Below are 57,671 nucleotides of genomic sequence, written 5' to 3'. Positions count from 1 at the left end.
ATACCGGCGCAGACCCCCACCGGCTGCATCATGGAGTAGCTGTCTACCCCACGGCCGACGTTGAGGGAGTGCTCCCCCTTGAGCAGATGGGGAATGCCGCAGGCAAACTCCACCACCTCCAGCCCACGGGTCAACTCACCCTGCGCATCGGAGAAGACCTTGCCGTGTTCGCGGCTGATCAGCTGGGCAAGCTCGTCCCTGTGCTGCTCCATCAACTCCTTGAAGCGGAAAAAGACCCGGGCCCGCACCAGCGGGGGGGTTTGCGACCAGTCGGCAAAGGCGCGTTCGGCGATGGCGATCGCCTCCTGACACTCGGCGGCGCTGGAAAGCCCCACACTCCCCTGCTGGTTGCCGCAGGCTGGGTTGAAGATGGCCCCCTGGCGCTCGCTGCGACTCTCCTGCGGCTGGCCGTTGATGAAGTTGCTGACCCTGTATGTCATGTATCCTCCGTGATAACTGATGTGGTAAATGCGCTGAGCAAATCAACGCAAGGCCCCGCCAGTGCGGGGCCATCAAATGGGTTAGGGTTGTGCCTGCAGCGCATCCTGCAGCAGGGTGAAGAGATCGTCGATCTGGCTGCGCTCGATGATGAGGGGTGGCGACAGGGCGATGATATCGCCGGTCACCCGGATCAATGCCCCCTTCTCGAAGCAGCGGACAAACACCTCATAGGCGCGCTTGCCCGGCGCATCCGGCATGGACTCCAGCTCGATACCCGCCACCAGCCCGTAGTTGCGCACATCCTTCACATGCTTGCAGCCCTTCAGCGAATGGGCCGCCTCCTCCCAGTAGCCCGCCAGATCGGCAGCGCGGCTGAGCAGGTTCTCGTTGCGATAGATTTCGAGGGTCGCCAGACCCGCAGCCGCAGCCACAGGATGACCGGAGTAGGTGTAGCCGTGGAACAGCTCGATGGCCCCCTTGCCTGCCGCCATCATGTCGTCATAAATGTGCTTCTGCACCAGCACCGCGCCCATGGGGATAGCGCCGTTGGTCAGCCCCTTGGCGCAGGTGATCATGTCGGGGATGACATCGAACTCCTGCGCGGCGAAGGGGGAACCGAGGCGGCCGAAACCGGTGATCACCTCGTCAAAAATCAGCAGGATGCCGTGTTTGGTGCAGATCTCCCGCAGCCGCTTGAGGTAGCCTTTGGGGGGCATCAGCACGCCGGTACTGCCAGCGATGGGCTCGACGATCACCGCCGCGATATTGCTGGCATCGTGCAGAAAGACGATCTTCTCCAGCTCGTCGGCCAGCGCCACATCCTCCTCGGGCAACCCTTTGGTGAAGGCGTTTTTGGCGATGTTGAGGGTATGGGGCAGATGATCCACCCCGGTCAGCAGGGAGCCGAACCACTTGCGGTTGCCGGGAATGCCCCCCACCGAGATACCGCCAAAACCGACCCCGTGATAGCCACGCTCGCGGCCAATCAGCCGGGTACGGGTGCCCTGACCGCGAGCCCGCTGCCAAGCCAGCGCGATTTTGAGCGCGGTATCGACCGACTCGGAGCCGGAGTTGGTGTAGAAGATGTGGCCAAACCCCTTGGGAGCGATCTCCACCAGCTTGTTGGCCAGCTCGAACGGCAGCGGGTGGCCCATCTGGAAAGTAGGGGCAAAATCGAGGTGGGAAATCTGCTGGGAGACCGCCTCGGCAATCTCGCGCCGACCATGGCCCGCGTTGCAACACCAGAGTCCGGCAGTGCCATCCAGTATCTTGCGGCCATCCTCTGAGTGATAATACATCCCCTCCGCCGACTTCAGGATGCGCGGCGCCGCCTTGAACTGCTGGTTGGCGGTGAACGGCATCCAGAAGGCGGACATGTCGGAGGGGGTATTGATGTCGCTGATCGGTTTCATGGTCACCTCATCCTTAAGGTGTTTAGCAACTATCGGCCATTGCCTATTAAATTAAACACCTGAATCCTTAAAAAAGGGCTCATTATGGCCCTATCTGATCTCACCCCAACTAGCTGTGCTAAACGGGGTGGTATAAGATATTTAACACAAATTTAATAATAGTAAACAGTCAAGGAGTGTCTATCGATGGATATCGGCCACCGCCTCAAGGCGGTTCGCACCAAAGCCGGCCTCTCCCAGCGCGAGCTGGCCAAACGCTCCGGCGTAACCAACGGATTCATCTCCCAGATCGAGAAAAATCAGGTGAGCCCGTCGGTTGCCTCCCTGCGCAAGGTGCTGGAAGGGATCCCCATGTCGCTGGCCAGCTTCTTTACCGACGAGACCGAAATGGACTCCGAAGTGGTCTTTCGCGCCGCCGATATGCCGGATCTCGGCACCCATCCCATCAGTTACCGACTGGTAGGCCACAGCCGTGCCAACCGCGCCATCGGCATGATGCAGGAGATCCTGCCTGCCGGAGCCGACACCGGTGACGACATGCTGAGCCACGAGGGTGAAGAGTGCGGCATCGTCATCAAGGGCGAGGTTGAGGTGACCGTCGGCGAGCAGATCTACCTGCTGACGCCGGGCGATGGCTACTACTTCGACAGCCGAACCCCCCACCGTTTTCGCAACGTGGGCGAGCAGGAGTGCGTGCTGATTTCAGCCAATACTCCCGCCAGTTTCTAACTGACTGGCATCGGTTAAAAACAGCCCAATGTTTAATGAATTGTTACAAAATGGATTTACAAGCGGCAGGATGTTTAGCATATTGATACGCGGATAGTGACTTTTGCCGGTTCAAGGAGTGAACATGAGTGACCTGACCCTGGCCCAGTGGCAACACAAGGCCTCCCACCTGACCCTGCCCTCGCAAGCCTTTATCGATGGCAGCTATCGGGATGCCATCAATGGCGCCACCTTCGACTGCATCAACCCGGCCAACGGCAAGCTGCTGACCAAAGTGGCCGCCTGCGACGCCGCCGATGCCGAGTTGGCGGTACAGGCCGCTCGTGCCGCATTCGATGATAAACGCTGGAGCGGCCTGCCACCGAAACAGCGCAAGCAGATCATGCAGCGCTTCGCCGAACTGATGCGCCTCAACAAACTGGAGCTGGCGCTGCTGGAGTCGCTGGACATGGGCAAACCTATCGGCGATGCCATGGGCTATGACGCTCCGGCCGCTGCCAACTGCATCGCCTGGAACGCCGAAGCGATCGACAAGATTTACGATCAGGTCGCACCGGTCGAGGAATCGGCACTGGCGCTGGTAACCCGCGAACCACTCGGGGTGGTCGCCGCCATCGTGCCGTGGAACTTCCCGCTGGTGATGGCCTGCTGGAAGCTGGGCCCGGCGCTCGCCACCGGCAACTCGGTGATCCTCAAGCCTTCCGAAAAGTCCCCCCTGACCGCCCTGCGCATCGCGGGTCTGGCCAAGGAGGCGGGTATTCCCGACGGCGTATTCAACGTGCTGCCCGGCTTTGGCCATACCGTAGGCGAGGCGCTGGCCATGCACATGGATGTGGATTGCATCACCTTCACCGGTTCCACCAAAATCGGCAAGCATCTGGTGGAGTGCTCTGGCAAGTCCAACCTCAAGCGCGCCTTTATGGAGTGCGGCGGCAAGAGCCCCAACATCATTCTGGCTGACGTGCCCGATCTGGACGCTGCCGCCAGAAGCGCCGCAGGTGCCATCTTCTACAACCAGGGCGAGGTATGTACCGCCGCCTCCCGGCTGCTGGTGCAAAACAGCATCAAGCCGCAATTTATGGAGCGACTGCTGGCCCATGCCCGCGAGTGGATCTCGGCCAACCCGCTCGACCCCGCTACCCGCATCGGCGCCATGGTGGATCACATCCAGATGGAGCAGGTGCTGCGCTATATCGAAATTGGCAAACAGGAGGGGGCCAAGCTGCTGCTGGGGGGCAACCGCACCAACACAGTGAGCGGCGGCTTCTATATCGAACCCACTATTTTCGATGAAGTCACTCCGCAGATGCGTATCTTCCGCGAGGAGATCTTCGGCCCGGTGCTGGCTGTGACCGGCTTCGATACGCTGGAGGAGGCTATCGCGCTCGGCAACGATACTGACTACGGACTGGCCGCGGCAATCTGGACGGCGGATCTCAACAAGGCGGTCAAGGGCTCACGCGCCCTGCGCGCCGGCACCGTCTTCGTCAACAACTGGGATGGCGGCGACATGACCATGCCGTTTGGCGGCTTCAAACAGTCCGGCAACGGTCGCGACAAGTCGCTGCACGCGCTGGAGAAATATACCGAGCTGAAAAGTACCTGGATCCAGCTCGAATAAGGGGATAAACAGCCATCATCATCAGCTAGGGGGGAGAAATCCCCCCTTTTGCATTTCGGTCTTCCATCAGGCGGCACAATCGATATAATCATCAAATAAGCAAGCCATTAAATATAAAGACAAAAATGCTATTTTTTCTGGGAAGTGTCCTGTTTCTGGTGATCGGTTTGCCCCTGCTCTTCTTCGTGCTGGGGCACGGCGAGGCCTACGTGACCTGGGGCCCCTGGATCTCCGCTATCGCCCTGATGCTGTGGCTGTTGATGGATGTGGACAAGATCCGCCGCGGTAAAGGCTGATCCCCCTCCTCCCCCAGACTTCGCTTTATTCGCTTCTTTCCCCGCACAAGGATCGCTACACTGATTTCTTGCGATGTTTTTCCAACATCTGCACTCCAGTGAAGGCTATCTGCATGTCGCAACAGACCCAGCGCGAGGGGATCATCTACGCCCTGAGCGCCTATACCCTATGGGGCATAGCCCCGATCTATTTCAAAACCATTGCCGCCGTGCCGGCCATCGAGATCCTCACCCACAGGGTGATCTGGTCCTGCGCCCTGCTGATGGTACTGGTACTGCTGGGCCGCCAGTGGCACAAGGTGCAGGCGGTGCTGCGTCGGCCGAAAGTGCTGCTTACCCTCGCCTTTACCTCCTTCACGGTGGGGGGCAACTGGCTGCTCTTCATCTGGGCCATCAACAATGGCCATATGCTGGATGCCAGCCTCGGCTACTACATCAATCCGCTGTTCAACGTGCTGCTGGGTATGTTGTTCCTGAGCGAGAAGCTGCGCCGCCTGCAGTGGTGGGCGGTCGCCCTCGCCTTTATCGGGGTGGCAATCCAGCTCATCGCCTTCGGCTCCCTGCCCTGGATCGCGCTGGTGCTGGCCTCGAGCTTTGCTCTGTATGGTCTGGTGCGCAAAAAGCTGGCCCTCGATGCACTCACCGGCCTGCTGCTGGAGACACTCATCATGCTGCCAGCGGCCGCCTTCTACCTGTGGGGCATCGCCGACAGCCCGACCAGCCACATGACGGAGAACGGCTGGCAGCTCAACCTGCTGCTGATCGCCGCCGGCGCCGTCACCACGGCTCCACTGCTCTGCTTCACCGCGGCGGCCACCCGGCTCAAGCTCTCCACCCTGGGTTTCTTCCAGTACATAGGCCCCAGCATGATGTTCATCCTGGCCGTCACCCTTTACGGTGAGGCGCTGGCAATGGACAAGCTCATCACCTTCGCCTGCATCTGGAGCGCGCTGGTGATTTTTACGCTGGATGGGCTGCGCAGCGGCAACACCAAGTCTGCACCGACCAAAGAGTAAACCCTGTCATCCTGCCCCGGCCGTCGTGCCGGGGCAAACCTCGGCAGCAGAACTTTTCTCATCATCTCACGCCAGTCACGATTGAATCACCTTCCTGATAATGACGCTATGCTATCCATGGACAACACCGCATGGAGGCATCATGTTCAGGCAAATTCACGACCGTTCACTGCTCTTTAGCCAGCTGCTTGGGGTGCTGGTCATTATCGTACTGATATCAATCAGTTTTTTTGGTCTCTATTCGCTCAGGAGTGCAGCCGACCAGATGGGACAAGGCAAGGACGTGGTCGCCGACATCCTGCCACCTCCGCTCTACCTCATCGAATCCCAACTGCAGGTCTATACCCTGCTCCATGCCAAACCGGAGGAGCGGGAGGGGTTGCTACAGACTCTCGCTCGCCTGCAAAAGGAGTTCGAAGAGCGCAACCGCTTCTGGCAGGAGAGCAACCTGAACGAGCCACTCAAGCTGCTGCTATTGGGGGAACAGAAACAGCAGGGGGAGCTGTTCTGGCAACTGCTCAATACGCAATTTGTACCCGCAATCAAGACAGGCGATTTGGTACAGGCGGGTGCCATCGCCGCACGCCTGCGAACCCTCTATAACGCCCACCGGATCGGAGTGGATGCCACCGTCATCAGCGGCAACCAGTATGCCGCCGAGCAGATGGCCCATCTCGCCAGTACAACCCGGCTCTGCTATGGCTTGTTGCTGTGCGCTGCTCTGCTGGGCGGCGGACTCATCTTCTGGCTGGGGCGCCCCACCCAGCAGCGACTGATGGCCGCCGGCAAGGCCACCGCCGCCATTGCCGAAGGGGAATTGAACCGTCCCATGCCGGAACCTGGCCTCGATGCCATCGGCGAGCTAATCCGCCAGATCGGAACCATGCGCGATCAGCTTGCCACCCTGGTCGAGTCGCTGCAGCGCAGCGCCAGCACTCTCGATGATCGTGCCACCAACCTGACGTCGATGGCACAACGGTACACCGATGACAGCCAGGCGCAGGTCGGGGCAGCTCAACATATCGAACAGGCTATCGAACAGCTCACTCACTCCATTGAGCAGGCGGGTAACCAACTCCATCAAGTGGGGGAGCGAACCCTCCAGTCAGCCGAGCGGGCACAAGAAGCATCGCGCGCCATGCGCACCGTGGAGCAGGTGATCGATGAGCAAGCCACTGGAGTAAAGCGGGTATCCAGCACCATTTCAGATCTGGCTGGCCTTTCGCAGCAGATTGCCGGGCTGGCTGGCGCCATTCACGATATTGCGGAGCAGACCAATCTGCTGGCGCTCAACGCCGCGATTGAAGCAGCCCGGGCAGGCGAACAGGGGCGCGGTTTTGCCGTCGTGGCCGATGAAGTCCGCTCGCTGGCGACCCGCACCGGCAGCGCCACTACCGAGATCAATACCATCATCGGCAAGATCCAGGATGTCAGCCAGCGCGCCGCCAACGAGATGGATACCGAACTGGCCCGGGTCGAACAGGCAGTCACCCACGCGGTGACAGCACGCCAGAGCGTCGCCCAGATAGAACAGAGCTGCGAGGAGGTCAATCAGCGCATCGCTCAGGTCGATCAACTGATAGGCGATGAAACCCGGCTTGTGCAGGGGATCCATCATCAGGTTAGCGAACTGTCCCGACTGGCAACCGAGGTAAATCAAAACGCCAGCCACGCCGCCGAAGAGGCGACCATGGTGGCCCAGCATGCCCGCATCCTGACCAAACAGACCCGTCATTTCCATCTCGACACCCTGCAGCACTGAATCACCCGGCCGGCCATAGTCGAGCGACTCCACCACCCATCTTTTCAATCACTGGCAAAATGGGTGGTGTTGGGCTCCATGAGGGAATAGGATCCGCCCCTTCAATAACCAACTACAAGGATCAACTGGCATGAATCGAAAATGGTCGCTCCCCATCGTGGCAATCGCGGGGGGAGCGTTACTCTGGCTCGGCAACACCTTTGGTATGAAATGGGCTCTGATGGCCCTGATCGGATTTGGCTTCGGCTTCACCCTCTCCTTCAGCCGCTTCGGCATCGTGTTCGGTTGGCGCGAGATGCTGACCAAGCGCAACAGCTACTATGTGCGGGTTCACCTGCTCACCATCGCCATCGAAATTCTGCTGTTCACCACCTTCCTCTCCTTTAGCCACGCCCTGTTTGGCGATGCCATGGTGGGTAACGTGATGGCTATCGGCATTCCTTTCATCGTCGGTGCCTTCCTGTTCGGCATCGGCATGCAGCTGGCTGGCGTCTGTGCCACCGGTACTCTTTATTGCTGCGGCGAGGGGCAACCCCGCTTCTGGCTGGTGCTGATCTGCTACGGCATCGGCACCCTCATCAGCAACCAGTTCCGCCCCGAACTGGAGGCCACCTTCTCCAGCCATGTAGTGCTGGCCAAGGACCTGACCGGCAATATCTGGAGCGGCATGCTGCTCAACCTGGCGCTGGTCGCCGCGCTGTTCCTGCTGTTTCGCAACAGCGAACTCAAGCGCACCGGCGAGCTCAAGCCCCTCTTCAGCGGCGGCAACCTGTTCTGGCGCGATGGCCGCTTCACCGTGCTGACCGGCGGCATCATCATCGCCATACTCAACTCCACTGTCGTCGCCCTGCACGGCTCGGCCTGGACCATCACAGGCGCCGTCTATGACATGGCGCTGCGCGGCGCCTCCCTGTTCGGCCTGTTCGAGGGCAACCCCAAGCTGGCCCAGCCACTCTTCATCAACCCCATGGTCGGCATGTTCTGGCTCGGCATTCTGGGGGCCATGCTGGCACGTTGCATCAGCGGTGGCGGCAACTTCGCCCCGATGCGGATCGGCAACAGTCTGGCATCCATCCTCGGCGGCCTGCTGATGGGGATGGGCGCCATGTACAGCGCCTGCAACCTCGGCGGCTTCTTCGACGGCACCGCCTCAGGCAGCCTGCACGGCTGGGTCTGGATGCTGATGGCCCTCGCTGGCAGCCTGATCGGCATCCGCCTGCGCCCGCTGTTCAAGCTCTGAGTCACAGACCTTTACTCGCCAACAAGGGAGTCGGGTCACACCAAATAGAGAGAGCCAGTCCGCTTGCGCGGGCTGGCTCTCTTTTTTCTGTCGCGCCGGGATCACACCGGCCCGTCAGCTAGCACGTCATCAGAACCACTGGCCGTGGCGCTTGATGTAGATGGTCTTGACGGTCTGGGTCAGCCCCATGTAGGCCAGCATGGTGATCACCAGCCACATGAAGTACTTGGGCCCATCCAGAGTGATGAAGCCGAAGTGCTCAGCCACAGGCGAGAAGGGCAGGTAGCAGCCGATGGCAATGGCGATCGAGGTGGAGAGCAGTACCGGCAGGGTAGCGGTACTCTGCAGGAACGGGATCTTGCGGGTACGCAGCATATGTACCACCAGCGTCTGCGACACCAGCCCCTCGATAAACCAGCCGGAGTTCATGATGGCCTGACCGTTGACCAGCGGATCCATGCTGCCGTTGGCGGTGGTATAGAGGGCACCGGCACCGAACACGAACCACATCAGGCAGTAGGTGCTGATATCGAACACCGACGAGGTCGGGCCAAGCCACAGCATAAAGCGCTTGATGTTGCTCGCCTCCCACTTGCGCGGCCGCTTGAGGAACTCGGGGTCCATCTTGTCCCACGGCAGCAGCATCTGGGAGACGTCATACACCAGATTCTGGATCAGCATCTGCATCGCCAGCATGGGTGCCCAGGGCAGCCAGGCGGAGGCGACCAGCACCGAGAAGACGTTGCCGAAGTTGGAGCTGGCGGTCATGTTGAGGTACTTGAGGATGTTGCCAAAGGTCTCGCGCCCCTTGATCACCCCCTCCTCCAGCACCATCAGGCTCTTCTCCAGCAGGATGATGTCGGCAGTCTCCTTGGCGATGTCGGCACCGCTGTCCACCGAGATCCCCACGTCCGCATCCCGCAGCGCCGGTGCATCGTTGATGCCGTCACCAAGGAAACCGACGGTATTGCCGTTGGCCTGTAGCGCCTTCACCACCCGCGACTTCTGCAGCGGGGTGAGCTTGGCGAAGATGGTGGTCTGTTTGACCGCTTCGCACAGCGCCACGTCGTCCATCCCTTCGATATCCTTGCCGAGCAGCGGCACGCCGGGCTCCAACCCCACATCACGACACACCTTGCTGGTGATGATGGGGTTGTCACCGGTCAGCACCTTGACCGCCACGCCATAGTCGTTCAGCGCGCGGATGGCTGGTGCAGCCGAATCCTTGGGCGGATCGAAGAAGGTGAGGAAGCCGCGCACCACCAGATTGACCTCGTCACTGGTGCGATAGCTCTGCTTGTGCTCGCCCGCCGGGATCTCGCGGGTTGCCACGATCAGCACCCGATACCCCTCGGCGTTGAACTCCTCGCTCTGGCGCAGCAGGGCACGGCGATCGGCGTCGGTCAGTGCGCGGATCTCCTTGCCATCGGCGATATGGCCGGAGACGGCCAGCATCTCTTCGACCGCCCCCTTGGAGACCATCAGCTGCTGGCCCAGATCGTCCTGCACAATGACTGACAGGCGACGGCGCACGAAGTCGAACGGCAGCTCGTCCACCTTGCCATAGTTGGTCGGCTTGCAGCTCTCACCCAGAGCATCGGCGTGTTCGATCACCGCGATATCCATCAGGTTCTTCATGCCGCTCTGATGAAAGCTGTTGAGCCAGGCCAGCTGCAGGATCCGGTCGTCCCGATTGCCACGCACGTCGTAGTGGTGCTCGAGAATGATCTTGTCCTGGGTCAGGGTGCCGGTCTTGTCGGTGCAGAGCACGTCCATGGCACCAAAGTTCTGCACCGAGTTGAGCCGCTTCACCACCACCTTGCGCTTGGCCATCGCCACCGCGCCCCGCGCCAGATTGGCGGAGACGATCATCGGCAGCATCTCGGGGGTGAGTCCCACCGCCACCGCCAGCGCGAAGGTAAGTGCCGACATCCAGTCGCCACTGCTGATGCCGTTGAGCATAAAGACGATGGGCACCATCACCAGCATGAAGCGGATCAGCAGCCTGGTGACGCTGTTTACGCCGCGATCGAAGCTGGTCTCGATGCGCTTGTGACTCACCACATTGCGGGCCAGCGAACCGAAGTAGGTATCACTGCCGGTGGCCACCACCACAGCACGGGCTGTACCGCTCACCACGTTGGTACCCATAAAGCAGATGTTGGGCAGATCGAGCATGCCGACATCGCCAGCACCGGAGCCTTCCGCCGACTTGCCGGCCACAGCGCCCAGAGTGTCGTACTTCTCGACCGGCAGTGCTTCGCCGGTCAGCACAGCCTGGCTGATGAAGAGATCGCGGGATTCGATCAGCTTGATGTCAGCCGGGATCATGTCCCCCGCCTGCAGGTGCACAATGTCACCGACCACCAGCTCGGTCATCGCCACCTCCTTGCGCTGGGGTGTCGCCCCCGGCGAGGGACGGCGCTGCACGGTGGCGGTATTGCGTACCAGTGACTTGAGCGCCTCGGCCGCCTTGGCGGAGCGATACTCCTGCCAGAAACGGAGCAGGCCGCTCAGGCTGACCATCACGCCGAGGATAATCACTTTGACCCAATCCTCGTCACCCGGCTCGGCCATCAGTACATCCATGACGTAGCTGACCAGACCCAGCGCGATCAGCACCATTACAAAGGGGTTCTTGAACGCCTGCAGCAGCTGGATCAGCGCATGGGGCGGCTTGTCGTGATTCACCTCGTTGAGACCGAACTCGGCCAGCCGATTGGCTGCCTCGGTCGCGGTCAGACCGTCGATGTTGCTGCGCACGGCGGTGAGGGTGTACTCGAGGGATTTGTCGGCCTCGTCGAGCACCCGGGAGGGGATTTTCTCTCTCTGCGTACCCGGCGCAACAAAGCCCTTCTGCTTGTGCCGGCTGGCGGTATGTTGTTGTTTCATGACTATTTATCCTGATTTTTACGCACAGGCGGGCCCCGTCGCGGGCCTGGCCTGACGTCAGTGCTGATATCAAAGGCTGTGAACCCAACACGCTACCGATGCGCTCAATCGCCGCGCACGGGGCGGCCCGTCAGACAAATGTCTGCCGTCGCGCTAACCAGCATGGTTGGGTCAGATCAGGGGTCAGGACACCGCATCCCGTCCCCGCTGGGGGATCAGGAGTGGGGAGGCGTGGACCCCGAGGGTCGAGGTTTGGGCTCTTCGGTCATCGGTTTTCCTCCGAGTTTGCCAGGGCGCATACCGGATACGGGTATCCGCCAGCAGTGCCAGTAAGTGATAACGAAAATCAGGATAACAATTGCGAACTACAAGATAATTGCGCGAGTCAAATAATGTCAGGCGTGTTTCATTTGGCCATTCACAGAAAAGTGACAGGCCATGAAATATATTTCAGCGGAAAATCAAAACCACCAAATATATATTTCACACACATCCAAGATATATTTGTTCGCAACCACGCCTATCGAAAACAGAGCCGTTTTCAATATGGTGGAATTCATCTTGTTCTTCGACGCCCGCTCGCGCTCCGGCTGCACAACGGCCAGTCAGATGCTGCTCGACGGCAACACGGACTTGCGGCGCAACAGGGGCGACGATGAAGCGTACGATTACATGATTCGCGAGGCGGTGCGGCTCGCAGATGAGCGGAACAATCCGGTTTGCAACGACAAACCCTGTTAAAACGGGGCCTTGGCTGTTGCGGGAGTCAGTGGTGACTCATTGAAATGCTGCACTCTAATGCTACGTTCGAGCAATCAGAGTGAGGAGGAAAAGAGAGAATATTCGGCCTCAGCTCTGGTAAACCCGCATCGCAATTTGCAATCGGCTACAACTGTCGCAGTCCATAATATTCATCCATCTGTTGATAACACGCAGGGATTCTAACCAAAAGGCTCTGCGGGAGCAAAGTTTAAATCGATATTTTTTCATCTATTTATTTACCTCCCATATCACCGATATTTTCCATATCGAAAATATTCGCTGATTCATTGCCTTGCACGACCTGTTGTCCATAAAAAAACGGGAGGCCAGGCCTCCCGCTTTTCTTGTCATCTTATTGAGCCGGATGGGAAACCCCTTCCAGATGGACTTCGACCCGGCGATCCGGTGCCAGACAGGCGATCAGCGCCTGTTTGGAGTGGCTGGCACAGCTGTTGCCAGTCACCGGATTGGCCTTGCCACGCCCCTCGACCCGAACCTTGTCGGCATAGAGTCCCTTGGCCACCAGATAGCTGGCCACGCTCTGGGCCCGCTTCTCGGAGAGGGCGAGGTTGTAATTGTCGGAACCGATTCGGTCGGTGTAGCCGATCACCGTTGCCACCCCGTCCTTCGGATTGGCTGCCACGATCTGGCTGAACAGAGCGTCGAGCGCCTCGCTGGCGGCCGGCTTGAGGGTCGCCTTGTTGAACTCGAACAGCACGTCGGAGCTCAGGCTGAACTCCTTGGGTGCTACCACCACGGCCGGAGCCGGCGCGGCAACTACCGGAGCTGGAGCCGGGGCGGCCTCCCCTTGCTGGCCGAAACGATAGAGCATGCCGAACGCCAGCAAGCCGTTGTCCAGCTCGATGCCTGAACGATCGATGGAGGTGTCGCCCAGCGGGGTGGTGTATTGGTACTCCAGCCGCGCCGCCCAGTTCTGGTCGATGGTGTACTCGGCCCCCAGCGCCCCGACAAAGGCGGCGCCATGTTTCTTGCCGGTGGCACTGCCTGCTGCACCACTGATCTTGCTGTCGGCCCAGGCATAGCCGCCACCCAGACGACCATAGAGATCAAGAGTGCTGGTCGCCGGGAAGCTGATCTTCATGGTGGCCTGCACCAGCTGGCTCTTCACCTCGCCATCGAGTGCCGTCGCCCCGCTGCCGCCGCTCATCTTGTACTTCCCGAGCCAGTCGTAGCCCAGTTCAAAACCGAGGTTGGGATTGAGCTGGTAACCGGCGAATGCACCCAGCCCCAGATCGTTCTTGTCCTCGCTGTTGTTGCCTACAGCATTGAAGTCACTGGCGATATCCTGGTTTTTATCTACACCGTAGTAGTTGGACCAACCGGCCTTGCCACCGGCATACCAGGTGTTGTCCTGAGCAGCCGCCTGCACGGCGCCCGCAGCCAGCAATCCGCCGACCAACACGGCAAGCATCGATTTATTCATGTTCAGCCTCTGCAATAAGTCGTTTAGGCGCCTGAATGCGCACTCTCCCTGTGTGAAGCCGTCAGGCGGCCTCGCCGCATTCAGGTTATCCCATCCGCAGGCAGCCTCAAATGACCAAGCCATCAGGAGTGTGAGCTTGCCTGCAATATCTGCGCTAAAAACAGCCAGTTAGCGGCCTGCCAATAAAAAAGGGAGGCCGACGCCTCCCTCCTTCTTTATCGCGATCACGCCATCAACTGGCCAGAAACAGCCGGTAGGCGGGGTCGTCGCTCACCTCTTTCCAGCCGTAGCCAATCTCGTGCAGGTAGTCGTGGAAGGCGGCCACGTCCTCGTCCGGCAGCTCGAAGGCGCAGAGCACCCGGCCATAGTCGGCACCGTGGTTGCGGTAGTGGAACAGGCTGATGTTCCAGCGACAGCCGAGGGTCTCGAGGAAGCGCATTAGGGCGCCCGGCTGCTCCGGAAACTTGAAGCTATAGAGCCGTTCACCGAGGGGCCGGGCCGGGCGGCCGCCAATCATGTAACGCACGTGGTTCTTGGCCAGCTCGCTCTCGGTCATGTTGACCACCGGGTAGCCGTTGCCGCCGAGCTGATCGATGATCTGGCCGAGCTCTTCGTCACCACCGGTGAGGCGCACCGAGACGAACAGCGACGCCTGCTCGGCATCGGCGTAGCGATAGTTGAACTCGGTCACCATGCGGGGGCCGAGCTGACGGCAGAAGTCGAGGAAGGCCCCCTTGCGCTCGGGAATAGTCACCGCCAGCATGCCCTCGCGCTTCTCGCCAATCTCGCAGCGCTCCGACACGTAGCGCAGGCTGTGGAAGTTGACGTTGGCGCCGGAGAGAATGGCCGCCATCCGCCCCCCTTTGACCTGCTCCCGCTCGCTGTAGGCTTTCAGACCCGCCAGCGACAACGCCCCCGACGGCTCGGCAATAGCGCGGCAGTCGTCGAAGATGTCTTTCAGCGCGGCACAGATCTGGTCGTTGGAGACTGTCACCACCTCGTCCAGATACTGGTTGCACAGGCGGAAGGTCTCCTCGCCGATGCGCTTGACCGCCACCCCGTCCGCAAACAGCGAGACCCGCTCCAGATTGACCGGCTCGCCGGCCGCCAGCGCGGCCTTGAGGCAGGCGGAGCCCTCCGCCTCCACCCCGATCACCTTCACATCCGGCAGCAGCTGCTTGATATAGACCGCCACCCCGGCTGCCAACCCGCCACCGCCCACCGGTACAAAGACGTGAGTGAGGTGGGTATCCTGCTCCAACAGCTCCTTGCCGATAGTGCCCTGCCCGGCGATCACCTCGACGTCGTCAAACGGCGGGATCAGGGTGTAGCCCTCCAGCTCGGAGAGGCGGCGACTCTCGCCATAAGCCTCATCGAAGCTGTTGCCAAACAGCATGACGTTGCCGCCCTGACGACGTACCGCGTCGATCTTGATGTCCGGCGTGGTCTTGGGCATCACGATGATCGCCTTGATGCCGAGCTTGGCGGCCGACAGAGCGACCCCCTGCGCGTGGTTGCCGGCAGAGGCGGCAATGACGCCGCGCGCCTTCTGCTCCTCGGTCAGGGTAGCGATCTTGTGGTAGGCACCGCGCAGCTTGAAGGAGTGGACCGGTTGCAGATCCTCTCGCTTCAGGCTGACGTGATTGCCGAGCCGCTCGGAGAGTTTCTTCAGGGTTTGCAAGGGGGTGACTCGCGCCGCCTCATAGACGGGTGAGAGCAGCACCTTGCGTAGATAATCAGCCGCAGAGACCATGGTTTATTCCCCCAGCATCGAGCGATCGCGCACCGCGCCCTTGTCGGCGCTGGTGGCGAACATGGCATAGGCGCGCAGGGCAAAGGAGACCTGACGCTGACGATCGAGCGGCTTCCAGCCCCGAGCCTCGACGGCGACACGGCGGGTAGCCAGCACGCTGTCGGCCACCTCCAGCACCATGCTGCGGGCCGGGATGTTGATGCTGATGATGTCGCCATCCTCCACCAGACCTATGGTGCCGCCAGAGGCTGCTTCCGGCGAGACGTGACCGATGGAGAGGCCCGAGGTACCGCCAGAGAAGCGGCCATCGGTGATCAGGGCGCACGCCTTGCCGAGGCCCATGGATTTGAGATAGGTGGTGGGGTAGAGCATCTCCTGCATGCCGGGGCCCCCTTTCGGCCCTTCGTAGCGGATCACCACTACTTCGCCTGCTTTCACGGTACCGTCGAGGATACCGTTTACCGCGCTCTCCTGGCTCTCGAATACACGGGCCGGGCCACGGAAGGTGAGGTTCTCCTCATCCACTCCGGCAGTCTTGACGATGGCGCCATTGACCGCGAGGTTGCCAGAGAGCACCGCTAGCCCCCCCTCCTGGCTGTAGGCGTTATCCAGCGAGCGGATGCACCCTTCGGCTCTGTCCAGATCCAGCTCCGGCCAGCGACAATCCTGACTGAACGCCTTGGTGGTGCGGATCCCAGCTGGGCCTGCGCGGTAGAAGTCCACCACCTCCTGACTGGGCTGGCGGCTGACATCATATTCATTGAGCTGTTCGACGAGGGAGCAACCCAGCACGGTACGGGCATCCCCATGCACCAGACCCGCTTTTTCCAGCTGGCCCAGAATGGCGACCACGCCACCGGCGCGGTGCACATCTTCCATATGGTATTTCTGGGTGGAGGGCGCCACCTTGCAGAGCTGCGGCACCTTGCGGGACATGCGGTCGATATCAGCCATGGTGAAGTCGACGCCCGCCTCCTGCGCCGCTGCCAGCAGGTGCAGCACGGTATTGGTGGAGCCACCCATGGCGATGTCGAGCGCCATGGCGTTCTCGAATGCCGCCTTGGTGGCGATGTTGCGCGGAAGTGCCGAAGCATCGTCCTGCTCATACCAGCGCCTGGCCAGAGTCACGATGCGCTGACCCGCCAGCTTGAACAGCTGCTCGCGGTCGCTGTGGGTCGCCAGCATGGAGCCGTTGCCCGGCTGGGAGAGGCCGAGCGCCTCGGTCAAACAGTTCATGGAGTTGGCGGTAAACATGCCGGAGCAGGAGCCGCAGGTGGGGCAGGCACTGCGCTCCACCTGTTCGCTCTGGGAGTCCGACACCTTGGGGTCGGCGCCCTGGATCATGGCATCTACCAGATCCAGCTTGATGATCTGGTCGGAGAGCTTGGTCTTGCCCGCCTCCATCGGGCCGCCGGAGACGAAGATCACCGGAATGTTGATGCGCAGGGCCGCCATCAGCATCCCCGGGGTGATCTTGTCGCAGTTGGAAATACAGACCATGGCGTCGGCGCAGTGGGCGTTGACCATATACTCCACCGAATCGGCAATCAGCTCCCGCGATGGCAGGGAGTAGAGCATGCCACCGTGGCCCATGGCGATGCCGTCATCCACGGCGATGGTGTTGAACTCCTTGGCGACGCCGCCCGCAGCTTCGATCTCGCGCGCCACCAGTTGCCCCAAGTCCTTGAGGTGGACGTGGCCCGGCACGAACTGGGTAAAGGAGTTGACCACGGCGATGATGGGCTTGCCGAAATCCTGATCGGTCATTCCGGTGGCACGCCACAGGGCGCGGGCCCCGGCCATGTTACGTCCGTGGGTGGTGGTGGCGGATCTCAACTTCGGCATGTCTCTACTCCCTGAATGCCCATATGGGCTCGATGCGTTATGCGGTAATGATACGAGTGGATCGGAATCGATCCTGGTGAAGACTCCTATGGGAAGCACTCACCGGAAGCGACTCGGGGAGGCACAGCGCCTCCCCTCTCTCATCAGTCATTGACGGGCGTCAGCCAGCCCCACTTGTCCTCGGTCTTGCCATTGAAAAGGCCGAAGAAGGCGTTCTGCAGCTGCTCGGTCACCGGGCCACGGCTGCCAGCGCCTACCTTCATCCGATCGACGGAGCGCACCGGGGTCACCTCGGCGGCGGTACCGGTCATGAAGATCTCGTCTGCGACGTACAGCGCCTCGCGGGGCAGCGCCTGCTCGCGCACCTCATAACCGAGATCGCGGGCCAGCGTCATGATGGTGTCACGGGTGATGCCGGGCAGGATGGCGGCAGTAGCGGGCGGGGTGAACAGCACGCCATTCTTCACCAGGAACAGGTTCTCACCCGCCCCTTCGCTCAGATAGCCGTTCACGTCCAACGCCAGCCCCTCGGCGAAGCCGTTGCGCTTGGCCTCGCGGCTGATCAGCTGGGAGGACAAATAGTTGCCGCCCGCCTTGGCGCCGGTGGGAATGGTGTTGGGAGCGAGCCGGTTCCATGAGGTGACGCACACATCCACCCCGTTTTTCAGCCCCTCCTCCCCCAGATAAGCGCCCCACGGCAGAGCCGCGACCATCAGATCTGCCTTGGCATCCAGCGGCGGATGCAGCCCCAGCCCCACGTTGCCGACAAAGGCCAGCGGGCGCAGGTAGCCGCTCTTCAGGCCGTTCTCGCGCACCACGGTGCGGCAGGCTTCATTCACTTCGGACTCGCTGTAGGGGACATCCATCCAGTAGATCCTGGCGGAGTCGAACAGGCGGCGGGTATGCTCCTGCAGACGGAAGATGCAGGTGCCCTTGGGGGTATCGTAGGCGCGTACCCCCTCGAACACCGAGGAGCCATAGTGCAGGGCGTGGCTCATCACGTGTATCTGGGCATCCTGCCAGGGCACCAGTTTGCCGTTGAACCAGATGTATTGGGGGTGAGTGGCGGATTGGGAAGGCTGTGACATTGGCTTGGCTCCTTAAGCTCTGATCCGGGGTTGCTGTTCCAGTGCATCGACCCGGGAAACGTCCACCAGCTTCACCAGCTGGCTCCACAACTGCTGGATGGGACGCACCGACTCGACAGTAACCGTGATCCGCAGCTGTTGGCAATCCTGCTCCATGTTGAGGGCGCAGAGATTGAAGCCGCGGTGACGCACCACCCGCAGCACCCGCTCCATCACTTCCGGTCTGGGCTGGGCATGGATATGCAGGGTGTGTTGTGCAAATGCTGGCTGGGCAAGGGTGTGCGGGTTCATGGGCGTTGCTCCATCATCTGGTGGTTGGCGACTCCCGGCGGAACCAGGGGCCAGACGTTTTCTTCCTCTGAAATGGCCACATGCAGCAGGTAGGCACTCTCGCTTGCCAGCAGGCGATCGAGGGCTCCGGCTATCTGCTCCTTGCATGTGATGGTCTCACCCGGAATGCCGAAAGCGGCAGCCAGGGCGACGAAATCGGGGTTGTCGGAGAGGATGGTCTCGCTGTAGCGGCCGTCGAAGAACAGCTCCTGCCACTGGCGCACCATGCCGAGGCGCTGGTTATCCAGCAGCACCATCTTCACCTTGAGCTGAGCGCGGCGGATGGTGCCGAGCTCCTGCACGTTCATCATGAAAGAGCCGTCACCGCTTACCAGCACCACTTCATCCTCTGGGCGCGACATCCTGGCGCCGATGGCGGCGGGCAGACCGAACCCCATGGTGCCGAGACCGGCGCTGGAGAGGTGGTTGCGCGGGCTGGTGAAGCGCATGTGCTGGGCCACCCACATCTGGTGCTGACCCACGTCGCAGGCGACCACGCTGCTCTCCGGCAACTTGGCAGATAGCTGTTTGAGCAGAGCCGGGGCATAGATGGCCTGACCCGGGTGGTCGTAGCGAAATGCGTATTCGCGGGCCATGGCGGCGCAGTGTTCACGCCAGGGGGCGATGTCGAGAGTCATGGCGAGGCGCGGCAGCACCTGTTTGAGATCCGCGGTGATCCCCACCTCGGCGGCACGGCGCTTGCCGAACTCGGCGGCATCCACATCGAGATGGATCACCTTCGCCTCGGGGGCAAACTCCTCCAGCTTGCCGGTCACCCGATCATCGAAACGGGCGCCCACCACCAGCAGCAGATCGCACTGCTGCACCGCATAGTTGGCCGCCTTGGTGCCGTGCATGCCGAGCATGCCCAGATAAACGGTACTGTCGGGGTCGAGCGCGCCAATCCCCTTGAGGGTGGTGACCGCAGGCATGCCGGTGACGGCAGCAAAGTCACGCAACTGCTGCTCGGCATTGGCCATGCCCACTCCGCCACCGACGTAGAGCACCGGACGCTCGGCGGCAGCCAGCAGGGTGCGGGCTGCGGTCAGCTCCGAGGGGGTGAGCGCTTCCGGCTCTTCCACCGCAAACAGCGGGCTCTGGGGCGGCACGGCAGCCAGCTGCACATCCTTGGGGAGGTCGATCAGCACAGGCCCGGGGCGACCTTCAGTGGCGATGGCGAAAGCTTCTGCCAACACCCGCCCCAGATCGGCGGCATCAGTCACCATAAAGGAGTGCTTGGTGCAGGAGAGGGACATGCCGAGCACGTCGACCTCCTGAAATGCATCGGTGCCGATGGCGGAACAGGGCACCTGACCGCTGATGGCCACCAGCGGCACCGAATCGAGCAGCGCCTCCGCCAAACCGGTCACCAGATTGGTGGCGCCGGGGCCGGAGGTGGCGATGCAGACCCCCACCTGACCGGAGGCGCGGGCATAACCGACCGCAGCCATGGCGGCGCCCTGCTCGTGGCGACAGAGCTGATGGGCCAAACCACCGTCATACAGGGCATCGTAGACCGGCATGATGGCCCCGCCCGGGTAACCAAACACCTGGGTCACACCCTGTTTCTTGAGAGCCTGTACCAAAAACTGCGCGCCGTTCATGTGGAAAATCCTGTCCTTTGGTCGAAAAAAAACCCCCGGGCTGTGAGGCTCGGGGGTCGCTTGTTTCGTTCTGTCCGGTGGTGGGTCTATCCCTTGTTCCGTGCAGCTAAACGAGCCCCGAGCGGTGAGATAATAATCACCACTAGGACCACAATAATGCTGACGAAACGGGAGGCCATGTTCATAGTTACAACCGGAAATCCTGTGAAATTGGGGCGGTTTCTACCGCGAATGGCTATTAGAACTAGCACGGTGATTTTTATTGGGCAAGCCTTTTTTCTGTGACAACCCACTGATTTTGGCTATTCCTCAGCCGGAACTATGGAATAAAAAACCAACAATAAGCAGTTAGTCAGAACATATATCAACTCAAGGACGGGATTTATGTCATTAGCTGTGGTTTATAGCCGTGCCAGCCTCGGGATCGCGGCCCCGCAAGTTACAGTGGAAGTCCACCTCTCCAACGGCCTGCCCGCCTTCAACATGGTCGGCCTGCCGGAAACCTCGGTGAAAGAGTCGCGGGATCGGGTGCGCAGTGCCCTGCTCAACGGCAACTTCGAGTTCCCGAGCAAACACATCACGGTCAATCTGGCCCCCGCCGATCTGCCCAAGGAGGGGGGCCGTTTCGATCTGGCCATCGCCATCGGCATTCTCGCAGCTTCAAAACAAATACCTGCAAAATACCTGCTTGATCACGAATTTTTAGGCGAGTTGGCCCTGACCGGCGAGATCCGCCCCGTGCTCGGTGTGCTGCCCGCCGTGCTCGCCTGCCGGGATGCGGGGCGTACCCTGCTGGTACCGCGGGAGAACGGCCCCGAAGCCTCGCTGATCCAGGATGCCGAGGTGCGCACCGCTCACCAACTGTTGGCCGTCACCGCCTGGTTGGCCGGCCAGTACGAACTGCCGCTGCCGGATCAACAAAGCGCGGAGAGCCTGCCCGATGTACCGGATCTGCAGGATGTGATCGGCCAGTCACAGGCCAAGCGGGCGCTGGAGATCGCCGCCGCCGGCAGCCACAACCTGCTGTTCATCGGCCCGCCCGGAACCGGCAAGAGCATGCTGGCGAGCCGTCTGCCCGGCATTCTGCCGCCGCTGAGCGAGCAGGAGGCGCAGCAGACCGCCGCCATCCACTCCATCGGGGGCCTCACTCCGCGCGCCGGCCACTGGCACCACAGACCGTACCGCACACCCCACCACAGCGCCTCGGCGGTGGCGCTGGTGGGCGGCGGCAGCCACCCGCGGCCCGGCGAAATTTCGTTGGCCCACAACGGAGTGCTTTTTCTCGACGAGCTACCCGAATTCGAGCGCAAGGTGCTCGACTCCCTGCGCGAGCCACTGGAGACGGGCCACATCACCATCAGCCGGGCCGCCCGTCAGGTGGATTTCCCCGCTCGCTTCCAGCTGGTCGGCGCCATGAACCCCAGCCCCTGCGGCCACTATGGTGACGGCCAGACCCGCTCCAGCCCGGATCAGATCCTGCGCTACCTCGGCAAACTCTCCGGCCCCTTTCTCGACCGTTTCGACCTGACGGTGGAAGTGCCGCTGCTGCCCAAGGGGAGCCTGACCGGCAAGGCGGAGCGGGGGGAGTCGAGCCAGCAGATCCGTGATCGGGTGCTGGCGGCACGGGAGCGGATGCTGAGCCGCAACGGTAAGCTCAACAACCTGCTGGATAGTCGCGAAATAGAGGATATTTGCCGACTATCACCGCAAGATGCCGAATTTTTGGAAAGTGCTATCCAGAAGCTGGGGCTCAGCATCAGGGCCTGGCACCGCATCCTGCGGGTGTCGCGTACCATCGCCGATCTGGTCGGGCAACCCGCTATCGGCAAGGAGCATCTTATCGAGGCGCTCGGCTACCGGGCCATGGATCGGCTGCTATCGCGACTGCGCAGCAGCTGACAGAAGGGAAAGGGTGAGTCCAACCCCGTAACGGCTCTGAATGGTCTCACGGGCCATCGGCTGATATTATGGCCACAGATCTGACCACTTGATGGCCCTTTATCGACAGCAAGACGGACCCGACTCATGCCCAACAAGCTGATAGAGCGACTGCGCGGCAGCCTCTCCACCCTGCTCTATTTTTTCAACACCCTCTTCTGGTTTGTTCCCATCTTCTCGCTGGGTCTGCTCAAACTTCTGCTCCCCATCAAGGGGTGGCGTACCCTCTGCAACTGGCTGCTGGATGGTTGTGCCAGCTGCTGGATCGGTTTCAACAATCTGATCCAGAAAACCATCATCAGAACCCCTTTCGATGTGGTCGGAGTGGACAAAGGGCGCCGGAATGAGTGGTATATGGTGATTGCCAACCATCAATCCTGGGTCGACATACTGGTACTGCAGCGGGTTTTTAACCAAAAAATTCCCTTCCTGAAGTTTTTCCTCAAGAAAGAGCTGATTTGGGTACCTTTTCTCGGTCTGGCATGGTGGGCGCTCGACTTCCCCTTCATGCGGCGATATTCCAGGAAATTTCTGGAAAAGCATCCCCATCTGAAGGGAAAAGACATAGAGACAACCCGTAAAGCCTGTGCCCGGTTCCGCCACATTCCAGTGAGTGTGATGAACTTCGTCGAAGGTACCCGCTTCACCAAGGGCAAACATCAGAAGCAGGGTTCGCCCTATCGTCACCTGCTCCATCCGCGCGCAGGCGGCATCGCCTTTACTCTGGCCGCCATGGGTGACCAGTTGCATCAACTGGTGGATGTCACCATCGCCTATCCGGACGGCATTCCCAGCTACTGGGATTTCATGTGTGGCCGGGTCGGGCAAATCAAGGTTCAGATCCGCTATTTGCCGATCGACCGCAAACTGGTGGGGGATTACTTCAATGACCCCGAGTTCCAACAAGAGTTTCAGCAGTGGCTGAACGGGATCTGGCACGAAAAAGACCAGACCCTGAACCAGCTGCTGGCAACCAAGGCGCAGTAAATACTCATGTTATCCATGCTTCCCGGCCCGCTGGTGCTGATCATCAGCGCCGGCCTGACCATTCTCTTTACCGCCTTGTGCGCCAGCCTGATCCTGCTGGTTTCGCTGGCAAAACTGCTGCTGCCGGTGCCAGCCTTTGGCCGCGCCTGCAGCCGCCTCAACAACCGCTTCATGCGCCTGTGGCTGGCCTGCAACGCGCTGGTGATCCGCCTCACCACCCGCATCGACTGGCAGGTGGAGGACAGCACCCGGCTGCGCAAGGATGGCTGGTATCTCATCATCAGCAACCACATGAGCTGGACCGACATCGTGGTGCTCGGCCACCTGTTCCGGGATCGGCTGCCGATGCCCAAGTTCTTCATGAAGCACGAGCTCATCTACATCCCGCTGTTGGGGCTGGCCTGCTGGGGGCTCGACATGCCCTTTATGCGCCGCTATTCGCGAGAATTTCTGTTAAGAAATCCGCACCTGCGCGGCAAGGATATCGAGACCACCCGCAATGCCTGCGAGAAGTTTCGCCACATCCCCACCACCGTCATCAACTTCGTGGAAGGGACCCGCTTCACCGAGCAGAAACGGGATGCTGCCCGCTCCCGCTATCGCCACCTGATGCCGCCCAAAGCGGCAGGACTGGCCTTTACGCTGGCAGCCATGGGGGAGCAGTTCGACAGCCTGATCAACGTCACCATCCGCTATCCGGACAACGCCGAGACCCCGTTCAAGGACTTCCTGATGGGACGGGTACAACGCATTCAGGTACGGATCGAAGAGCTGCCGGTGGATGAGGCGCTGGTTGGCGACTACTTCAATGACAAGCAGTTCAAGCGCGGTTTTCAGGAGTGGCTAAACCAGCGCTGGCAGGAGAAGGACGAGGTGCTGGAGGGGTGGCAGAGCGGTCAGGAGCCGCTGCCGGTGGCCGCCAAATCCGGGGATGCATCCAAAGAGAGCGCAGAAGCCAACTCAGCCAATTGATCCTCCGAGAACACTGCAATACCGTGGCGGCGCAGCAGGGCGGTGGTCTTGCCCTCGCCCGCCACAGAAACCCCTTTGAAGCGGCCGTTATAGATACGGCCGCTGCCACATGAGGGGCTCCCCTCTTTCAGCAAGGCGAAGCGAATACCCTGCGCCTGACAGATTTTAAGCGCCAGCTCGGCGCCGCGGTCAAACTCTTCAGTCACATCCAGCCCGCTCGCCGTCACTACCCGATCTCCCTGCCGTTCGGCAGGAGGACGCGGGGTCGGCAGACCACCCGCCACTTCGGGGCAAAACGCCAGAGCCCGCCCCTCGGCACCCAGCTCACTCAGCCAGTCGCTGACGATCCCCTTGCTTTGACCGTCGTAGCGCACAGGCTGGCCCAGCAAACACGCGCTGACCAGCACACGAACAGGGGATGCGCTCATGCTTCCGCTCCATGCATCACCTGATCGAACATCACGCAGCAGGGGCTTTCCAACCGGTAGAGAATGGCGGGGCGCTGCTTGCCGGTACGCTTGCGGCCGGTGTCCACCAGGATGTCAGCGCGGTGGATCCGCTTGCGAAAGGCGGCCGTATTCATGGGTGTTTGCAGGATGATCTCGAAGGCACGCTGCACCTCGGAGAGGGTGAACTCGGTACCCAGCAGTTGCAGCGGCAGAGTGCTGTAGCGGCTCTTGATGCGCAGCCGCTCCAGCCCCTTGGCGATGAGCTGGAGATGGTCGAAGGCGAGGCTCATGCCCGGCAGGGTCGAAACCGGATGCCAGCAACCGTGGCGGGTCTCCACTTCAGGCGCCACCAGACAGAGGTAAACCAGGGTGGTGGACCAGCCACGGGGATCCCGCTCCAGATTGCCGAGGGTGCAGACCTGCTCGCTGTAGCAGTCACCCAGCCCCCACTCCGCCAGCAGGCGGCGCTGGGCGGCGTCCAGATCCCGGTCCAGCGTCTCGTCGATGCGCAGGGCAGGCAGTTGCCAGCAGTTGGCAAAAGGGGGGCGATCGCGGGTCTCGAGCAGCAGTTCGAGCCGCTCCTCATGCAACCGCAGCACCACCATATCCAGACTCATTCTCAGCATCCCGATCGCCCTGCTCGCCTTCCATTAATGTTTGGTAGATAATATCACACGAATAGTATGTGCAGGAGCCAATCATGGGAACCGTCGCCAGTCTGGATATTGATGCGCAGAAGGGCTTTACCCCTCTCTGCCCGAACGAACTGCCCGTCGCGGGCGGGGATGATATTGTGGCGGCCCTCAACGCTCAGGCCACCCTCGCCAGCCTGCGTATCGGCAGCAAGGATGCCCACCCCGCCAATGCAGTCTGGGTGGCCAGCGAGCCTGCTACCATGCTGCAACCGCTTGATTTTCCTAACGCCGATCTCACCTGGCCGGTACACTGCGTCCCCGGCAGCAAGGGATTCGAGCTGCTCGACGGCCTGCCCGCCCCTATCGATTACGACTTCTTCATCTGGAAGGGAGTCGAGACTGACCTGCATCCCTATGGCACCTGTTTCCACGATCTGGCCGAGCGCCGCAGTACCGGCCTCATCGAATTCCTGCAAGCCCGTGGTGTCACCACTGTGCTGGTCGGCGGCCTCGCCACCGACTACTGCGTCAAGACCAGCGTGCTGCAACTGCGCCGCGCCGGTTTCCGGGTGATCGTCCACCTCGATGCCTGCCGTGGCATTGCGCCCGAGACGATTGCCAGCGCCCACACCCAGATGATCGAGGCTGGCGCCGAACTGGCCCAGACCCTGACCGATGTTCAACGCCTGCTGGACGCCTGATATGCCCCCTATCCTAACCAGCCTGCTCGACACCGACGCCTACAAGCTGCACATGCAGCAAGCGGTGTTTCATCGCTATCCGGATGCCGAGGTGGTGGCTGAATTCCACAGCCGCAACGAAGAGGACCTGCTGCCCATGATGGGGCAGATCGAGGAGCAACTGCGCCTCGCCGGCTCCCTGCGGCTGACCAAATCCGAGCACCACTTTCTGGCCGAGCGCCCCTTCTTCACCCCTGACTACCTCGACCATCTGCGCCGCAAGCCGCTCGACGCCTCCCTGCTGAAGGTGTTCGAACAGGATGGCCGCATCAATGTGCGGGTCGAGGGGCCGTGGCAGGATGTGATCCTGTGGGAGATCCCGGTGCTCGCCATCATCAGCGAGATGCGCAACCGCTTCCGCTATCCCCAGTTTGGCGTCAGCCACGCGCTGGAGCGGCTCGATCAGAAGATCGACAAGCTGGAGCGGGAGCTGAGTCGTGACGAGATGAGCGAGTTCAACCTCATCGACTTCGGCACCCGCCGCCGCTTCTCACACGCGGTACAGGATGCCGTGGTGGGTCGCCTCAAGGAGCGGCTGCCGGCGTTTCGCGGCACCAGCAACTACATGTTGGCCCAGAAGTACCAGCTGCCAGCCGTCGGCACCCAGGCCCACGAGTGGTTCCAGGCTCACCAGCAGCTCGGCTTCCCGCTCGAACACAGCCAGCGCGCCGCCCTCACCAGCTGGCTGGACGAGTTCACCGACCATCTCGGCATCGCCCTGACCGACTGCATCACCATGGATGCCTTCCTGCGCGACTTCGACTTCGAGCTGGCCAGCCGCTATCAGGGCTTGCGCCACGACTCCGGCGATCCCGTGGTATGGGGCGAGAAGGCGATCAGCCACTATCAGCGCCTCGGTATCGACCCTGCCGAGAAGACCCTGGTCTTCTCCGACGGCCTCAATCTCGACAAGGCGGTCGAGCTGTTCCGCCACTTCCGCGGCCGCATCAACACCAGCTTCGGCATCGGCACCAAGCTCACCTGCGACCTGCCCGGCGTCAGCCCGATGAACATCGTGTTCAAGCTGATCGAGTGCAATGGCGGCCCGGTTGCCAAGATCTCCGACAGCCCGGGCAAGACCCTCTGTCGGGATGCGGAGTTTATCCGCAACCTCAAGCAAGCGTTCCACGTCGGGGTCTGACCTGCCAGATTGCCAGAAAACAAAAAGCCCGCCGGCTTGCACCGGCGGGCTTTTTTATCAGCTCAAGAGTGGTCAGTCTTTCTTGGCCAGCAGGAATTTCACCAGCTGGTTGAACTGCTCCTGAGAGGAGATGGATTCAATCTTGATCATGTACTTGCCGTTCACCAGGAAGGCCGGTACGCCACGGATGTTGTAGCTCTCCATGTTGCGATCGAACTGGGAGACCATGCCGGACACGGCGAAGCTGTCGACGGCGCCGTCAAACTCTTCGGCCGGAACACCGTTAGCGACGAAGAGCTGCTTCACGTCATCGCGGCTCATCGGCGGCTGACGCTGAACATGGATCTTGTTGAAGATGGCCGGGGTCAGCTTGGCTTCGGCGTTGAGCAGGCTGGCAACAGCGTAGGCACGCTGCATCTCCGGGCCCATTTCACGACCGAGGAAACCGACCGGGTTCTTCTTCAGGGTGACGCCCTTGGGCAGCTCGGCTTTCATCTGCTCGACGATCGGTTCAAAGGTGGCGCAGTGCGGGCAGTAGTAGGAGAAGAACTCCATCACTTCCGGCTGGGCGGTACCAGTCTGTTTCACCACATCGTAATTGACGCCTTCCTTGAACTCGGGGGCGGCGTGAACCATGGGGATCATCAGCATGGCAGCAAGGAAAAATAGGATTTTTTTCATGATGTTTCCTGTTAAGGGATCACTGTGAGGCACGCCCGGCGAACCGAAGCAGTGCCAAGCCTATTGCGTCACCTCTGCCCAGTCAATGGCCAGAACAGGAGATTGAGTCCCTCTTGCCGCTCATTTCCTCCCCTCGCTGCCCACCGGTGATCAGGAGCGGCGACAGCCCGCGCATAACCCCTGCTGACTCATCCCTCAGCTACTCCGGCCAGCTGGCTCACCAGCCGGGCGTCAGAGTGAGTGGCGGAGCCTTGAGCGCCTCCAGCTGGTCGTGCAGGGTCGCTATCTGCTGGCGCCAGTAGTGATCGGTATTGAACCAGGGGAAGTGACGGGGGAAGGCCGGGTCTTCCCAGCGCCGTGCCAGCCAGGCCATGTAGTGGACGATGCGCATCGCCCGCAGCGGCTCGATGAGCGCCAGCTCGCGCGAATCGAACTCCATGAACTCCTCGTAGCCTGCCAACAGGGTGTCGAGCTGGATCAGCTGCTCGTTGCGCTCGCCATTCAGCATCATCCAGAGATCCTGAACGGCAGGGCCGGTGCGGCAATCATCGAGATCGACGAACATGGGGCCATCGCGCCAGAGGATGTTGCCGGGGTGGCAGTCGCCATGCAGGGAGATCTGCGCCACATCGAGGGTCATGGCGTCGCTGACATGCTTGATCAGCTCGTCCAGCACCCCGAAGAACTGCTTGGCCAGCCCGCTTGGCAACCACTCGCCAGACGCCAGCAGCTGACGCGGCTCATGCAGCATGCTATCCACGTCGAGGCGAACCCGGTGGTGGAACGGCTTGCTGGCCCCGAGCTGATGGATGCGGCCAAGATAGCGCCCTACCCACTCCAGCTGGTCGAGGTTGTCCACCTCGAACTGGCGTCCCCCGACGCTCTGCCAGATGGCAAACGGGTAGCCCTCATGCTCCAGCAGGGTCTCGCCGGCAAAGGCGAGCGGCGCGGCGACCGGGATCTCCGCCTCACAGAGGCGGGCGGCAAACTCGTGCTCTTCGAGGATCTGGGCCCGGCTCCAGCGGCCGGGTCGGTAGAACTTCACCACATAGCGGCGACGATCCTCATCCTGAAACTGGTAGACCCGGTTTTCGTAGCTGTTGAGCTCGATAAGACCGGAGTCGAGCCGCAGACCGCTGAGATCCAGCGCATCCATGATGAGGTCGGGAGTGAGATCGGAATAGTTGAAACGCATGTCATCCACCATAAGAAAGGGGCGCCGTTGCGCCCCATTCTATCACTACTGCCCGCCATTGCCGTGCATGGCGGTAGGCCAGACCGTTACAACCGGCCGATAAACTTGCTGCCCTGACGCAGGTTGCCCTTGCTGTCGTCGGGGGCGGCCCCTTCCCGCTTGAGCACGAACTGGATATCCAGCGTCGGCCGCTTCAGGTTGTAGGGATCCACCGCCAGACTGACCGGCAGGGTGTAGATCTCGCCCGCCTTCAGAGTCACTTCACGGGGGCCGAACCACTGATACTCGGGCAGCCCCTCCACATCCAGCTGGTAAGTCTGGGGTTGCAGGGTCTTGTTGAGGATCTTGAGGGTATAGGTGTTCTCGATAAGCCCGTCGTTGTTCTCGCGGAACAGCTGGTTGCGATCCCGCAGGATATCGAGCCCCATCGGCATGATGGACATGGCGTTGTAGGCAAACACCCCCAACATGGTGGCCATCACCAGGCCATAACCAATCAGCTTGGGCCGCGCCACATGGGTAGAGTCGTTGGCCAGCTTGTGCTCGGTGGTGTAGCTGATGAGCCCCTTCGGATACCCCATCCGCTCCATGGTCTGGTCACAGGCGTCGACGCAGGCGCCGCAGTTGATGCACTCGTACTGCAGACCGTCACGGATATCGATACCGGTCGGGCAGACCTGCACGCAGAGGTCGCAGTCGATGCAATCACCCAGCCCCAACGCCTTGTAATCGGCTTTGCGGGAGCGGGCACCGCGGGTCTCGCCCCGCTTGGGGTCATAGCCGACGATGAAGGTGTCCTTGTCGAACATGGCGGACTGGAAGCGGGCATAGGGGCACATGTGGATACACATGATGGCGCGCATCCAGCCGGCGTTGCCGTAGGTGATGATGGTGAAGAAACTCACCCAGAACAGCACCCAACCGCTCGCCTTGAGGGTCAGCACATCCGGCACCAACCGGGTCACATCCTGGAAGTAGGCGACAAAGGTCAGGCCGGTGACCAGCGAGATGAGCAGCCAGGCCAGATGCTTGGCCCCCTTGCGAGCCAGCTTCTCGCCGCTCCAGGGTGCTTCGTCCAGCTTGCGCCGCTTGTTGGCCGGCCCCTCCAGCTTCTCTTCGAACCAGATGAACATGAAGGTCCAGACCGTCTGCGGGCAGAGATAGCCACACCAGACCCGACCGAGGAAGGTGGTAATAAAGAAGAGACCGAAGGCGGCGATCATGAAGAGCCAGGCGAGCAGGGTCAGATCCTGCGGCCAGATGGTGGCACCAAAGACGTGGAACTGCTGATGGCCGAGGTCGAACAGCACCGCCTGTCGCCCCTCGTAGCGCAGCCAGGGCAGCAGCACGAAGAGGGCAACGAAGAACCAGCCCATCCCTTTGCGCACCCGCTGCCAGTAACCGGTCTGGGCCCGGACGTAGATACGGTTGCCGGGGTTGAATCTGTCATCGCTGGCTTTGAACGTATTGGGGTTGAAAGTCCCGGTTACGCTCTTGTCGGTGACATCCTTGATATCGATTTTCTCGTGATCGGCCATTGCAAGACATCGCTCCCTTATTTGTTATGGAGCGGATTATATCTTAAACAACCTGCTAATTGTGTGGATTAGATGTATCTAATATTGGGGTTGGATCGCAAATTTCGGCAACAAAAAAGCACATCACCTTGCGGTGATGTGCTTCTATTCAAGATTCACTTGATTCCGCGCGCCTTGAGCAGTGCCTCTTTGAAATCGGGCACGTGATCCTTGGCCAGACCCGGGATCATCGCCTGCTTGTCGGATTCCCGCATCTTGAGGTGATAGATCAGCATGTCGTCGGTCAGCTCGGACAGGGGACCTTCAAAACCCGCTTCTTGGGCCAGTTTGGCAACAAACTGCACCAGGCTGAGATCCTGTTCCTTGATCCAGGCAGGCTGCAACAACTCCAGCAGCTCTTCGATACGATGACATTGCATAGACAACCTCTTTAATCTGTCTGTATTAACTCAGGCAACCTTACCCATCAAGGCTACTTCGATTCGATCCCGCCCATTATGCTTGGCCTGATAGAGGGCCGCATCCGCTTTTTGGATCAAATCGGCGATTTTCATGCTGTTGTCCGGTATCAGAGTGGCAACACCAAAGCTACATGTGACCCGACCGGAGACCAGTGATTTCTGGTGCGGAATAGCCAGCTCCTTGAGGGATTGCCGCACATTGTCCGCCACCTGCAGCGCCCCCTGCATGCCGGTGCAGGGCAGCAGCAACGCAAACTCCTCGCCACCGTAACGGGCAGCCAGATCGTCCTCGCGCCGCTCCACCTCGGCCAGCAACCCCGCCACCTGTTGCAGGCAGTCATCCCCCAGCTGGTGACCATAGAGATCGTTGAACTGCTTGAAGTAATCCACATCCACCAGCACCAGCGACAGCGGTGCCCGGGCCCGGTGGCAGCGGCGCCAGGCACGCTCCAGACAGTCGTCGAGATGGGCACGGTTGGCAATACCGGTCAGGCCGTCGAGACGGGAGGTGAGGCGCAGATGTTCGGAAACCGCTTTCAGCTCTGCCACCAGTTCGGCGTTGGAGAAGCGGTGGTGAAGCGAGGCGATCTGATCCCGCCGCAGACGGCGCAGCAGGGTCGGTAAAAAGACGAAGAGGTAGCCCGCCAGCATGCAGGAGACGATCCGCTCCTGCTCGTTGCCCGCCCCCAGCTCGAACAGCATGGCGCACCCGAGCGGCAACACGGCACCGTAGAGCGAGCGGCGACTGCCAAACAGCATGATGGCGCTGCCGGTGAGGATCAGGCTGGTGAGCATCATCATGGCCGCGCGATAGGTGTCGGGCAGCTTGTCCATGTAGAGCAGCACACCCAGTGCCCAGCTGATGGAGGTGATGGTCACCCCGATAAAGAGCTCCCGCTCCAGCAGGGGCAGCGGCGTCTGGTGCAATCTGGGCTGGCGCCAGCGCAGATGCCAGCCGCGGCACAGCAGCAACAACAACACCCCGACCAGCCACCCGAGCGCTTCACTGGCGGGCAGGTAGTCGTGAAAAAGCAGACTCCAGCCAAACGCCAGCAAGCCCAGACAGGGCAGACTGAACGAAGCATGGGTGTAGAGCTGGACCATGATGGCCTGCCTGACCTGGCGTGTCACACTCTGGGTCAACTGAGTACTCCTGTACAAGAGCCAAGCAGTCTACCACTACCCCTCATTGAGCAACAATAAAGCGTTTTTTATTAAGCAGTTACTCAACCGCGCTCCAGCTCGTCGAGGATCGGGCACTCGGGGTTTTCATCCCCGTGACAGCAGCAGACCAGCCCCTCCAACGAACTGAGCATGGCCTGCAGCCCGGCGATGCGAGCGCGCAGATCGACGATCTTCTCCTGCGCCAGCTTCTTCACCTGGGCGCTGGTTCTGTGCTCGTCCCGATAGAGCGCCAGCAGCTCCTGACACTCCTCCAGATTGAAGCCGGTCTCCCGCGCCCGCTTGACGAAACGCAGCTCGCGCAGGGCCGATTCGGTGTAGCTGCGGTAACCGTTGTCGCTGCGCACCGGTGCCGAGATGAGGCCGATGCTCTCGTAGTAACGGATGGTTTTGGCGGTCAGTCCCGTGGCCTTGGCTACCTTGCTGATGTTCATGGATGACTCCTTAACGGTTCGATTCAGTGCTGACATTGTGGCTGACCTGGGCTATTGCCCGCGGCTGCCAGCGTTTCAGTAACAGGGAATTGCTCAAAACTGTGATGCTGCTCAGGGCCATGGCCGCCCCCGCCAGCTCGGGGCTGAGATAACCCAGTGCCGCCAGCGGAATGCCGATGATGTTGAACACGAAGGCCCAGAACAGATTCTGCTGGATAGTGCGCCAGGTCGCCGCCGAGATGTCGATGGCATCGGCCACCAGCCGCGGGTCGGATCGCATCAGGGTGATGGAAGCGGTCTCCATCGCCACATCGGAGCCGGAGCCCATGGCAATGCCGACATCCGCCGCCGCCAGCGCCGGGGCGTCGTTCACCCCGTCCCCCACCATGGCCACCAGCCCGCGGGTGTGCGCCCGCAGCGCCGCGACCTTCTCCACCTTGCCGGCTGGCAGTACAGAGTCGAAGGCCCCGTCCAGCCCCAGCTTGGCGGCGATATGGGCCACCGGCGCCGGTGCATCGCCGCTCACCAGCCAGCTGGCGATGCCGCGCTGGCGCAGGGTGGCGATGGCTTCAGGACTCTCGGGACGCAGGGTATCGGCCAAGGCAGCTATGCCAGCCACCGCACCATCGATGGCCACCCAGACCCGAGTCGCGCCGTCGGCGACTTGTTCATCCTGTTGCGGCTGCTCAATACCGAGCTGGGCCAGCAGGGAGCCATTGCCGATGGCGACCCTGTGGTCCGCCACCTGACCGATAATACCGGCACCGACCCGCACCTCCACCGCCTCCGGCTGGGGTAGTACCACCTCCTTGCCGACCGCCTCGCGCATGGCCAGCGCCAGCGGGTGTTCGCTCGCCAGCTGCAGAGCGGCGGCGAGGCGCAGCTGCTCATCGTTGCCGTTCCAGCTGGCCAGCACGGGCTTGCCTTGGGTCAAAGTGCCTGTCTTGTCGAAGATAAGCGCCTTGATGGCGTGGGCCTTCTGCAGGGTATCGACATCCTTGATCAGAATGCCGTGACGCGCCGCGACGCCGGTGCCAGTGACAATGGCCGCCGGTGTGGCCAGCCCCAGCGCACAGGGGCAGGCGATCACCAGCACCGCCACCGCTGCCAGCAGCGCCTGACCGAAGTCATTGCTGATGGCGTACCACACCAGCAGGGTGAACAGGGCGATGGCCATCACCACCGGTACGAACACGGCAGAGACCTTGTCCACCAGCTGTTGCAGCGGGGCCTTGCCCATCTGGGCACTCTCCACCAGTGCGATGATCTTGCTGAGGCTGGAATCCTCCCCCACGGTAGTGGCTTCAATTTCCAGCACGCCGGAGCGGTTGATGGCACCGCCCAGCACCTTGTCGCCCTCGCCGCGCGGCACCGGCAGGCTCTCGCCGGTGAGGATCGACTCATCCAGCTCGCTGGCGCCGCTCACGATTTTGCCGTCCACCGGCACCCGCTCACCCACCAGCACCCGCAGCCGATCGCCGCGCAGCACCTCGTCAATGGCAACGCTCTGCCAACTCTCGCCACGCCAGACGGTGGCGGTTTCCGGCCGCAGCGCCATCAGTTCGCGAATGGCGGACTGGGTGCTGCGTCTGGCCCGAGCTTCCAACAACTTGCCGAGGGAGATCAGGGTAATGATGATGGCGCTCGCCTCGAAATAGAGCTTGCCGCTGGCAGCCATCCCCAGCGTCAACAACAGATAGAGGCTGTAGAAGTAGGCGGCGCTGGTGCCGGTGGCCACCAGCACATCCATATTGGCTGCGCGGTTCTTGATGGCGAGCCAGGCGCCGCGATAGAAGCGGGCACCGATCCAGAACTGCACCGGGGTGGCAAGCAGCAGCTCGAGCCAGGCGGGCAGATGCCAAGGGAACAACCCAGCCATGGCCAGCATCCCCACCAGTAGCGGCAGGGTCAGCAAAGCCGAGACGATGACCCGAGTTTGTGCCTGACGGGCAGTGGCGGCCTCCTGCGCTTCCCGCTCCAGCAACTGCTGGCGGCGGCCGCTGGCCGAACCCTGTGCCAGCTGGGCGCCGAAGCCGAGCGCTTCGATCTGCTCGCGCAAAGCGGCGGGCGTCTGCATCCCGGGGACCAGCACAATCCGGGCCTGTTCGATGGAGAAATTGACCTCGGCCGAGATAACGCCGGGCAGCGCGGCCAGCATCTTGTTCAGTCGAGCTGAACAACCTGCACAAGTCATGCCGGTAATTTGAAACAAAAAGGTCTCGCTACCGTAGTCGTAACCCTGACTCTTGATGCTGTCGAGTACCACAGACAGACGGTCGGGGCTGGCCAGCTCGATGGCCGCCTGCTCCAGCGCGAAGTTGACGGTGGCCGATACCCCGTCGAGTTTGTTGAGGCTGGTCGCGATGCGGCCTGCGCAGTTGGCGCAGCTCATGCCGCTGAGCGGCAACTGCAGATGAATGGGTAATTGAAGATGAGTGGTCATGTTGTTCCTCCCCGGAACCCGTCGGCACCACAAAACGCCGACTGGCAAACCCTAACCTTTACTGTAAGGGTAAGCTCAAGCCACATGATCCACTTTTTTGCAGATGAAAAAAACGGCGCCCGTTTGCTGCCAGAGAGCAAACGGGCGCCGCATTCAGCTATTGCGCGGTGTGAGCGGAACTCAGATACCGTACTGGGCGCGATAAGCCTTCATGGCCGCCAGTTGTGCTGCCAGCTCCGGCTGCTCGGCCTGCTTCTCTTCAAGATAGGCGATGAGATCGCTCATCTGGATGATGGCGATGATGTGGGCGCCGTAGTCACGCTCCACCTCCTGAATGGCGGAGAGCTCGCCCTTGCCCTTCTCCTGACGGTCCAGCGCGATCAGCACGCCCGCAAGCGAGGCGCCGTTGGCCTGGATCAGATCCATGGATTCACGGATGGCTGTGCCGGCAGTGATAACGTCGTCCACCAGCATGATGCGACCCTTGAGCGGGCTGCCCACCAGATTGCCGCCCTCGCCGTGATCCTTGGCCTCCTTGCGGTTGAAGCACCAGGGCACATCCACATCGTGCTGCTCCACCAGCTGCACGGCGGTGGCGGAGGCGATGGGGATCCCCTTGTAGGCCGGGCCAAACAGCACATCGAACTCGATGCCGGCATCCATCAGGGCGGCGGCATAGAAGCGGCCGAGACGGGCCAGATCGCGGCCGCTGTTGAACAGACCGGCGTTGAAGAAGTAGGGGCTTTTACGACCGGATTTCAGGGTAAATTCACCGAATTTGAGGACCTGTTTCTCCAGGGCGAACTCGATAAATTGACGCTGGTAGGCTTTCATTCTGGCTCCTTGCTTGGCTTATCGTTGTCTTGTGTGGGGGTATAAAAAAACGCGGTCAATGCCGCGTTTTTAAAATCAGGAGAGCGACTGCTTCTGCAGCGCAATGATGTCGGCGATGCCGCCCTTGGCGAGCGCCAGCATCTCCAGCAGCTCCTCATGGGTGAAGGGCTCGGCCTCCGCGGTGCCCTGCACCTCGATGATGCGACCATCTTCGGTCATCACCACGTTCATGTCGGTCTCGGCGGCGGAGTCTTCGATGTACTCCAGATCGCAGATGGCTTCGCCCTGATACATGCCGACGGAAACGGCAGCGATCATCTGCTTGAGCGGACTCTGCTTGATCATCCCCTTCTCGACCATCCAGTTCAGCGCATCCACCAGCGCCACGCAGGCACCGGTAATGGAGGCAGTGCGGGTGCCGCCATCGGCTTGCAGCACATCGCAGTCAACTGTGATGGAGTGTTCGCCCAGCGCAGTCAGGTCTACCGCCGCGCGCAGGGAGCGGGCGATCAGACGGGAGATCTCCAGGGTGCGGCCACTCTGCTTGCCGGAGGCCGCTTCGCGGTTCATCCGGGAGTGGGTGGAGCGCGGCAGCATGCCGTATTCGGCGGTGACCCAGCCCTGATTCTTCCCTTTCAGGAAGCGCGGCACGCTGGTGTCGACGCTGGCGGTGCAGAGCACGCGGGTGTTGCCGAATTCCACCAGCACGGACCCTTCAGCATGCTTGGTGAAGTGGCGGGTAATGGTGACCGGACGAAGCTGCGCGGCAGTGCGATCGCTTGGACGTGACATGGGACGGACCTCTGGGCTGGCTGAATTGGCGCAGGAGTATAAGCCATCGCGGCCCAAATATCAGCCGCTAAAACCAACACTTCGGCTGACGCACCGGCCCCCGCTGGGTATAATCCCGCCACACTTCATCAAGCCCGGAACAATCAATGATTCACAGCATGACCGCCTACGCCCGCAAGGAACTCAAGGGCGACTGGGGCACAGCCGTTTGGGAAATTCGTTCGGTCAACCAGCGTTATCTGGAGACCTACATTCGCCTGCCGGAGCAACTGCGCAGCCTGGAGCCGGTTCTGCGTGAGCGTTTCCGCGCCAAACTGCAGCGCGGCAAGGTGGAGTGCAACCTGCGCTTCGAGGTCGCTCAGGCCGCAGCCAGCCAGCTCCATATCAATGAAGAGCTGGCCAAGCTGATCATCGACAGCGCCGGCTGGGTAATGAAAGAGGCGGGTCAGGGCCAGCTCAATCCGGTCGATGTACTGCGCTGGCCGGGCGTCATGGCTGCCGCCGAGCAGGACATGGACGCGGTCGCCACCGAGCTGCTCGGTGGGTTTGACCAGACCATGGAAGATTTTCTCGCCTCCCGCGCCAGCGAAGGGGCCAACCTCAAGGCGCTGATCGAACAGCGTCTGGCCGGCATTCAGGTGGAAGTGAAGAAGGTGCGCGTCCACCTGCCGCAGATCATCGAGTGGCAGCGCCAGAAGCTCACCGACCGTCTGGCCGAAGCCAAGGTGGAGCTGGATCCGGCCCGTATCGAGCAGGAGATCGTGCTGCTGGCCCAGAAGATCGACGTGGCCGAAGAGCTGGATCGTCTGGAGATGCACATCAGCGAGACCAACAAGATCATGAAGAAGGGTGGCGCCTGTGGCCGTCGCCTCGACTTCATGATGCAGGAGTTCAACCGCGAGTCGAACACGCTTGGCTCCAAGTCCATCAACGCCGAAGTGACCCAGTCCGCCGTCGAGCTGAAAGTCCTCATCGAGCAGATGCGCGAGCAGATCCAGAACATCGAGTGATGGGTCGCTGACTATCCGGTTGTTGCCTGCGAAAGAGCCCTTGATTCCTCAAGGGCTCTTTTATTTTCAGGCCATCGCACCGGTCGCACGCCGCCAGTGAGTCAACTGGCGAGGAGCACCCTAGCCTATCGGCATCACCAGCGCCGGTTGCTGCGGGTCGCTCAGCCGCTCGGCCAGATAGTCCACCAGCAGCCGCACCTTGGGGGAGAGGTGGCGGTTATGGGGATAGAGGGCCCAGATCCCCTCCGCCGGGGCCCGCAGTTCGGGCAGCAGCTCGATCAATTCGCCTCTGGCCAGATGGTCGCTCACGTAGTAGTCCGGCAGCTGGATGATGCCGATCCCCTTGAGCGCCGCATCCAGCAGGGCGTGGCCGCTGTTGCACTGCAGCAGGCCGCGCACCCGCACGCTGTGGGGGCGGCCATCCAGAGTGAAGTGCCACTCGTCGCTGTTGCCCACCAGACAGGTGTGGCGGGTCAGCTCGGAGAGGCTGTTGGGTATACCGTGGCGGGCGGTGTAGGCCGGTGAGGCACACACATAAGGCACCCGCTGCGCCAGCTTGCGCGCCACCAGCGTCGAATCCTTGAGGTGGCCGAGCCGCAGCGCCAGATCGTAGCCTTCGTGCACCAGATCCAGCAGCTGGTTGGTGAGGTTGAGGGTCACCTCCAGCTGGGGGAAGCGCACCATGAAGTCGTTCACCAGCGGGGCGATGCGGCTCTCGCCGTAGGAGACGGGGGCCGTGATGCGCAGCGACCCTTGCGGCACTGCCTGATGGCGCCCCACCGCCAGCTCAGCCTCGTAGAGGTTGTCCAGCAGCTGACGGCAGTGGCGATAGTAGATCTCGCCAAGCTCGGTGAGCCGCACCTGACGGGTGGTGCGCAGCAGCAGCTTGGCCTGCAGCCGATCTTCCAGCTGGGCCACCTGCCGGCTCACTTGCGCCACCGACACCCCCAGCTTGCGCGCTGCCGGAGTAAAGCCCCCCTGCTCCGCCACGCTGACAAATTCACAGATCCCTTCCCAGCCGAACATTATTACCTGTGTGTAAAAGTGATTTGAGATTTGCCCTCATTATCACCAAATCGGCGGGAAACTACACTGAATGCCCGAACTCATCTCTGTTCACCCTGCTCAACAAGAAGGATGTCATTCATGGCACAGGTTCAAAGCATCAAGTGTAAAGCCGCCATCGCCTGGGGCCCGGGTCAGCCCCTCTCCATCGAAGAAGTAGAAGTCATGCCGCCGCAAGCGGGCGAGGTGCGGGTGCGCATCGTCGCCACCGGCGTCTGCCACACCGATGCCTTCACCCTCTCCGGTGAGGATCCGGAAGGGGTCTTCCCCTGCATTCTCGGCCACGAGGGGGGCGGCATCGTCGAATCGGTCGGCGAAGGGGTCACCAGCGTCAAGGTGGGCGATCACGTGATCCCGCTCTACACCCCCGAGTGCGGCGAGTGCAAGTTCTGCAAATCCGGCAAGACCAACCTCTGCCAGAAGATCCGTGCCACTCAGGGCAAGGGGCTGATGCCGGACGGCACCACCCGCTTCTCCAAGGATGGCCAGCCCATCTATCACTACATGGGCACCTCCACCTTTAGCGAATACACGGTACTGCCGGAGATCTCCATCGCCAAGGTGGACCCGGCCGCCCCGCTGGAAGAGGTCTGCCTGCTCGGTTGCGGCGTTACCACCGGCATCGGCGCAGTGATGAACACCGCCAAGGTGAAAGAGGGTGAGAGCGTCGCCATTTTCGGGCTCGGTGGCATCGGCCTCTCGGCGGTGATCGGTGCCCGTCTGGCCAAGGCCGGTCGCATCATCGCCATCGACATCAACGAGAGCAAATTCGAACTGGCCCGCAAGCTGGGCGCCACCGACTGCCTCAACCCGAACGATTACGACAAACCGATTCAGGAGGTGATCGTCGAGCTGACCGATGGCGGCGTCGACTTCTCGTTCGAGTGCATCGGCAACGTCAAGGTGATGCGTGCGGCACTGGAGTGCTGCCACAAGGGTTGGGGCGAGTCGGTCATTATCGGCGTCGCCGGAGCGGGTCAGGAGATCAGCACCCGTCCGTTCCAGCTGGTGACCGGTCGGGTCTGGCGCGGCAGCGCCTTCGGCGGGGTACGCGGTCGCAGCGAACTGCCGAGCTATGTGCAGCGCTACATGCAGGGTGAGTTCCGCCTCGATGACTTCATCACCCACACCATGCCGCTTGAGCAGATCAACGAGGCGTTCGATCTGATGCACCAAGGCAAGAGCATCCGCACCGTCATCCACTACTGAGCATGATCGCCCCGCCCGCCATTGTGGGCGGGGTGCAGGAGTCCTTCGATGAATCTGGAGATTATCAGCAGCAACAAGAGCTTCGGCGGCTGGCACAAGCGCTATCGCCACAGCTCCACCGTGCTCGGCTGCGAGATGAATTTTGCCATCTATCTGCCACCTCAGGCTCTCACCGGCCAGAAGGTGCCGGTGCTCTACTGGCTCAGCGGCCTCACCTGCACCGATGAGAACTTCATGCAGAAGGCGGGGGCCCAGCGTATCGCCGCCGAGCTGGGCATAGCACTGGTGGCGCCGGACACCAGCCCCCGCGGCGACGGCGTGGCCGACGATCCCGGTTATGACCTCGGCATGGGAGCAGGCTTTTACGTCAATGCCAGCCAGAGCCCCTGGCAGGCGCACTACCAGATGTATGACTACGTCACCCGCGAGCTGCCTGACTTGATAGAGACCCACTTCCCGGTCTCGACCCGACGCGCCATCAGTGGCCACTCCATGGGCGGTCACGGTGCGCTGATCGCCGCGTTGCGGGAGCCGGGTCGCTACCGCTCGGTCTCGGCGTTCAGCCCGATCTGTCACCCGAGCCGCTGCCCCTGGGGCCAGAAGGCGCTCGGGGCGTATCTCGGCAGCAATCCTCTGCTGTGGCAGGAGTGGGATGCCTGCCAGCTGCTGCGCCACCAGCCGGTCACACCGCTGCCAACCTTGGTGGATGTGGGGCTGGATGATCCCTTCCTCGCCGAGCAGCTGCATATCGACGCGCTGGCCGAGGTGGCTGCCAGCAAGGGGTGGCAGCTCGAGCTCAACCGCCACGAGGGCTATGACCACAGCTACTACTTCGTGGCGAGCTTTATCGAGGCGCACCTGCGCTTTCACGCCCGCCACCTCTGATCAACACAGGCCCGTTGCGGGCCTGTTTCAGTTGGAGTTGTGGTGATCGGACAAGATTAGCCTTGCTGCTCGTGGTAACGGCATGCCAGAGCAGAGCATCAGTGGCAGCAGCCTCCGCATGATACCGGCTTGCCCTGGCCAAGGTCGGCCGATTACCCTTGAGGACTGCGATGGAGGAGGTATCCCGTGAATTACGACGTTTCGTTGTTGGAGATAAAGCTGTTTCTGATGACCACCCGGTTTGGCAGCTTTTCAGATGTGGCGCGTCGGCAGGATATGACCCCTTCGTCCGTCTCGCGCAAGATGGCGCAGCTGGAGGAGAAGGTGGGTTCCAAACTGCTGCACCGCCATACCCGCTCCATCTCCCTCACCGAGGAGGGGGTCGCTTTTGCCAAACAGTGCGCCGAGATCCTCCAGCAGTATGAGCGGGTGGTTGGCCAGATCGAGCAACGGGCGGATACCCCGAGAGGCACCATCCGGATCAGCGCGCCGGTCGCCTTTGGCCGGCTGCATATCGCCCCCTATCTGACCGAGCTGCTGGAGCGCTACCCCCTGCTCAAGGTCGAGTTGCAGCAGACGGATCACTATGTCGATCCGGCGGCCGAGTCGATCGACCTGCTGATCCGCATCGGGATCTCGCAAGACTCCTCCCTGCGGATGAAGCAGTTTGGCCAGCAGCACTACGTGATGGCGGCCAGCCCCGACTACCTCAATCGCCATGGCGAACCGGCCAGTCCGGATGAGCTGGTGCAGCACAACTGTCTGGTCTTCAAGGGGAGCAATGGCCTGCAACGCTGGTTCATCGGCCAGGAGCAGTTGCAACCCTATGAGGTGAGCGGCACCCTCTACAGCAACAATGCCGATACCCTGGTTGCCGGCGCGGTGGCGGGTGCCGGGATTGTAGTGTTCCCCACCTGGCTCATCGGCGAGGAGCTGAAAACCGGACGGCTCAAGCCGATCATGACCCGGTTCACCGTCTCCACCAGCGTGGAGCAGCAGGTGATCAGCGCACTTTATCTGGAGACCGACCAGCTCGCCGCCAAGGTGAGGGTGGTGATCGATTTTCTGGCGGGAAAATATGGCTCTCCCTGCTACTGGGATGCCAGACAGGTTTAGCCAGACAGCCTGCCGGTCAGCTTGTGCAGCGCCGGCAGCAAGACAAAGACGGCGCAGGCCACGATCACGCTGTCGATGAGCAACACTGCGACTGGTGCGGCGGGGTCGAGCTGCCATCTCGCCAGCAGCGGCGCCATCCAGCGCGGGATCAGCAGCGTCAGCGGAAAGATGATGGCCAGCACGTGCAGGTATTCGCCAAGCTGTTTTTTCATAAAGACTCTGATGTTGTGGCAGCCAAGCCAGTGGCAAGAGTGGCATTCCTTTCACCACTGGCGAGCCAGCTACAGCGTGGTGATGTCCCGGGTGCAGATAAAGTGGGCATCCGCGGCAAAGGTTTCGAATTGACGGATCACCTGCTGCATCTGCGCACTCTGGATCTCCTGCAGAAATTGCGTCTCCGACTCAATGCGGATCACTTCGAAGTAGTCCCACGGCGAGGCGCTCTGCTGCCCCAGCATCTTCAGCCCCTTGAACACCTCGAACGAGGTGACGCTGTTGAGCCGGTTCACGGTGGGCAGATCGACCTCCCGTGCCCACGCCAGATAATCCGCCTCGTTCGCCCCCGGTTTGAGATTGAAAAAGACCATCAGGGTTGTTGCCTGTTCACTCATTTACTTGTTCCTGTTGTCGGTTCGCCAGATAGATGCAGAGCAGCGCCGCAGCGACGGCCATCATGGCGGCAAGGCGCCAGCAGTTGAGGGGGATGGGGGCATTGCCCAGCCAGCCCATGGTATCGATCACCAGACTCATCACCATCTGGCCCAGAATGGTGGCCACAGTGGCGATGGCGACCCCTACCCGTGGAATGGCCGCGACCATCACCACCATGTAGACAATGCCGAACAGGGCACCGGCCAGCTGCCACTTCGGCACGCTGAGCAGGGTCGCCTGATAGGGCGGCTCAAAGAAGAAGATCAGCAGGGCGGTCACCACAGTGCCCATGGTGAAGGTGAGCAGCGAACTCTGCACCACACCAACCCGCGATCCCAACTGACCATTGATCGCCGCCTGGGCGCTGAGCGCCATGCCGGAGACGATGGCCAACACGATAATCAGCACCATCAGTTTGCTCCCAGATAGGTAAACAGCAGCGCCAGCGCGATGCAGCCGAGCGCCACCAGCCGCAGGGGACGGGTTGCCCGTTTCGGCATGCCAAACCAGCCGAAGTAGTCGATGGCAAAACTCTTGGTCACCTGCCCCAGCAGGACGCAGATCATCGTCATCGCCACCCCCAGCATGGGGGTCGAGAGAGTGAGCGCCACCACATAGACGGGGCCGAGCAAGCCACCGATCAACTGCCATTTCGGCACCCCATGCCACCCTGTGGATGGCCCCCGTACCGTGAAGAAACGGATCAGCCAGAGCAGTGCTGCCCCCACGCCGAAGATGCTCAGGGTGGCCCACAGATGGCCCACCTGTTCACCAAGCGGGCCCAGCAGGCCCGCTTCGAAGGAGAGGCCCATGCCGGCCATCACGATTAGCAAAACCGGGAGCGCGTTCATCGTGGATCAAACAGGGCGACGGGTGATTGACGGCTATAGGCCTTGCCCTGCGGATAGGAGACCAGCTCCAGCTGCATGCCCCATGGCGCAAGAAAATAGACCCAGGACTCCCCTGCTGTCGGCCCCTCCGTCATGCAGGTCGGCTCGCCCAGCACGGCTATCCCCTGCTCCTTCAGGTAAGCCACCGCCGCCGCCATGTCATCCACATAGAAGGCGAGATGGTGGCCACCGATATCGGCGTTGTTGGGAGCCTTGAGGTTGCGCTCGATATTGCTGGCGTACTCGAAGATCTCCAGATTGATCCCTTTGGCACTCATCACCGCAATGCGGGTGATCTCGGCGCGGGCATGCACGTTGAGGTGCTCCGCCATCCAGTTGTCACTCGCCACAAAGGGCCCGAACTCATAGGCCAGCTCGAAATCGAAGTGGTCGCGAAAAAAGGCGATCGCCTCTGCCAGATTGGGCACGGTAAAGCCGATATGATCGGGCTTTTTCAGTCCTGGAATGGCCATCAGATATCCCCCCGCTCGTGACGCAATTTGTTGAGCGCCCCCATGGTGGTCGCCCCCTTGTTGAAGCCGGTATAGACGGATGCAAAGACGATCAGCTCTTCAAGCTCCTGCCAGGTCGCCCCCTGCTTGAGTGCCATATCGACATGAGCTGCGAAGGGGTTGCCTTCACCGCTGACGTTGAGGGCCATCTGGTCGATGGCGATGGTGATGAGCGCCTTGGTCTTCTGGTCGATCAGCGGCATGCCCCAGGCTTCACCCGCCACGCGGACCGTCATGTCGCCCCAGGTCGGGTGGATGGATTTGAGCCCGCTGACCAGAGCCTGATCATCGAGCACGGCATTTGCAAAAGGTAATGATGTAGTCATCAGTGACGCCTCAGTAGTGGATAAGTTCGCCGTAGCGGATGAGGCGCATTATTAGGGAGCGGGATGTATTGAAAAACCGGCGGGCCGGAACATCACTTATGCAGGATCTGCACAAATGGCACGGTGAGTTGCGCCATGTTGGAAAAAACAAAACAGGCCCGTTGCGGGCCTGTTTCAGTTGTGGTGATCGGTTGATATCAGCTGCCGGCGCGGGTCACCCCGCCGGAGCCCACGATCTGCTGCTCCACCTCGGGGTCACCCCAGTAGGTGATGTTGCCAGTGCCTGCGATGCCGATCTTGAGCGTTTTCTGGGCCCGCACCTCCACATCACCGCTGCCGGCGATATTGACCTCGACCTCGTTGCCACGCATTTCGCTGCCCAGCACATCGCCAGCACCGGCAATGTTCAGCTCGATGCTGGCGGCAGAGCCGCTCCCCAGATCCAGGCTACCTGCACCAGCGATATTGCCTTTCAATCGCTGTACCTCCAGCTGGCTGGCGACGATACCACCGGTTCCCGCCACTGACAGCTCCAGCGCCTCGCCCTTGAAGCCGTGCAGATCGCCGTTGCCGGTACCTGCCAGCGCCATTTCGCTGAGCTCTGGCAGGGTGATGGTGATCTCCAGCGGTTCAGTAGGCCGCAGTCGGTAACCATCCTTCACCTCGATCTCCAGCTTGCTGCCGCGCTCGGTCAGCTCCAGATACGGCAAGAGATTTGCTTGCCCCTTGATCAGGATGCCGCGCTGCTCGCCTGCCACCAGATGGAGGGTGGCCGGAGTTCCGGCCAGCACCCGGGTCACCCGCTCGCCCAGTGCCTGCTGGCGCTCGACCGGGACACCTTCCCCCTTGATCTCGGTGTCGGCAAAGACGTTGCAACCTCCCATCACCAACGCCACCAAGACGCCAATCATCCACCGCATAACTGTTCTCCTTTTTATTTATTGATAAGCTACCTGACAGGCCCTGTTCGAAACCACAAAAACAGAGGCCGTATGAAACCACAGATAGCAATGGCCATGCCAGAAGCTAACTATATGATTTTCAATAAAAATAAAATCAACAGTAAGAAGTGGCACGCATTAAAAAGAGCCATTTAGACCACCATTTGGCGAATCTGACCATCCCCTAACAGGCAGGTGGAGAGCTGGCTGGCGAGCCGTTCGCGAGGTCGCTACGCTGACAAGCCGTGGAAGTTTTGGATTGCCCTGCCGGTCTGTTGAGCCAATAGTGGTACTTCGTGCGTACCAAGCTCTCCATTGCGGTAATGTCATTACCACTGTCTTGTCAGTCTTCACTGCCAACAAGGAGTCAGAGCGTGACCCAAGCAAGCCCTCTCTATTCCACTGCCACCGGTCTGCCGGAGCCGACTCGCACCCCGCTGCTGACCGGCAGCGATCCCGAGCAGAAACGGCGCGAGCTGCTCGCCTACTTCTGCCAGACCTTCGATCTCTACGACTCGCTGTTCGACTGTCTGGCCGATGAGCGGGCCTGGTTCAACAAGGCGATCCCGCTGCGCCACCCGCTCATCTTCTACTACGGCCACACCGCCGCCTTCTTTATCAACAAGCTGCTGGCGGCGCGCCTGATCGACCAGCGGCTGGATGCCCGCATCGAGGCCATGGTCGCCATCGGGGTGGACGAAATGAGCTGGGATGATCTGGACGAAACCCACTATGACTGGCCAAAAGTCGCCGAGCTGCGCAGCTATCGGGCCAAAGTCCGTACGCTGGTGTGCGATTTCATTCGCCAGATGCCGCTCACCCTGCCCATCGACTGGCAGAGCCCGGCCTGGGTGATCCTGATGGGGATAGAGCACGAGCGCATCCACCTCGAGACCTCCAGCGTGCTGATCCGCCAGTTGCCACTTGCCTGGGTGCGGCCGCAGCCTTATTGGCCCGCCTGTACCGAAGCCCGCCACCGAATTGATCAGGTGCCCGCCAACAGCCTGCTGCCAGTGGCCGGCGGCAAGGTGCGCCTTGGCAAGCGGGACGCCACCTACGGCTGGGACAACGAATATGGCGAGCGCCATATCGAGCTGGCCCCGTTTCAGGCCAGCCGCATGCTGGTGAGCAATGCCGAGTACCTCGCCTTCGTCCAGGCGGGGGGCTATGGTCAGCAACAGTGGTGGGATGAAGAGGGGTGGAGCTGGTGCCAGTACGCCAAGGCGCAGATGCCCACCTTCTGGGTGGGTGACCCCGCCGAGCCCGAACAATTGCAGCTGCGGCTGATGACCGAGCAGGTCGCCATGCCCTGGGACTGGCCAGTCGAGGTGAATCAGCTGGAGGCGGCTGCCTTCTGTCGCTGGAAGGCGGCCCGGACCGGGCTCCCCATCCAGCTGCCGAGCGAGGCGGAATGGATGCTGCTGCGCGAGCAGCTACCCGGCGATCAGCCGGACTGGACGGAAGCCCCCGGCAATATCAATCTGGCCCGTTTCGCCTCCTCCTGCCCGGTGGATGCCAGCCCGCAAGGGGAGTTCTTCGATCTGGTGGGCAATGTCTGGCAGTGGACCAGCACCGCCATCGATGGCTTCGACGGCTTTAAAATCCACCCGCTCTACGACGACTTCTCCACCCCCACCTTTGATGGCAAGCACACCCTGATCAAGGGCGGCAGCTGGATCAGCACGGGTAACGAAGCGCTCAAATCATCCCGTTACGCCTTCCGGCGTCACTTCTTCCAGCATGCGGGTTTCCGCTATCTGGTCTCCCGTTATCAGGAACCCGTTATCGTGAATCCCTATGAAACCGACACGCTGGTCGCTCAGTACCTCGACTTCCAGTACGGCCCGAGCCACTTCGGGGTAGCCAACTACGCCAAAACGCTTGCTGATCTTGCTGGCGAGCTGTGCAGCAACCACCAGCGGGCGCTGGATATCGGCTGCGCCACCGGCCGCGCCAGCTTCGAACTGGCCCGCCACTTCCAGCATGTGGACGGGGTCGACTACTCGGCCCGCTTCATCGATGTGGCGCTGGCCCTCGCCAGTCAGGACAGTTTCCGCTACGCCATTCCGCTGGAGGGTGAACTGGTGGAGTATTGCGAGGCGCGCCTGTCGAGCCACGGGCTGGGGGCAAGTCAGGCTGAGCGCATCCACTTCAGTCAGGGGGATGCCTGCAACCTCAAGCCCAAATATGACCACTACGATCTGGTGCTCGCCTCCAACCTGATCGACCGGCTGCGGGAGCCCGCCCGCTTCCTGCGGGATATCGCCCCGCGGCTGCGCAGCGGTGGCCTGCTGGTGCTCACCAGCCCCTATACCTGGCTGGCGGAATATACCCCGCCCGCCAACTGGCTCGGCGGCATTCGCGAAAACGGCGAGGCGCTCACCACCTATCAGGCGCTGCAACGGCTGCTGGCGGCGGAGTTCGAGGAGCACTGCCCGCCCCGGGATGTGCCCTTCGTCATCCGCGAAACCGCCCGCAAATACCAGCACACGGTGGCGCAGCTGACCGTCTGGCGCAAACGCTAATCCGCCGATCGGCACGCAGATGAGAAGAGGGAGGCCAACGGGCCTCCCTCTTGTTATGGCAATAAAAACGGCGCGAGTATCAATGCCCCTGCTCGTGATAGCGGCGGGCCAGCACGGCGCAGACCATCAGCTGGATCTGGTGGAAGATCATCAGCGGCAGCACCATCACCCCGACGCTGGCGACCGGGAACATGACGTTGGCCATCGGCACCCCGTTGGCCAGACTCTTCTTGGAGCCGCAGAAAACGATGGTGATCTCGTCCGCCTTGTCGAAGCCGAGGCGGCGGCTGATCCAGACGTTCCAGCAGAGCACCAGCGCCAGCAAGACGCAGCTCAGCAGCACGATACTGGCCAGATCGTACCAACCTACCTGATGCCAAATCCCCTGCACCACCGCCTCGCTGAAGGCGACGTAGACCACCAGCAGGATGGAGCTCTGATCCAGCTTGCCGATGAGCGGACGGTGGCTGTCGACCCAGCGACCGATGAGCGGACGCGACAGGTGGCCGACCACGAACGGCAGCATCAGCTGCATCATGATGGACTGAATGGAGTGCCAGGTGTCGATCCCCTCCCCCTGCACGTGGATCATCATCCCCACCAGCACCGGCGAGAGGAAGATACCGAGGATGCTGGAGGCCGAGGCGCTGCACACCGCCGCCGACACATTGCCCCCCGCCATCGAGGTGAAGGCGATGGCCGACTGCACGGTGGCTGGCAAAGCGCAGAGATAGAGGAAGCCGAGGTAGATGGCCGGGCTCAACCAGCCCGGTACCAGCGGGGTGAGCAGCAGCCCGAGCAGCGGAAACAGTACGAAGGTGCTGAGCATCACCACCAGATGAAGCCGCCAGTGGCCGAGACCCGCCAGCAGGTTCTGGCGCGACAGCTTGGCGCCATGCATGAAGAACAGGAGCGCCACCGCCAGCTTGGTCAGCAGACCGAACCAGACGGCCACCTGCCCCTCGCAGGGAAAGAGGGAGGCCAGGGTGACCACCGCAATCAGCACAACAGTAAAGGGATCCAGACGCACGAAAGGTCTCCATCAGAAGGGCATCCTGCAGCCATGGCGACAGTCAGGATTGGGGAGGACAAGAAACAGAGCGGGAGATGTCTGGCACCTCCCGCTAAACGAACCTCCAGCTTACCCCGATAACGGAGAGGCGCAAAGTTGAGCGGCGAATAATTGTTCATCAATGCTTAACGCATTCGCAATATTGCACAGCAAAAGTTGACGATAAAACGGCTGTGACAGCTACCCAACGGCTAAAAATGGATAAAAAAACGGGCGACCAAGGCCGCCCGTTCCGCTTTTTCACCCAGCCGATCAGCGCTGGCTGGCCAGCTTGCCGTTGCCGGTTTTCTTCTCATTGCCGGCGAGCTTGCGGGCTTGGCGCTTCTCGAAGCGGGAGATCCACCAGTAGGCCAGCGCCGAGAAGACCGCGGTCATAAAGACGTTGATGAAGAAGGCGCGCACCAGATCCACCCCGGCCGGGAAGGCGGAGGCGCTCATGCTCACCACGAAGATGGCGATCAGCACCGACACCACGCCCATCCCGAACTTGCGCGACCCCATGCGGAAGTCGCGGGGGGTGTCGTCATGTTTCCAGCGGAACACGAAGTAGGCCACCATGATGAAGATCGGCGGCAACATGGCGGTACCGGCGGTGAGGTTGATGGCGGTGTTCATCATCTGCTGCACCGACTCGGAGCCGAAACCGTTGACCACCAGCATCGCGAACACGAAGACAAACTGCCACCAGGCGGCGCGCACCGGCACGCCGTGCTCGTTGAGCTGGGTGGTCTTCTCGCCGTAAACCCCCTGCGGGATCTCGGAGAAGTGGATCTTCACCGGCGCCGAGGTCCACATCATCATGGAGCCGAACATGGCGATGAACAGCACCACGCCGACGAAGCGGCCCACCAGCGCCTCGGAAAGCCCGAAATACTGCGCCATGCCGGTGAAGATCTCCACCATGCCGCCGGCATAGGTGAGGCTCTCGCGCGGTACGAACACGTTCACCAGCAGGGAACCGACCGCATACATGGCACCGATGACGATACCGGCACTGATGATCACCTTGATGAAGGACTTCTGGCCGCCCTTCACATCATTGAGATAGGCCGCTGCGGTCTCGGCACCGCCCGCCGCCTGGAAGATCCAGCACATGATGCCGAGGGTCGCCCAGTTGACGGTGGGAGTCATCGCCTCCAGCGTGATGGGCTGGGCTGGCACATGATCGCCACTCAGGGCCATCAACGCGCCCAGCACATAGATGGCGAACAGGGCAAATACCCCGTAGGCCACGATCTCCGCAATCTTGCCGAGCCAGCTCGCACCCTTGGTGGAGATGTGGGTCGCCGCCGCAAACAGCACGATGGAGATGATCGAGGTAACCATGGGCGAGAAGCTGTACTCATAGCCCAGCATGGCGTAGGAGGCGTAGGCGATGACGTTGGGCAGCAGGGAGACGAACCAGAACAGGTTCACAAACCAGTAGAGAAACGACCCCAGATAGGCCATCCGGGTGCCGAGCGGTTTTTTAAGCCAGTCGTACATCCCCGACTCGGAGTTTTTATTGGCCGAGACGAACTCGGCGATGATGAAAACAAACGGGATGAAGTAGACGATGGTCGCCAGCAGGAAGATGGGGGCGGAGCTGAGCCCCAGCTCGATGTTGTTGTTGACGATGTTGCGCACGTTGAACACGGCGGCAAAGGTCATCGACAACAGGGCAAACTTGCCTATGGTGCCGCGTACGGATTCAGACATGGTGTCCTCCAGTGGACTCGCGTTCCCTGCGGGGAGCGCTGTGACTCTGTGATGTGTTCGGCAAGGGTCTGTCGGCCCCGCGCTTTACTCTCTTGTTATGATCGGGCCGCGTGGGCGGCCTCGTTGCTGAACCGGTACCGTCTCCCGCACCGGCTCGCAATACCATTCAGACGATCGGAGTGCCCGGCGCCATCGGCACCCGCGGTTGCAACAGCACGCTCTGGCTCTCGTCCGGGGTCTCGGCGCAGAGCAACATGCACTCGGAACGCTCACCGCGCATCTTGGTGGGCTTGAGGTTGGTCAGCACCACCACCTCGCTGCCCATCAGCTCCTCTTCGCTGTAGTAAGGCACCAGACTGGTGACTGTCTGCAGCGGCCGCTCGCCACCCACGTCGATCTGGACGATGTAGAGTTTGTCGGCCCCGGGGTGGCGCACCACCTCCAGCACCTTGCCCACCTTCATCTCGACCCGCTTGAATTCGGCAAACTCGATCGTCTCGCTCATGCTCTTTTCCTTTTCTGGTTCAACGGTTTGCGGGTGGCCAACGGCCACCCGGTTTGATTGGGATTCAATGCAGTGGCTATGGCGTCTGCATGGCAACCTGCGCTGTCGGCTGGGCCTCTTTGGCACGCGCTTCGGCACTGAGGGAGGCCTCGTATCTGTTGTATTTCCACCAGGCGAAGCCGAGGAAAATCACGACCCCGCCGACGTTGTAGAAGATGATGGTCATGATGTCGGCGCCGGTCGGGAAGGTGGAGGCGAGGAAGCCCACCGAGAAGATGGCGATCAGCACCGAGACCACGGCGATGCCGGTGGTGCGCGAACCCATCTTGAACTCCCGCGGCAGGTGGTCGAGCTTCAAACGCAGATTGAGGTAGGCCAGCATGATGAACAGCGGCGGCAGCATGGAGGCGGCAGCGGTCATGTTGATGACGGTGTTCATCAGATCCTGCGCGGTGTTGGAGCCCAGAGTCGGGATCACCATCAGCGGCAGTACGATAAGGTACTGGATCCAGGCTGCACGGGCGGGCACGCCGTTCTCGTTCAGCTCGACCGTCTTCTTGCCGAAGATGCCGGCCGGGATTTCGGAGAAGAAGATCTTCACCGGGGTCGCCGTCCACATCAGCAGGGAGCCGAACATGGCGGTGAAGGAGACCAGCCCGACGAAGCGGTTCATCAGGATCTCCGGCAGGCCGAAGTAAGCGGCCAGCCCCTCGAACACCTGCACCGAGCCGCCGGTATATTTCAGGGTGTCGCTGTGGACGAACACGTTGATCAACAGCGATGCAATGGAGTAGAGCACGCCGATAAAGATCCCGGCGACGATGATCACCTTCACGAAGGACTTGGAGCCACCTTTCACGTCATTGACGTAGACCGCCACCGACTCGGCGCCACCGGCTGCCATAAAGATCCAGGTGGTGATGCCGAGGAAGGCCCAGCTGAAATCGGGGACCATGGCCTCTACCGTGATGGGGTCTGCCGGCTGCACGCCGCCCACCAGTGCCGCACCTGCCAGCAGAATGTAGGAGAGGGTCAGCAGCAGCATCAGGGACGAGGTCACCGAGGTGATGGGGCCGAGCATCTTGGCACCGTTGGTGGAGACGTAAGTGGCAAAGGCAAACAGCACCATGCTCAATGCCGTGGTCGCCACCGGGGTGAGAATGTACTCGTAGCCGAGGAAGGCATAGGAGGCGTAGGCAATAACCCGCGGCAGCAGCGAGGTGAAGAAGAAGAGATTCACGAACCAGTAGGTGTAGGCGGAGATAAAGGCCCAGCGACCGCCGAGGGAGCTCTTCACCCAGGCATAGACGCCCGCTTCGGAGTTTTTGTTCAGTGACACAAATTCCGCAATGATGAGGCAGAACGGAATGAAGTAGAAAATGGTGGCCAGAAAGAACATCGGGGCCGAGGCCAGACCGATCTCGATGTTGTTGTTGATGACGTTGTTGAAGCTAAATACCGCCGCGAAGGTGAGCGACAGCAGACCAAACTTGCCTATCGTATTGCGTTTGGAATCAGACATGGTGCATCTCCAGACCTGTAGTTATCTAGCGAAAGAGCGGGGCATGATTTGTAGGGTGAGCCCCGCCCTTCCGGCTTTTGTCAGTGCAGAACCGGCGGCTTGTTATTTGTTTTTGAAGTAGCCGCCTTCGACGGTGACCTTGATGATCACCTTGCGCACCGGCGCATCGCCGACGAAGCGGTAGGCCTCGTCGTTCTCGAAGATCACCACCTGCCCATTGCCGACCTGCTGGCGCTCACGCACCTCACCGGCCAGCCACTCGCGGTCGGTGGTATCGTCATAGGCCTGCTCGACCGCCAGCTCGCTCTTGGCAGCCCACTCCACCGTCTCTTCCCCTTCCAGGTAGTAGTGAACGTCGAAGTAGCGGCGCTGCCCCTCGAACAACGAGGTGGCCGGGCTGGCCCCCTCCTGCAAGCGGTAGGTGAGGGAGTCACCGATGGAGTGGCAGATGCCGGGCTTGAGGTTCGGCAGGTTGTTGATGGCCTCCACGCAGCGGCCCCACTTCTTGCCCTCCCGGTAGATGTTTTTGAACAGGGTCAGGTTGTCCAGGGTGATCATGCGAGGTTCCTCCCGCCGTTGATGGTGAGATCGAGCCCGGCCAGCGCAGCCGGATTGAGGTTGCCACGGGCGATGGACAGCAGGGTCAGGCCGAAGCTGAATGGCTCGAAGCGCACCCGCCAGGAGTCCAGCACCTCGGAGCCCCAGGAGTTGGAGCCGAGCCCCAGTACCTTGTGATCCAGATTGAGGGTGAGATAACCGCTCGGTTCCAGCTCGTTGATGTGCTGCGCCGCGTGGATATGCTCCCAGCTGTAGGGCCAGACGCTCAGGTTGATGGGGGCATCGGGTCGCACGTAGAGACCGGCGCCGTGGCGGTTGGTCAGGGTCGCCCAGCGCACCTGCTGGCGGTTGCCGTTATCCTGCGGGAAGGGGTAGTGCTCCCACATCTCGCTGACTGTGCTCTGGAAGCTGTCGATCCAGTTGCTCTGGCGGCTGTCCTGATAGTTTTCGCCCGGCCCCATGCCGTAGTAGTGCACCCGGTCGAGATCCTGACGAATGCCCAGCTCGAAGCCGATCTTGGGGATGATGTCGTCATAACCGCCGTAGGGCTGACCGGACAGCGCTACATGCAGCTGACCGTTCGGGCTCAGGGTGTAGACGTAGCGGCAGCGCATACCGAAGTCGAACACCGGCGGCGCGATCAGGCTCTCGACCGTCACCTCGACCGCCTCACCCAGCTGGCGCCAGCTCAGAGTGCGGAAGTGCTCCTGCATGATCTGCAGGTGGTTCGGGTGCCACAGGCTCTCGTACTCCTGCTTGTGGTTGTCGATCATCGGCTTGAAGAAGGTGAGGCGCGGCGAGCGCTCAATCAGCTCGATACCATCCTGCTGCCAGCTCACCAGCTTGCCGTCGAGGCGCGAGAAGCGCAGGGCAAAGCCGCTACCGCTCAAGGTCAGCGCGAGGCGCTCATCAGCGATATCCAACGGAGTAGCGTTGGGATTGGCAAAGGGCTGCAGCTGGCGAGTCGACTCTTTCAGCCGGAACTGGTACTGGCCCAGCTCGTGCTCCGCCGCACTGTAGCGGGTGGCGGTGGCCTTGATGACCCGCAGCTGGACGAAGGTTTCCCGCCCATCGAGGGATGGCAGTTCGAGCTGCAGCTCAGTGGTGGCACCGGGGGCAACCCCTTCCAACCGGATCTGCTGGCTGGCCAGCAGCTCGCCCTCGGCCTTCACTTCGACCAGCAGGCGGATATCGTCGAGAGTGGAGAACCAGTAGCGGTTTTCCACCGCCAGCTTGCCGCTCGCCAGATCTAGGGCGCGCACCTTGACCGGGCAGATCACCTGCTTGTATTCGCGCAGCCCCGGCCCCGGGGTCTGATCCGGATAGATGAGGCCATCCATGCAGAAGTTGTAGTTGTTGGGGTAGTCGCCGTAGTCGCCGCCGTACTTGTAGACGGGGCGCCCCTGCTCGTCCTGATCCAGAATGCCGTGATCGCACCACTCCCAGATGTAGTGACCCTGAATGTGGGGATGACGGTCGAACACCTGCTGGTATTCGCTGAGGCCACCCGGTCCGTTGCCCATGGCGTGGGCGTATTCACAGAGGATGCGCGGCTTGGCCATCGGGAACTCGCCGAAGCAGTTCATCTGGGAGACGCGGGAGTACATGGTGCTCACCACATCCACCACCTCGGCGTCTCGATCTTCTTCGTAGTGCACCAGCCGGGTCGGGTCGATCGCCTTGCAGCGCTGGTACATGGCTCTGATGTTGCAGCCGTAGCCGGACTCGTTGCCGAGCGACCAGATGATGATGGAGGGGTGGTTCTTCTGGGCGTGCACGTGGCGCTCGATGCGATCCACGAACACCGGCTCCCAGAAGGGGTCGTCGGTGATGCGGCTGAGATCGCCGACGTTGGCAAAACCGTGGGTCTCCACGTCGGTCTCCGCCATCACGAACAGACCGTACTGGTCGCACAGCTCATAGAAGCGAGGATCGTTCGGGTAGTGGGCGGTGCGCACCGAGTTGAGGTTGTGCTGTTTCATCAGCACGATATCGCGTTCAACACGGTCCATGCCGACCGCTCGGCTCTTGAGGTGGTCGTTGTCGTGGCGGTTCACCCCGTGCAGCTTGAGGTAGTGGCCGTTGACGTAGAAGAGGCCATCCTTGACCTTGATTTCACGCACCCCGACCCGCTGCGGGATCACTTCCAGCAGCTCGCCCTGCCCGTTGTAGAGGGAGAGTTGCAGCTGATAGAGGTAAGGATCTTCGGCACTCCACAGATGGGGGTGGGCCAGATCCAGCGTGAAGCGGCAATCACACTTGCCGTCGATGGCGAGATGATCGAGCGAGCCGCTGGCGATCTCGCTGCCCTGATCCAGCAGCGACCAGACCAGACGGTGATCACGGGCGGGCGCCCCCAGATTTTCCAACTGGATATCGCAGCTCAGGGTGGCGCTTTGATTGTCATCAGCCAGCGCGGTGCGGATGAAGAAGTCCTGCACATGGGCGGCCGGTTTGCCCACTAGGTAGACGTCGCGGAAAATCCCCGCCATCCACCACATGTCCTGATCTTCGATATAGGTGGAGTCAGCCCACTGCATCACCCGCACCGACAGCAGGTTCTCGCCGATGTTGGCGTAGGCGCTGATATCGAACTCGGCGGTGAGACGGCTCCCCTTGCTGAAGCCGACATAGTGGCCGTTCACATAGACCTCGAAGTAGGTCTCCACCCCGTCAAACTTGATGATCACCTGCTCGCCGTCCCAGGCCGGGCTCAGCGTGAAGCTGCGCTGATAGGCGCCGGTGGGGTTGTTGGTCGGCACGAAGGGCACGTCGATGGGGAAGGGAAAACCTTCGTCGGTGTACTGCAGCTGACCATGTCCTTCCATCTGCCACATGTTGGGCACGGTGATCTGGCCCCACTCGCACATGGGGCTGTGATAGAAGGCCTCCGGCACCTGCAGGGGGTGGTCGAAGTAGTGGAACTGCCACTGGCCGCCAAGGCTCAGAAAACGGCGGCTCAGCTCGCGCTGCATGGTGGCCGCCAGCGCGTGGTCGGCATAAGAGAAGAAGTAGGCGCGCGGGGCCAGCCTGTTTTCACCAACAAATTGGACGTTTTCCCAGTTATTCACATGTCCTCCCGGAACAAGGCAACTTTGACTGGGTAAACTCTAGATAAACATTTACTAAATATCAGCTTTGCATTGGTAAAGTTTTAACCTGATCACAATGAACAGATGGTTTTGTGAGCGAGATCAGAAGCAGGAGATAAAGGAGGGCAAGATATGGATGAGTGGCATGGATGTTGATAGTAGTCGGCTGAGCTGCAATAAAATCAACTATAAAACAATATGATATGAAGTTGTTGGATGATATGGGAAAGAGGTTTGCTTGGGAGAGGTGTCGCACCACCGCAAGATGGCGCGACTAAAAAGCAGAATGTTTTACTAAAATCAGCGAGTGGTGCCACGCAGGGTCAGCTTGCTCGGTACCAGCACTCGGAGTGGAATATCCCGCTCGTCTCGCAGCCGCTCAACCAGCAAATTGACCCCCTGGGAGCCCATCAACTCGGAGTGGATCCGCACCGTAGAGAGTGGCGGGAAGGTGAACTTGGCGGTCGGAATATCGTTGACGCTGATAAGCTCGATCTGCTGGGGAATCACCAGTCCCTTCTCGTGAATGGCACGCAGCACACCAATGGCGATGGAGTCGGAGGCGACAAACAGCGCCTTGGGCCAGTCGCCGGCCAGCATCTCCTTCGCCAACTGGTAGCCGGAAGCGCTGGAGAAGTCCCCACGATAGAGATCGCTCTCCTGCACCACCCCCAGCCGCTGGCCATAATCCCGGAAGGCCAGTTCACGCAGGTCCGGATTCTCATCCTGGCCACCGATATAACCGATACGCTGGTGCCCCTGCGCGATGAAGTAATCGACTACCTGCTGGCTGATCAGGGCGAGATCCACATCGACCGAGTCGAACTCTCCCTGTGAACGGCAGTCGACAAACACCAGCTGGCTGGAACAAGCCCTTAGCTGGACGAGACGCTCGGCTGTGAGGGTACCGACCACCAGAATGCCATCCACGGCGCTCAGCTCGCGCCCTTCACCGCAGTTGTAAAGATGGGTCAGTTCGATATTGAGGCGGGCACTCTGGGTCTCGATGCCATAACGGATGGCGAGATAGTAAGGGTCGTTGACCTCGGTACTCTGGGGATAGGCATAGACCACCAGAAAGTGCAGCTTGCTCTTGTGTACCCCCTTGCGGGCGCTGCTGGTCTTGTACTCCAGCCGCTCGGCAATTTCGAAGATCCGCTGCTTGGTTTCTTCCTTGACGCTCAGGCTGGGATCCTCGTTCAGTACCCGGGATACCGTGGCGAGAGAAACCCCCGCTTCCTGTGCAATTTCCTTCAACGTAGCCATCAATACCTCGCTGGCAGCATCACGTGTTAATCGGTAACGGCTAAAGAGTAACGGGCAATCCCTTGATAGCCCAGCACTTTTACTAAAATGCCGGCGGCATGGCAGATTTTTGGAACGCAGAAACGCAAAAAGGCCTCCCGAATGGGAGGCCTCTTCTAAATAGGTGCCTGA

Annotated in this window: 52 protein-coding genes (1 of these 52 running past the window's edge); 17 read left to right on the top strand and 35 right to left on the bottom strand. The window is 61.2% G+C overall.

Annotated features, from left to right (window positions below; genetic code table 11):
- Positions 1–440, bottom strand: the 5' portion of a protein-coding gene (locus tag BS300_RS15160; RefSeq protein ID WP_071913732.1) for a CoA-acylating methylmalonate-semialdehyde dehydrogenase. Its footprint begins 1,057 nt before the window's first position; only the first 440 of its 1,497 coding nucleotides appear in the window; it begins with the start codon at positions 438–440; the stop codon falls past the left edge of the window.
- Positions 441–521: 81 nt separating this feature from the next.
- On the bottom strand, positions 522–1,853 hold the full coding sequence (locus BS300_RS15155) for an aspartate aminotransferase family protein (protein WP_071913730.1): 1,332 nt from the start codon (positions 1,851–1,853) through the stop codon (positions 522–524).
- A 186-nt stretch (positions 1,854–2,039) separates the two neighbouring features.
- Here BS300_RS15155 and BS300_RS15150 point away from each other — a divergent pair, with 186 nt between their 5' ends.
- From BS300_RS15150 to BS300_RS15130, 6 genes are all read left to right on the top strand, one after another.
- On the top strand, positions 2,040–2,582 hold the full coding sequence (locus tag BS300_RS15150) for a cupin domain-containing protein (RefSeq protein WP_041209486.1): 543 nt from the start codon (positions 2,040–2,042) through the stop codon (positions 2,580–2,582).
- A gap of 124 nt (positions 2,583–2,706) precedes the next feature.
- Positions 2,707–4,203, top strand: coding sequence for an aldehyde dehydrogenase (locus tag BS300_RS15145; RefSeq protein ID WP_043850693.1), 1,497 nt, complete (start codon positions 2,707–2,709; stop codon positions 4,201–4,203).
- Positions 4,204–4,328: 125 nt separating this feature from the next.
- Positions 4,329–4,499 (top strand): hypothetical protein, encoded by a 171-nt coding sequence (locus tag BS300_RS21380; RefSeq protein WP_005341999.1) that lies wholly within the window; start codon positions 4,329–4,331, stop codon positions 4,497–4,499.
- A 113-nt stretch (positions 4,500–4,612) separates the two neighbouring features.
- Entirely contained in the window at positions 4,613–5,515 is a 903-nt protein-coding gene (gene rarD, locus BS300_RS15140; RefSeq protein WP_071913728.1) for an EamA family transporter RarD, read from the top strand.
- Positions 5,516–5,657: 142 nt separating this feature from the next.
- Positions 5,658–7,277, top strand: a complete 1,620-nt coding sequence (locus tag BS300_RS15135; protein ID WP_071913726.1) for a methyl-accepting chemotaxis protein — start codon at positions 5,658–5,660, stop codon at positions 7,275–7,277.
- A gap of 130 nt (positions 7,278–7,407) precedes the next feature.
- Positions 7,408–8,517, top strand: coding sequence for a YeeE/YedE thiosulfate transporter family protein (locus BS300_RS15130; RefSeq protein ID WP_192849751.1), 1,110 nt, complete (start codon positions 7,408–7,410; stop codon positions 8,515–8,517).
- Positions 8,518–8,646: 129 nt separating this feature from the next.
- Here BS300_RS15130 and mgtA read toward each other — a convergent pair whose 3' ends face one another.
- Complete coding sequence (gene mgtA / locus BS300_RS15125; protein WP_071913724.1) at positions 8,647–11,409, bottom strand: magnesium-translocating P-type ATPase; 2,763 nt, start codon at positions 11,407–11,409, stop codon at positions 8,647–8,649.
- Positions 11,410–11,847: 438 nt separating this feature from the next.
- Here mgtA and BS300_RS15120 point away from each other — a divergent pair, with 438 nt between their 5' ends.
- A complete protein-coding gene (locus tag BS300_RS15120) occupies positions 11,848–12,150 on the top strand; it encodes a hypothetical protein (RefSeq protein ID WP_071913722.1) in 303 nt (100 codons plus the stop codon).
- Positions 12,151–12,523: 373 nt separating this feature from the next.
- On the opposite strand, the gene ompA is transcribed toward BS300_RS15120, so the two are convergent.
- The 6 genes from ompA to ilvG form a co-directional block, all read right to left on the bottom strand.
- On the bottom strand, positions 12,524–13,615 hold the full coding sequence (gene ompA, locus BS300_RS15115; protein ID WP_071913720.1) for a porin OmpA: 1,092 nt from the start codon (positions 13,613–13,615) through the stop codon (positions 12,524–12,526).
- A 232-nt stretch (positions 13,616–13,847) separates the two neighbouring features.
- Positions 13,848–15,368, bottom strand: a complete 1,521-nt coding sequence (gene ilvA, locus BS300_RS15110) for a threonine ammonia-lyase, biosynthetic (protein WP_071913718.1) — start codon at positions 15,366–15,368, stop codon at positions 13,848–13,850.
- A 3-nt stretch (positions 15,369–15,371) separates the two neighbouring features.
- Entirely contained in the window at positions 15,372–17,213 is a 1,842-nt protein-coding gene (gene ilvD / locus BS300_RS15105; protein ID WP_071913716.1) for a dihydroxy-acid dehydratase, read from the bottom strand.
- Positions 17,214–17,356: 143 nt separating this feature from the next.
- Positions 17,357–18,301, bottom strand: a complete 945-nt coding sequence (locus BS300_RS15100; RefSeq protein ID WP_071913714.1) for a branched-chain amino acid transaminase — start codon at positions 18,299–18,301, stop codon at positions 17,357–17,359.
- A 12-nt stretch (positions 18,302–18,313) separates the two neighbouring features.
- Positions 18,314–18,592 carry an acetolactate synthase 2 small subunit gene (ilvM, locus tag BS300_RS15095; RefSeq protein WP_005342011.1) on the bottom strand — a complete coding sequence of 93 codons (279 nt, stop codon included), beginning with the start codon at positions 18,590–18,592 and terminating at the stop codon, positions 18,314–18,316.
- Positions 18,589–20,235, bottom strand: a complete 1,647-nt coding sequence (ilvG, locus tag BS300_RS15090) for an acetolactate synthase 2 catalytic subunit (protein WP_071913712.1) — start codon at positions 20,233–20,235, stop codon at positions 18,589–18,591. The genes ilvM and ilvG overlap by 4 nt, the downstream gene beginning before the upstream one ends.
- A 384-nt stretch (positions 20,236–20,619) precedes the next feature.
- On the opposite strand from ilvG, the gene BS300_RS15085 reads away from it, so the two are divergent.
- From BS300_RS15085 to BS300_RS15075, 3 genes are all read left to right on the top strand, one after another.
- Positions 20,620–22,134, top strand: a complete 1,515-nt coding sequence (locus BS300_RS15085; protein WP_071913710.1) for a YifB family Mg chelatase-like AAA ATPase — start codon at positions 20,620–20,622, stop codon at positions 22,132–22,134.
- Between the two features lie 126 nt (positions 22,135–22,260).
- Positions 22,261–23,160 (top strand): acyltransferase, encoded by a 900-nt coding sequence (locus tag BS300_RS15080; RefSeq protein WP_071913708.1) that lies wholly within the window; start codon positions 22,261–22,263, stop codon positions 23,158–23,160.
- A gap of 6 nt (positions 23,161–23,166) precedes the next feature.
- Positions 23,167–24,132, top strand: a complete 966-nt coding sequence (locus BS300_RS15075) for an acyltransferase (protein ID WP_071913706.1) — start codon at positions 23,167–23,169, stop codon at positions 24,130–24,132.
- Here BS300_RS15075 and BS300_RS15070 read toward each other — a convergent pair.
- Positions 24,057–24,560, bottom strand: coding sequence for a DUF523 domain-containing protein (locus BS300_RS15070; RefSeq protein ID WP_071913704.1), 504 nt, complete (start codon positions 24,558–24,560; stop codon positions 24,057–24,059). The genes BS300_RS15075 and BS300_RS15070 overlap by 76 nt on opposite strands.
- A complete protein-coding gene (locus BS300_RS15065) occupies positions 24,557–25,207 on the bottom strand; it encodes a DNA mismatch repair protein MutT (protein ID WP_042031952.1) in 651 nt (216 codons plus the stop codon). Before BS300_RS15065 ends, BS300_RS15070 begins: the two co-directional genes overlap by 4 nt.
- A gap of 74 nt (positions 25,208–25,281) precedes the next feature.
- Here BS300_RS15065 and BS300_RS15060 point away from each other — a divergent pair, with 74 nt between their 5' ends.
- Both BS300_RS15060 and pncB read left to right on the top strand, forming a co-directional pair.
- Positions 25,282–25,917: a nicotinamidase gene (locus BS300_RS15060; protein WP_071913702.1), complete on the top strand. Its 636-nt coding sequence runs from the start codon at positions 25,282–25,284 to the stop codon at positions 25,915–25,917.
- A 1-nt stretch (position 25,918) separates the two neighbouring features.
- Positions 25,919–27,097: a nicotinate phosphoribosyltransferase gene (gene pncB, locus BS300_RS15055; RefSeq protein ID WP_071913700.1), complete on the top strand. Its 1,179-nt coding sequence runs from the start codon at positions 25,919–25,921 to the stop codon at positions 27,095–27,097.
- A gap of 72 nt (positions 27,098–27,169) precedes the next feature.
- On the opposite strand, the gene BS300_RS15050 is transcribed toward pncB, so the two are convergent.
- The 9 genes from BS300_RS15050 to rph form a co-directional block, all read right to left on the bottom strand.
- On the bottom strand, positions 27,170–27,778 hold the full coding sequence (locus BS300_RS15050; RefSeq protein WP_041209469.1) for a thiol:disulfide interchange protein DsbA/DsbL: 609 nt from the start codon (positions 27,776–27,778) through the stop codon (positions 27,170–27,172).
- 217 nt (positions 27,779–27,995) lie between these two features.
- A complete protein-coding gene (locus BS300_RS15045; RefSeq protein ID WP_071913699.1) occupies positions 27,996–28,985 on the bottom strand; it encodes a serine/threonine protein kinase in 990 nt (329 codons plus the stop codon).
- A 74-nt stretch (positions 28,986–29,059) separates the two neighbouring features.
- Positions 29,060–30,511 carry a cytochrome c oxidase accessory protein CcoG gene (ccoG, locus tag BS300_RS15040; RefSeq protein WP_042031955.1) on the bottom strand — a complete coding sequence of 484 codons (1,452 nt, stop codon included), beginning with the start codon at positions 30,509–30,511 and terminating at the stop codon, positions 29,060–29,062.
- A 155-nt stretch (positions 30,512–30,666) separates the two neighbouring features.
- The gene (locus BS300_RS15035; protein ID WP_005339598.1) at positions 30,667–30,930 is read right to left on the bottom strand and encodes a YihD family protein; all 264 of its coding nucleotides are present in this window, start codon (positions 30,928–30,930) and stop codon (positions 30,667–30,669) included.
- Positions 30,931–30,960: 30 nt separating this feature from the next.
- Positions 30,961–32,115 carry a diguanylate cyclase gene (locus BS300_RS15030; protein WP_041209466.1) on the bottom strand — a complete coding sequence of 385 codons (1,155 nt, stop codon included), beginning with the start codon at positions 32,113–32,115 and terminating at the stop codon, positions 30,961–30,963.
- Between the two features lie 83 nt (positions 32,116–32,198).
- Positions 32,199–32,588 carry a Cu(I)-responsive transcriptional regulator gene (gene cueR, locus BS300_RS15025; protein ID WP_041209465.1) on the bottom strand — a complete coding sequence of 130 codons (390 nt, stop codon included), beginning with the start codon at positions 32,586–32,588 and terminating at the stop codon, positions 32,199–32,201.
- Between the two features lie 10 nt (positions 32,589–32,598).
- Positions 32,599–35,031 (bottom strand): heavy metal translocating P-type ATPase, encoded by a 2,433-nt coding sequence (locus BS300_RS15020; RefSeq protein ID WP_071913697.1) that lies wholly within the window; start codon positions 35,029–35,031, stop codon positions 32,599–32,601.
- Between the two features lie 180 nt (positions 35,032–35,211).
- A complete protein-coding gene (gene pyrE / locus BS300_RS15015) occupies positions 35,212–35,865 on the bottom strand; it encodes an orotate phosphoribosyltransferase (RefSeq protein WP_005356114.1) in 654 nt (217 codons plus the stop codon).
- A 75-nt stretch (positions 35,866–35,940) separates the two neighbouring features.
- A complete protein-coding gene (rph, locus tag BS300_RS15010; protein WP_026080315.1) occupies positions 35,941–36,657 on the bottom strand; it encodes a ribonuclease PH in 717 nt (238 codons plus the stop codon).
- A gap of 146 nt (positions 36,658–36,803) precedes the next feature.
- On the opposite strand from rph, the gene BS300_RS15005 reads away from it, so the two are divergent.
- Positions 36,804–37,667 carry a YicC/YloC family endoribonuclease gene (locus tag BS300_RS15005; protein ID WP_071913695.1) on the top strand — a complete coding sequence of 288 codons (864 nt, stop codon included), beginning with the start codon at positions 36,804–36,806 and terminating at the stop codon, positions 37,665–37,667.
- Between the two features lie 120 nt (positions 37,668–37,787).
- Here the strand turns inward: BS300_RS15005 and BS300_RS15000 are convergent, their stop codons facing one another.
- Positions 37,788–38,693, bottom strand: a complete 906-nt coding sequence (locus BS300_RS15000) for a LysR substrate-binding domain-containing protein (RefSeq protein WP_071913693.1) — start codon at positions 38,691–38,693, stop codon at positions 37,788–37,790.
- 120 nt (positions 38,694–38,813) lie between these two features.
- Here BS300_RS15000 and BS300_RS14995 point away from each other — a divergent pair, with 120 nt between their 5' ends.
- From BS300_RS14995 to BS300_RS14985, 3 genes are all read left to right on the top strand, one after another.
- Positions 38,814–39,941, top strand: coding sequence for an S-(hydroxymethyl)glutathione dehydrogenase/class III alcohol dehydrogenase (locus BS300_RS14995; RefSeq protein ID WP_071913692.1), 1,128 nt, complete (start codon positions 38,814–38,816; stop codon positions 39,939–39,941).
- A 48-nt stretch (positions 39,942–39,989) separates the two neighbouring features.
- Positions 39,990–40,826, top strand: a complete 837-nt coding sequence (gene fghA, locus BS300_RS14990; RefSeq protein ID WP_071913690.1) for an S-formylglutathione hydrolase — start codon at positions 39,990–39,992, stop codon at positions 40,824–40,826.
- A 186-nt stretch (positions 40,827–41,012) separates the two neighbouring features.
- Positions 41,013–41,942 (top strand): LysR family transcriptional regulator, encoded by a 930-nt coding sequence (locus BS300_RS14985; RefSeq protein WP_052448463.1) that lies wholly within the window; start codon positions 41,013–41,015, stop codon positions 41,940–41,942.
- On the opposite strand, the gene BS300_RS14980 is transcribed toward BS300_RS14985, so the two are convergent.
- The 7 genes from BS300_RS14980 to BS300_RS14950 all read right to left on the bottom strand — a co-directional run bounded on the left by BS300_RS14980 (position 41,939) and on the right by BS300_RS14950 (position 45,241).
- Positions 41,939–42,154: a hypothetical protein gene (locus tag BS300_RS14980; RefSeq protein WP_033114723.1), complete on the bottom strand. Its 216-nt coding sequence runs from the start codon at positions 42,152–42,154 to the stop codon at positions 41,939–41,941. The two genes, BS300_RS14985 and BS300_RS14980, sit on opposite strands and share 4 nt — an antisense overlap.
- 69 nt (positions 42,155–42,223) lie before the next feature.
- Complete coding sequence (locus BS300_RS14975; protein ID WP_071913689.1) at positions 42,224–42,553, bottom strand: hypothetical protein; 330 nt, start codon at positions 42,551–42,553, stop codon at positions 42,224–42,226.
- Entirely contained in the window at positions 42,546–43,004 is a 459-nt protein-coding gene (locus BS300_RS14970; RefSeq protein WP_071913687.1) for a DMT family transporter, read from the bottom strand. Before BS300_RS14970 ends, BS300_RS14975 begins: the two co-directional genes overlap by 8 nt.
- A complete protein-coding gene (locus BS300_RS14965; RefSeq protein ID WP_033114720.1) occupies positions 43,004–43,444 on the bottom strand; it encodes a DMT family transporter in 441 nt (146 codons plus the stop codon). The genes BS300_RS14970 and BS300_RS14965 overlap by 1 nt, the downstream gene beginning before the upstream one ends.
- The gene (locus tag BS300_RS14960; protein WP_071913685.1) at positions 43,441–43,956 is read right to left on the bottom strand and encodes a VOC family protein; all 516 of its coding nucleotides are present in this window, start codon (positions 43,954–43,956) and stop codon (positions 43,441–43,443) included. The genes BS300_RS14965 and BS300_RS14960 overlap by 4 nt, the downstream gene beginning before the upstream one ends.
- Positions 43,956–44,321: a carboxymuconolactone decarboxylase family protein gene (locus BS300_RS14955; protein ID WP_071913683.1), complete on the bottom strand. Its 366-nt coding sequence runs from the start codon at positions 44,319–44,321 to the stop codon at positions 43,956–43,958. The genes BS300_RS14960 and BS300_RS14955 overlap by 1 nt, the downstream gene beginning before the upstream one ends.
- 197 nt (positions 44,322–44,518) lie before the next feature.
- A complete protein-coding gene (locus BS300_RS14950) occupies positions 44,519–45,241 on the bottom strand; it encodes a head GIN domain-containing protein (RefSeq protein ID WP_040067602.1) in 723 nt (240 codons plus the stop codon).
- Positions 45,242–45,636: 395 nt separating this feature from the next.
- Between BS300_RS14950 and ovoA the strand changes: the two genes are divergently transcribed.
- Complete coding sequence (gene ovoA / locus BS300_RS14945; protein ID WP_071913680.1) at positions 45,637–47,787, top strand: 5-histidylcysteine sulfoxide synthase; 2,151 nt, start codon at positions 45,637–45,639, stop codon at positions 47,785–47,787.
- A 79-nt stretch (positions 47,788–47,866) separates the two neighbouring features.
- Here the strand turns inward: ovoA and BS300_RS14940 are convergent, their stop codons facing one another.
- The 7 genes from BS300_RS14940 to ebgR all read right to left on the bottom strand — a co-directional run bounded on the left by BS300_RS14940 (position 47,867) and on the right by ebgR (position 57,500).
- Complete coding sequence (locus BS300_RS14940) at positions 47,867–48,817, bottom strand: bile acid:sodium symporter family protein (protein WP_071913678.1); 951 nt, start codon at positions 48,815–48,817, stop codon at positions 47,867–47,869.
- Between the two features lie 294 nt (positions 48,818–49,111).
- Positions 49,112–50,557 (bottom strand): amino acid permease, encoded by a 1,446-nt coding sequence (locus tag BS300_RS14935; protein WP_040067598.1) that lies wholly within the window; start codon positions 50,555–50,557, stop codon positions 49,112–49,114.
- A 166-nt stretch (positions 50,558–50,723) separates the two neighbouring features.
- On the bottom strand, positions 50,724–51,062 hold the full coding sequence (locus tag BS300_RS14930; RefSeq protein ID WP_005342042.1) for a tRNA-binding protein: 339 nt from the start codon (positions 51,060–51,062) through the stop codon (positions 50,724–50,726).
- 76 nt (positions 51,063–51,138) lie between these two features.
- On the bottom strand, positions 51,139–52,584 hold the full coding sequence (locus tag BS300_RS14925) for an amino acid permease (protein ID WP_071913676.1): 1,446 nt from the start codon (positions 52,582–52,584) through the stop codon (positions 51,139–51,141).
- Between the two features lie 102 nt (positions 52,585–52,686).
- Positions 52,687–53,142 (bottom strand): beta-galactosidase subunit beta, encoded by a 456-nt coding sequence (locus tag BS300_RS14920; RefSeq protein WP_040067594.1) that lies wholly within the window; start codon positions 53,140–53,142, stop codon positions 52,687–52,689.
- Positions 53,139–56,213: a beta-galactosidase subunit alpha gene (gene ebgA, locus BS300_RS14915; protein ID WP_071913674.1), complete on the bottom strand. Its 3,075-nt coding sequence runs from the start codon at positions 56,211–56,213 to the stop codon at positions 53,139–53,141. The genes BS300_RS14920 and ebgA overlap by 4 nt, the downstream gene beginning before the upstream one ends.
- A 321-nt stretch (positions 56,214–56,534) precedes the next feature.
- Positions 56,535–57,500, bottom strand: coding sequence for a transcriptional regulator EbgR (gene ebgR / locus BS300_RS14910; protein ID WP_071913672.1), 966 nt, complete (start codon positions 57,498–57,500; stop codon positions 56,535–56,537).
- Positions 57,501–57,671 lie beyond the last annotated feature (171 nt).

Origin of the sequence: Aeromonas sp. SCS5 (assembly GCF_001887375.1) — a bacterium.
Taxonomy (GTDB): domain Bacteria; phylum Pseudomonadota; class Gammaproteobacteria; order Enterobacterales; family Aeromonadaceae; genus Aeromonas; species Aeromonas jandaei.
This window is presented reverse-complemented; position numbering and strand designations above follow the sequence as displayed.

Bases quoted from the DNA above. Each gene is read 5' to 3' on its own strand.
- BS300_RS15155 (WP_071913730.1), bottom strand. From the start codon at position 1,853: ATGAAACCGATCAGCGACATCAATACCCCCTCCGACATGTCCGCCTTC.
- BS300_RS15150 (WP_041209486.1), top strand. From the start codon at position 2,040: ATGGATATCGGCCACCGCCTCAAGGCGGTTCGCACCAAAGCCGGCCTC.
- BS300_RS15145 (WP_043850693.1), top strand. From the start codon at position 2,707: ATGAGTGACCTGACCCTGGCCCAGTGGCAACACAAGGCCTCCCACCTG.
- BS300_RS21380 (WP_005341999.1), top strand. From the start codon at position 4,329: ATGCTATTTTTTCTGGGAAGTGTCCTGTTTCTGGTGATCGGTTTGCCC.
- rarD (WP_071913728.1), top strand. From the start codon at position 4,613: ATGTCGCAACAGACCCAGCGCGAGGGGATCATCTACGCCCTGAGCGCC.
- BS300_RS15135 (WP_071913726.1), top strand. From the start codon at position 5,658: ATGTTCAGGCAAATTCACGACCGTTCACTGCTCTTTAGCCAGCTGCTT.
- BS300_RS15130 (WP_192849751.1), top strand. From the start codon at position 7,408: ATGAATCGAAAATGGTCGCTCCCCATCGTGGCAATCGCGGGGGGAGCG.
- mgtA (WP_071913724.1), bottom strand. From the start codon at position 11,409: ATGAAACAACAACATACCGCCAGCCGGCACAAGCAGAAGGGCTTTGTT.
- BS300_RS15120 (WP_071913722.1), top strand. From the start codon at position 11,848: ATGAAATATATTTCAGCGGAAAATCAAAACCACCAAATATATATTTCA.
- ompA (WP_071913720.1), bottom strand. From the start codon at position 13,615: ATGAATAAATCGATGCTTGCCGTGTTGGTCGGCGGATTGCTGGCTGCG.
- ilvA (WP_071913718.1), bottom strand. From the start codon at position 15,368: ATGGTCTCTGCGGCTGATTATCTACGCAAGGTGCTGCTCTCACCCGTC.
- ilvD (WP_071913716.1), bottom strand. From the start codon at position 17,213: ATGCCGAAGTTGAGATCCGCCACCACCACCCACGGACGTAACATGGCC.
- BS300_RS15100 (WP_071913714.1), bottom strand. From the start codon at position 18,301: ATGTCACAGCCTTCCCAATCCGCCACTCACCCCCAATACATCTGGTTC.
- ilvM (WP_005342011.1), bottom strand. From the start codon at position 18,592: ATGAACCCGCACACCCTTGCCCAGCCAGCATTTGCACAACACACCCTG.
- ilvG (WP_071913712.1), bottom strand. From the start codon at position 20,235: ATGAACGGCGCGCAGTTTTTGGTACAGGCTCTCAAGAAACAGGGTGTG.
- BS300_RS15085 (WP_071913710.1), top strand. From the start codon at position 20,620: ATGTCATTAGCTGTGGTTTATAGCCGTGCCAGCCTCGGGATCGCGGCC.
- BS300_RS15080 (WP_071913708.1), top strand. From the start codon at position 22,261: ATGCCCAACAAGCTGATAGAGCGACTGCGCGGCAGCCTCTCCACCCTG.
- BS300_RS15075 (WP_071913706.1), top strand. From the start codon at position 23,167: ATGTTATCCATGCTTCCCGGCCCGCTGGTGCTGATCATCAGCGCCGGC.
- BS300_RS15070 (WP_071913704.1), bottom strand. From the start codon at position 24,560: ATGAGCGCATCCCCTGTTCGTGTGCTGGTCAGCGCGTGTTTGCTGGGC.
- BS300_RS15065 (WP_042031952.1), bottom strand. From the start codon at position 25,207: ATGCTGAGAATGAGTCTGGATATGGTGGTGCTGCGGTTGCATGAGGAG.
- BS300_RS15060 (WP_071913702.1), top strand. From the start codon at position 25,282: ATGGGAACCGTCGCCAGTCTGGATATTGATGCGCAGAAGGGCTTTACC.
- pncB (WP_071913700.1), top strand. From the start codon at position 25,919: ATGCCCCCTATCCTAACCAGCCTGCTCGACACCGACGCCTACAAGCTG.
- BS300_RS15050 (WP_041209469.1), bottom strand. From the start codon at position 27,778: ATGAAAAAAATCCTATTTTTCCTTGCTGCCATGCTGATGATCCCCATG.
- BS300_RS15045 (WP_071913699.1), bottom strand. From the start codon at position 28,985: ATGGTGGATGACATGCGTTTCAACTATTCCGATCTCACTCCCGACCTC.
- ccoG (WP_042031955.1), bottom strand. From the start codon at position 30,511: ATGGCCGATCACGAGAAAATCGATATCAAGGATGTCACCGACAAGAGC.
- BS300_RS15035 (WP_005339598.1), bottom strand. From the start codon at position 30,930: ATGCAATGTCATCGTATCGAAGAGCTGCTGGAGTTGTTGCAGCCTGCC.
- cueR (WP_041209465.1), bottom strand. From the start codon at position 32,588: ATGAACATCAGCAAGGTAGCCAAGGCCACGGGACTGACCGCCAAAACC.
- BS300_RS15020 (WP_071913697.1), bottom strand. From the start codon at position 35,031: ATGACCACTCATCTTCAATTACCCATTCATCTGCAGTTGCCGCTCAGC.
- pyrE (WP_005356114.1), bottom strand. From the start codon at position 35,865: ATGAAAGCCTACCAGCGTCAATTTATCGAGTTCGCCCTGGAGAAACAG.
- rph (WP_026080315.1), bottom strand. From the start codon at position 36,657: ATGTCACGTCCAAGCGATCGCACTGCCGCGCAGCTTCGTCCGGTCACC.
- BS300_RS15005 (WP_071913695.1), top strand. From the start codon at position 36,804: ATGATTCACAGCATGACCGCCTACGCCCGCAAGGAACTCAAGGGCGAC.
- BS300_RS15000 (WP_071913693.1), bottom strand. From the start codon at position 38,693: ATGTTCGGCTGGGAAGGGATCTGTGAATTTGTCAGCGTGGCGGAGCAG.
- BS300_RS14995 (WP_071913692.1), top strand. From the start codon at position 38,814: ATGGCACAGGTTCAAAGCATCAAGTGTAAAGCCGCCATCGCCTGGGGC.
- fghA (WP_071913690.1), top strand. From the start codon at position 39,990: ATGAATCTGGAGATTATCAGCAGCAACAAGAGCTTCGGCGGCTGGCAC.
- BS300_RS14980 (WP_033114723.1), bottom strand. From the start codon at position 42,154: ATGAAAAAACAGCTTGGCGAATACCTGCACGTGCTGGCCATCATCTTT.
- BS300_RS14975 (WP_071913689.1), bottom strand. From the start codon at position 42,553: ATGAGTGAACAGGCAACAACCCTGATGGTCTTTTTCAATCTCAAACCG.
- BS300_RS14970 (WP_071913687.1), bottom strand. From the start codon at position 43,004: ATGGTGCTGATTATCGTGTTGGCCATCGTCTCCGGCATGGCGCTCAGC.
- BS300_RS14965 (WP_033114720.1), bottom strand. From the start codon at position 43,444: ATGAACGCGCTCCCGGTTTTGCTAATCGTGATGGCCGGCATGGGCCTC.
- BS300_RS14960 (WP_071913685.1), bottom strand. From the start codon at position 43,956: ATGGCCATTCCAGGACTGAAAAAGCCCGATCATATCGGCTTTACCGTG.
- BS300_RS14955 (WP_071913683.1), bottom strand. From the start codon at position 44,321: ATGACTACATCATTACCTTTTGCAAATGCCGTGCTCGATGATCAGGCT.
- BS300_RS14950 (WP_040067602.1), bottom strand. From the start codon at position 45,241: ATGCGGTGGATGATTGGCGTCTTGGTGGCGTTGGTGATGGGAGGTTGC.
- BS300_RS14935 (WP_040067598.1), bottom strand. From the start codon at position 50,557: ATGTCTGAATCCGTACGCGGCACCATAGGCAAGTTTGCCCTGTTGTCG.
- BS300_RS14930 (WP_005342042.1), bottom strand. From the start codon at position 51,062: ATGAGCGAGACGATCGAGTTTGCCGAATTCAAGCGGGTCGAGATGAAG.
- BS300_RS14925 (WP_071913676.1), bottom strand. From the start codon at position 52,584: ATGTCTGATTCCAAACGCAATACGATAGGCAAGTTTGGTCTGCTGTCG.
- BS300_RS14920 (WP_040067594.1), bottom strand. From the start codon at position 53,142: ATGATCACCCTGGACAACCTGACCCTGTTCAAAAACATCTACCGGGAG.
- ebgR (WP_071913672.1), bottom strand. From the start codon at position 57,500: ATGGCTACGTTGAAGGAAATTGCACAGGAAGCGGGGGTTTCTCTCGCC.